This window comes from Muricoccus nepalensis, assembly GCF_006438825.1.
In the GTDB taxonomy this organism is placed as follows: domain Bacteria; phylum Pseudomonadota; class Alphaproteobacteria; order Acetobacterales; family Acetobacteraceae; genus Roseomonas; species Roseomonas nepalensis.
The window spans coordinates 1-53,502 of the sequence record NZ_RCZP01000010.1; the positions used below are offsets into that span (position 1 = coordinate 1).

Genomic DNA, 53,502 nt, shown 5'->3' on the forward strand with positions numbered 1-53,502 from the left:
CGATGCCCCCGATCGCCTCCACCGCCCGACCCGTCTCGCCCTGCATGGCCGCGATCTGCGCGCCGATCTCCTCCGTCGCCTTCGCCGTCTGCGCCGCCAGCGCCTTCACCTCGCTCGCCACCACCGCAAAGCCCCGACCCGCCTCGCCGGCCCGCGCCGCCTCGATCGTCGCGTTCAGCGCCAGCAGGTTCGTCTGCCCCGCGATGTCGCTGATCAGCCGAACCACGTCCCCGATGCTCCGCGCCGCCTCCGACAACCGACCCACCGCCTCGTCCGTCGAGCGCGCGTCCAGCGCCGCCCGCCTGGCCACCTCCGCGCTGCTCGTCACCTGGCGCGACACCTCGGCGATGGAGGCCGCCAGCTCCTCGGCCGACGCCGCCACCGTCCCCACGTTCGCGCTCGCCTCCTCCGAGGCCGCCGCCACCGCGCCCGCCCGCTCCACCCCGGCGCTCGCCGTGCCCGCCAGCTCCCCCGCCGTCGCGTCCAGCTCCGCCGCCGCCCGCGTCACGTCCCGCAGCACCGCCGCCGTCCCCTCCTCGAACCCACGCACCAGCGCGTCCACCCGCGCCCCCCGCTCCTGCTTCTGCCGACCCTCCTCCAGGCGCGCGGCGGCGAGCGCGTCCGCCTCGTGCAGCCCCTCCCGGCAGCTCTCGGTCGCGCGCGCCATCTCGCCGATCTCGTCGGCGCGGGCGGCGTCGGGCAGGGCGAAGTCGTAGTCGCGGCGGGAGAGCCGCAGCATGGCGTCGCGCAGGCGCCCGAGCGGCTGGATGACGCGGCGCCGCACGAGCAGGTTGGCCGCGAGGGCCACGGCGCCGAGCGCGAGGAACAGGGCGCCCGAGGCCGCGAGCCAGAGGCGCGCGCCCTCCGCCCGCGCCTCGGCGAGCCTGCCGATCTCGGCGATGGAGAGCTCGGCCACCTCCACGAGCTGGCCCGTGGCCCGGTCGATCGCGGCGTTCAGCGCCACCGGCGTCAGCGGCGGCTCGCGGCCCTCGGCCAGCGCCTTCTCCAGCGCGTCGCGCTGGGCGGCGAAGCGGCCGAAATAGTCCTTCCTCACGCGCTCGATGGCGGCGCGGACCGGGGCGGGCAGGCCGGCGGCCACGCCGGTGACGAGCGGCCAGGTGGCGCTCGCGCGGGCGCGGAGCTGCGCCATGGCCGCCCGCTGCTCGGGGGTCACGGCGCGGTTGGCCATCGCGCTCAGCAGGAAGTCGCGCTCCAGCCCGGCGGGGTCGCGCGTGGCGTAGGCGGCGTCCTTCACCTGGGCGAGGGTGGCGCTGGGCCCGTCGGTGCCGCGGATCCGGGCGGTGAGGGTGGCGCTTGCCTCCTCCAGCAGGTCGACCAGCGCCGTGATCGCGACGTTGTAGCGGTCGCCGATGCCGGCGGGGCGCGCGGCGAGCGGGAGGGCGAGGGCCGGGTCCGCCTCCCGGCGCAGGGCGTCGAGCGCCGCGCGCGCCGCCCGCAGCCGCGCGGGCCCGTCGCCGGGCACGCAGGCGACCTCCGCGCAGGCGGCCGCCAGGGCGTCGAGCGCGGGGTTGGCGCGGGCGCGGGCCTGGAGCGCGCCCTCGAGCAGGGAGGGGGCGCCGGGCGGCTCGCTGCGGAGCGCCAGGCGCAGCGGCCCGCGCTCCACCCGCGTGGACTGCAGGGCGATGAAGGCGGTGCGCGTGGCGTCGGCGACGGCGACGGCCTGCCCGGCCTCCCGCAGGTCCCCGGAGGCGCGGACGAAGAGCCAAGCGGAGCTGGCCATCAGCGGGACGCAGAGGGAGCCGATCAGGAGGCTCATCTGGAGCGAGAGGGAGAGGCGGGTCTTCATCCGGCGTCGATTTCCTGGCGCGGGCGGCCTCGCGGAAGGGCCGCCCCGATAGGGGGAAGATCGGGCGGTCCGGTGAAGAGGCGGTCAACGCGGGCGCCGTTCCGGCAGGGGCAACCGCGTTTTCTGTGCCCGAATTCACGCGGCGTGGCGACGATGCCGCGGGTCGGGCCGCGTTGTTCTTCTCTACGGAACGCAAGAGGCCGCCATGCCCTATCTTCTCGCCGTCGTCGCGGGGGTGCTGAACATGCTCCAGTCCGGCAGCAACGCGACGCTGCACCAGAAGCTCGAATCGGGGCCGGTGGTGCCGGCGCTGGTGGTCTACCTCACGGGGATGCTGGCGGTGCTGGCTGCCTCGCCCTTCATCGGGCGCTCGGCGGAGGGCGTCCTCGGGCGCGCGGGCGCGGTGCCCTGGTGGGGCTGGATCGGCGGCGCGATGGGGGCCTTCTACGTCGTCGTGACCCTCACCCAGGCGAAGGGGATGGGCGCGGGAGCCTTCACGGCGGTGACGCTGACGGCGGCGGTGGTGACGAGCCTGCTGCTCGACCACTACGGCCTCATGGGCTTCGAGGTGCGACCGCTGACCCTACTTCGCGTGCTCGGCGGCGTGCTCATGGTCGCCGGCGTCGGCCTCGTCGCCTGCTTCTGAGGGGTCCTCCTCCGGCTGCCCCGCGACGCGGCGGCGCCGGCGGTCGAGGAAGCGCATGGCCGGCGTCACCGTCGTGCCGTGCAGGAGAATCGAGACGAGGACGGTGAAGCCGAGCGTGGCCCAGAGCGCCTCCGCCTCGGCGAAGTGCTCCTCGTTCAGCGCGTAGGCGAGGTAGTAGAAGCTGCCGAGGCCGCGGATGCCGAAGAAGGCGACCGCCAGCCGCTCCGCCCCCGGCTGCGGCGCGCCGATGAAGGCGACCATCCCGGCGAGCGGCCGCACGAGGAGCAGGAAGGCGAGGCCCGCCAGCGCCCCCTGCCAGGTCAGCGCCGCGAGCAGCCCGCCCGCCAGCGCGCCGCCGAAGAGCACGAGGATGACCATCATCAGCAGCCGCTCGGTCTGGTCGGCGAAGTCGTGCAGGCGCTCGTGGTACTTGTGGCGGCTCTCGGCCGCGCGGATGCCCAGCGCCGCGATGAAGACGGCCAGGAAGCCGTAGCCGTGGACGATCTCCGTCAGCCCGTAGGCGAGGAAGGTGGCGCCGAGGGCGACGAAGCCCTCCCCCGTGCGCGACAGGCCCGCGCGGTTGGGCACGCGGAAGGTGAGCCAGCCGAGGCCGCGCCCGATCGCCCAGCCCATGGCGATCCCGGCGCCGAGCTTCCAGGCCACGTCCTCCAGCGCCCAGCCGAGCAGCCAGGGCCCGGCAAGCGTGCCGTGCGCCGCGGCCACCACCGCGAGGTTCACGAAGGGAAAGGCGAAGCCGTCGTTCAGCCCGGCCTCGGCCGTGAGGTTGAAGCGGACGTCGTCCTCCTCGCCGGACTGCGGCGGGCCGACCTGCACGTCGGCGGCGAGGACTGGGTCCGTGGGCGCGAGGGCGGCGCCGAGGAGGATCGCCGCCGCCAGGCCCAGGCCGAGGAACCAGCCGCCGATGAGGGCGATGCCCACGATGGAGAGCGGCATGGCGATGCCGAGCAGGCGCCAGGTCATCGACCAGGAGCGCCAGTCGAAGGCACGGTCGAGCTTCAGCCCGGCGCCGGTGAGGGCGACGATGACGACGAGCTCCGTCAGCCGCTCCGTCACCTCCGGGTAGACGGTCGGCAGCGGGTAGTCGCTGCCGGCGGCGCTGAAGCCGAGGAAGCCGAAGGCGACGCAGAACATCGGTAGGGAGAGCGGCAGCTCGCGCAGCGCCATGGGCAGCCAGGCCACGAGCAGGATGAGCAGCCCCGCGCCGACGAGAAGAACAATGTAGGGATCCATCGATGGCGGCGGCCTTTCCTCGGCGCAGGGCCGGGATCGGCCGCGGCGGCGCGCCGATCCCCTGGTCAACGCGGCAGGGGGGCGCGGGGCAGCAGCGCGGCGGCGCTTTCCGGCGGCGCGGGCTCGGCCCGCCACATCCAGCTTGACGTGGAAACCGAAATAACTTTATCGTGAGACAACTTAGGGCGCGGAGGGCGCGTCCGCCAGATCCCTGGACATGGTGACGTGGCGATGACCTGGCTTCAGGCCTTCCGGCAGGATATCGGGCGCTACCGGGAGGCCGGCGGCCCCCAGGCGGCGCTGCGGCTGGTCCTGGCCAACCAGGGGCTGCACGCGCTGCTGCAGTACCGCGTGGCGAACGCCCTCCACCGCTCCGCGCTGCCGCCGCGCGTGAAGCGGCCGCTGCTGGTGCTGATGATCGCGTGGCAGAAGCTGGTCGAGATGACCGCCCACGCCTGCATCCCCTACCGGGCGACGATCGGCCCGGGGCTCCTCCTCGGCAACCTCGGCAACACCTTCATCGGCGACGACGCGGTGATCGGGGCGGGCTGCGAGATCCGGGACGGGGCGACGCTCGGCGTGGCCGGCCGCGGCGCCCAGCGCGGCTCACCCCGCCTCGGGAACGGCGTGGTCGTCGGCGAGCGCGCGGTGATCGCCGGCAAGGTCACCCTCGGCGACCGCGCCGTGGTCGCGCCGGGAAGCCTCGTCCTCTGCTCCTTCGCGGCCGACACGGTGGTCGCGCGCAACCCCGCCTTCCCGGTCACGCGGGAGGAGGACCTGCATCTGCTCGTGCCCGGCCTGGCCACCCCGCGCCCCCCGGCCCGGCCGAACCCGAGGCGGGCGCCGGCGGCGGAGGGGCTCCTCCTCTCCTCGGCCTGACAAGCCGGGCACGCCGGGACCCGCGCGCCCACCCCCGCCCCCACGCCAACGACCGGCCGCGCTTCCACGAGAGGACCGCGCCCCCATGCTCCTTCCCGAGCGCCGCCTCCACGCACTCTTCCACGCCGCGCGGGAGGCCTTCCCCGAGCGGCCGGCGCTGCGCGCGCGGGGGGAGGAACTCTCCTACGCGGCGCTCGCGGGCCGCGCCTCGGCCATCGCCTCGGTCCTCGCGGCGGCGGCCGGCGGCGGCGCGCCGGGCCGCTGCGCGCTGCTCGGCGGCAAGGCCTGCGGCACCTATGCCGGGCTGCTCGGCATCCTCGAGGCCGGGGCCTGCTACGTGCCCCTCAACCCGCGCTTCCCGCCCGCCCGGTCGCTCGCGATGCTGGCGGCCGCGGAGGTCCGGGCGCTGGTGGTGGCGGAGGACGCGCAGGACCTCGCGCGCGGGCTCCTCGCCGGGGTTCCCGCCGGGCTGGACGTGGTGCTGGCCGGCGCGGCGGCCCTTCCCGCCTGGTGCGCGGACCTGCCCCGGCACCGCTTCCACGCAGAGCCGCCGCCCGGCCCGCCGGGACCTGACGTGCCGGCCGGGGAGGACGCCTACCTGCTGTTCACCTCGGGCAGCACGGGGGCGCCGAAGGGGATCGCGATCTCGCACGCCAGCGCCGTCGCCTACGTGGAGGGCGTGCGCGCCCGCTACGCGCCCGCCGAGACGGACCGGTTCTCGCAGGTCTTCGACCTCACCTTTGACCTCTCGGTGCACGACATGTTCGTCTGCTGGGCCGCCGGGGCCTGCCTCTACCCCCTGCCCGCGACGGGCGGCCTCGGCATCGGGACCTTCATCCGCAAGAACGCGATCAGCTTCTGGTTCAGCGTGCCCTCCACCGCCGCCGCCATGGCCGGGCGGGGCGAGCTGGCACCGGGCGCGCTGCCGAGCCTTCGCTGGAGCCTCTTCTGCGGCGAGGCGCTGCCCGCGCGGCTGGCCGCGGCCTGGGCGCTCGCGGCGCCGGGCTCGGTCGTCGAGAACCTCTACGGGCCGACCGAGGCGACCATCGCCTTCACCGCCTTCCGCGTCCCCTCCGGCTTCCGGGAGGAGGGCATCGTGCCGATCGGGCACCCGCTGCCGGGGCAGCGCGTCGCGGTGGTGGACGAGGCGGGCGTCGCCCTGCCGCCGGGCCGGGTGGGGGAGCTCTGCCTCGGCGGGAGCCAGGTCGCCGCCGGCTACTGGCGGCGCCCGGACCTGACGGCCGAGCGCTTCCGCGCCCCGCTCTTCCCGCCCGGGGAGGAGGGGGCCGGTGACGCTGGGACGCGCTGGTACCGGACCGGCGACCTCGCGGTCATGACGCCCGGCGAGGGCCTCGTCTTCCGCGGCCGCGCCGACCGGCAGGTGAAGATCCGCGGCTACCGCGTGGAGATGCAGGAGGTCGAGGACGCGCTCCGCGCGGCGGGCGGCCTCGACCTCGCCGCCGTGCTCCCCTGGCCGCCCGGCGACGCGGCGGCCGCGGTGGTCGGCTTCGTTCCGCGTGGCGTACCGCTCGAGAGGATCCTGCTTGGCTGCCGGGCGCGGTTGCCCGACTACATGGTGCCGTCGCGCCTCGTCGAGGTCGCGGACTGGCCGCTGAACGCGAACGGCAAGACGGATTACGGCGCGCTGCGCGCCCTGATGGTGGAGACGGTGGATGCCTGAGGCCGCGATACGCGCGACGGTGCTGGAGCTGCTGCGGCCGCGCCTGGAACGGGCCGGCGTCCCGGCCGCGGACGACCTCGGGGAGCAGGACCTGATGAACCTCGGGGTGGTCGATTCCCTCAACGTCATGACGCTGATCGCCGAGGTGGAGGGCGCCAGCGGCCGCGCCTTCGTCTGGGACCGCTTCGACGCCGAGAACGGCCTCACCGTGTCCGCGCTGGTGAGGGCCTTCGCCGCCTGAGGGGACGGGGCGCGGGCAGGCCCCGCCCCCCGTCGTCCCCAGGCCTGCGGCGCCTAGCGGTTGCCCGCGGGCTGGTTCTGGGCGCCCTGCTGCTGCTGCTGGTCGCGGCGGTTGGCCGCGTTGCGGCGGTGGACGCCCACCGCGCAGCCCGCGGCGGCGCCGGCGACCGCGTGGCCGCTGCCGACGAAGTGGCCGGCGACGGCGCCGACCGCGCCGTCCTTCACGCAGCCGCCGGTCTTGGCCTCGGCGGCCGGGGCGGCGAGGGACAGGCCGGCCGCGAGGGCGGCGGCGGCGGCGAAGAGGGGGATGCGCATGGGGCTGGGCTCCTTGTTTCCTTGCCCCTTCCAACGCGCGGGCCGGCCCGGCGACACATTAAAGCCCGGCCATGCAGCCTCAGGCGACCGGTTCGGGCGCGGCCGCGGGCGCCGGGGGCAGGCGCCAGAGAAGGAAGAGCATGATGCCCATGGCCGGCAGCGCGGCGGCGGTGGTCATGAGGAAGAAGCCCGTCCAGCCCAGGGCCTCCGCCAGCGCCCCGGAGGAGGCGCCGAGCGTGCGCAGCGGCACCGCGGCGAGGGAGGAGAGCAGCGCGTACTGCGTCGCCGTGAAGGCGCGGGTGGTCAGGCCCGAGAGGTAGGTGACGAAGGCGGCGTCGGCGAGGCCGTCCGTGAAGTTCTCGATCCCGACCTGGAGCCAGAGCATGGGCAGGTCGTGCCCCGCCCCGGCCAGGGCGACGTACATGAGGTTGGACAGCATCTGCCCGAGCCCCGTGACGACGAGGGCGCGCGCGGTGCCGAGGCGGGCGACGACGTAGCCGCCCGCCAGCGCGCCGCCGAGGGTGGCGAAAAGGCCGAAGACCGTGCCCACCGCCGCCACCTCGTCCCGCGAGAAGCCGAGGGAGCGGTAGAAGGGGGTCGTCATGATCCCCGCCAGCGCCTCGCCGAGCTTGAAGAGCGCGACGAAGAGAAGGATCGCCAGCCAGTGCGGGCGCCCCATGAAGTTGGCGAAGGGCCGCACGACCGAGAGCCGCAGCCGCTCGCCCCAGGGAAGCGGCGCCGTCGCCGGGCGCGGCGCCTCGCGCGAGGCGAGGGCGGCGGCCATGCCCACCAGCATGAGGGCGGCGGCAAAGGCGTAGGCCCCGCCCCAGCCGAGGGCGCCGACGAGCCAGAGCGTGCCGCCGCCGCTGGCCAGCAGCGCGAGGCGGTAGCCCCAGACGTAGCAGGCCAGGCCGTAGCCCTGGTCGCGCTCCTCCAGGATCTCGATCCGGTGCGCGTCCACCACGATGTCCTGGCTCGCCGAGAGGAAGGCGACGAGGGCGGCCAGCGCCGCGGTGCCGAAGGGGCCGGTGGCGGGGTTGCTGAAGCCGGTGGCGAGGATCGCGAGGAGGAGGAAGGGCTGGATGAGCAGCAGCCAGCCCCGCCGCTGGCCGAGCCGCGAGAGGAAGGGCGGCGCCACCGTATCCAGCGCCGGCGACCAGAGGAACTTCAGCGAGTAGGCGAGGCCGATGAGGGCGGTGAGGCCGATGTCGGTGAGCGAGAGGCCCGATTCCGTGAACCACTGCCGCAGCACCTGCCCCGCCACCAGCGGCAGGGGCACCCCCGCCGAGAAGCCGAGGGCGAGGAGGACGGCGAAGCGGCGGTCGCGGCGAAGGGGCATGGCGGGCGACCCTGCCACGGGCGGGGCGGCCGCGGGAGGGGGATCGACCCCCTCCCCGGGGCTCAGGCGCGCGCCGCGGCCTCCACCGCCTCCACCGCGCGCGCGGCGTGGCGGGGGACGAGGTGGTGCACCATGTGGCCCGCGCCCGGGACGATCTCGAGCGTGCTGCCGGGGATCTCGCCGTGCAGGCGCTCGGCGGCCCGCTTGAACACGACCCGGTCCCCCTCGCCCGCGAGGATGGCGACGGGCATCGCGATCTCCCGGTAGCCGGCGCGCAGGCTCAGCGCGCCCGGGATCATCAGCGCGGCGTCGGCCGCGGTCGCGCGGATCTGCGAGGGGCGCAGCGCCATGGCCGGGGAGAAGTCCCGCTCGAAGCGGGGCGCGACCGGGGCCGGGGCGAACATCGCGCGCTTGAGCAGCGGCGTGGTGAGCCAGCCGAAGAGCGGCGAGACCGTGTAGCGCAGGAGGTCGCCCAGCACCGGCACGGCGCCGAGGGAGGCGATCCACACGTCCGGCCGCAGCGTCCAGAAGTAGTAGCCCGACAGCAGCACCAGCCCCGCCGTGTCCGCCGGGTGCCGCTGGGCGAAGGCCAGCGCGACGATCGCGCCCCAGGAATGGCCGACCACCACCGGCCGCTCCACGCCAAGCTGGCGCAGCGCCTTGCGGAGGAGGGCGGCCTGCTCGTCGGCGGTCCAGAGCCGCCCGCGCGGCCGGCTGCTGTGGCCGAAGCCCGGCCGGTCGAAGACGATGACGCGGTGGCGGGCGATGAGGAGGTCGGCCAGGCCGCTCGTGTCGTAGTCGGCGCCCGTCACGACGTTGCCGTGGATGAGCACGACGGGGCTGCCCTCGCCGCGGTCCGTGTAGTGCAGGCGGACGCCGTCCACCTCGAGGAAGCGGCCCTCGGGCGGGTGCCGGCGCTCGGCCAGGCGGGCAAGGGCGTGGTTGGTGAGCGCCAGCGCGCCCAGCGCCGCGGCGGTCCAGGCGAGGCGGCGGGCCGGGCGCGTCGCGCCCCGCCGCGCGCCACGCGCCAGCTCCTGGCCGAGGGTGCGGGACAGCGGGCGGGAGCGGCCCGGGAGGCGGGTCAGGAGGTTCATCGGGGCCCTTTGCGCAGCACGGCACGGCCGCCGGGGGGGCCGGCAGCCTTCGGGGGCCGAACGTCGCGGGGCGCGCGATGTTGCGCGGGGGTCCCCGGGGAGGCGGGCCTCCCCGGGGTAAGGGTTCAGGTGCCCCGACCGGTCTTGTCCTGCAGCGCGTCGATGCGCCGCGAGGCCTCGGCCTTGCTCAGCCCCTCCTCGAAGCCCTCGCCGGCCTCCTCGGACAGCGTCTTGAGGTAGGACGCTTGGGCGCCGGTCATCGGCTGGTCGCCAGTGGTCCAGTCGGAGGGGTCCTTGATGGTGTTGGAGCCGGGCTCGGGATCGGTCTTCGGGTTGTGGTCCTCGGCGTGGGCCCCGGCCCCGGACTTGGCGTCGGACTTGCCGCTGGCGTGGGCGTCGTGGCTCTTGGCGGCCGGCTTGGTCATGCGAGCGTGCTCCTGGTTTGGTGTTCCCTAAACGTTCGGGGTGCGCCGGGGTTGCCGCGGGCGGAAGGGGGCGGGCGATGAAGGTTCGGATGGGCGAGATCACCGGGGGCGAGGCGCGGGCGCTCTACGCCCGGCGGCCGGTGGTGCTGCTGCCGCTCGGCAGCCACGAGGACCAAGGGCCGCACGCGCCCATGGGCGACTACCTGCTGGCGGAGGCGGTGGCCGAGCGCATCGCCCGCCGCGCGACCGAGGCCGGCACGGAGACCGTGGTGGCGCCCGTGCTGCCCTTCGGGAAGGCGGATTTCTTCGGGTCCATGCCGGGGGGCATCGCGCTCTCGCACCGGGCCTTCGCCCTCGTGCTGACGGAGATGATCGAGGCGCTGCTGCGCCATGGGCTGGACCGGATCGTCGTGCTGAACGGGCACGGGGGGAACGCGCCCGCCATCCACGACGTGACGCAGTCTTTCATGCTCGCCGGGCGGGGGGTGTTTCCCTGCTTCTACCTTTGGAAGGTCGCGGGGGCGCTGCTGCCGGCGGTGGTGGGGGCGGAAGCGGCCGCGCGCTCGGCCGGGCATGGGGCGGACCCGCTGGGCAGCATCGCGATGCACCTCTCGCCCGGGCGGATGCGGATGGACCTCCTGCCCGAGCGCCCCTCGCCCCCCGGCACGATGCTCGGCCTCCCCTTCGCGGGCTGGGGCGCGGTCTCCTTCGAGGGGGCAGAGGTGAACGTGCCCGCGGAGTACGACCTCCCCTCGCCCGACGGCATGGGCACGGGGGACCCGCGGCTCTGCCGGGCGGAGACGGGGGCCGCGCTGGTGGAGCGGCTGGTCGCGATCGGCGCCGGCTTCGTCGCGCACTACGCCGGCCAGGGGGCGAACTAGGGCGGGGGCGCGAGGCGGGCCCCGCGCCCCCGGGCAATCACCTCGCCCGGATCTCCACCTGCCGGAAGCGCACCACGCCGCGGTCGTTCACGGCGCCGCCGGGGCCCGGCACGCCCGGGGCGTGCTGCAGCGCGATCCGCCCGTTCGCGAAGCGGGCGTTCCGGACGGCGTCGGCGGTCTTCTGGCCGTTGAGCACGACGGTGAAGGCGTCCCCGGCGGCGGTGATCTCGAAGAGGTTCCAGCGCCCGCCCGCCTTGGGCATCGGGTCCACGGCGGCGATGTCCACGATCGCGCCGGTGCCATAGCGCGCCTCCGGGCGCTCGTCCCAGATGTTCACCTCGTAGGAGGTGGCGGTGCTGACCGTCGCGGGGTCGGTGCAGCGGATGTAGATGCCGCTGTTGGTGGCGGTGTCCACGAAGAACTCGGCGCGCAGCGCGAAGTCGCGGTAGTCCCGCCGCGTCACCAGGAAGCCGTTGCCGCGGTCGGCGACGATGGCCCCCTCCTCGACCCGCCAGTTGGCGTCGCCGATGCGGTCCCAGCCCTCGAGGTCGCGGCCGTTGAACAGGGGCGTGTAGCCGCCGGATTGGGCCCGGGCCGCCCCGCGCCCGGCGGCGATCCCGGCCGTGGCGGCCAGCAGCGGCACGACGGCTCGACGCTTCATCATGCGTTCCTCCCAGGTTTTGTTCCTGTTGCGGCAGGAGCCTAGGGCGGAGCGGTCCCGCGCTTCAACCGGGCCGCGGACCCCCGCCCATCGCCGGCCTTGAAGCCCCGAAGGTTTTCGCCCGATCATCCCGCCGGCGGGCGGCGCCGCGCGTGAGCGGAGGGGCCGCCCCGTGAAAAGGGGGAACCGGTTCATGCCGCCATTCGGAAGGGCGCTCGCCCTGCCTGTCCTGCTCGCCCTCGCGGCCTGCGGCACGACGCAGCTTCCCATGCCCTACAGTCCCGCCACCCCGCCCCGCGCGGCCGCGAACGCGCGGCCCGTGGTCTCGGTCGGCCCCGTGGTGGACGCCCGCGCGGACGGGCGGGAGGACCCGAACTGGATCGGCACCATCCGCGGCGGCTACGGCAACCCGATGAAGCGGCTGGAGGCCCCCGTCCCCGTGCGCGAGGTGGTGGCGCAGGCCTTCCGCGACGGGCTGGCGGCGCGCGGCCTGCTGGCCCCCTCGGGCGGCGCCTACGAGATGCGCGTCACGGTCGCCCAGTTCGACGCCACCCAGTACATGCGGCGCGAGGCGACGGCGGAGTTCCGGGTGAGCCTCGTCAACCGCCGCACCGGCGCGGAGGTCTGGCGCGACGCCGGCCGGGCCAACCCGGTCGAGGGCGGGATGACCCTCGCGACCGGGGCCTTCGGCAACGTCGAGGCGCTGCGCGGCACGGCGCTGCGGGCGATGTCGGAGGCGATCGATCAGGTGCTGGACAAGCCGGGGCTGGCCGCGGCCCTCCGCTGAGCCCCTACCAGGCCGGCAACGGCGCGGCGCGCCAAGCGAGCCCCGCCCGGTCCGCCCCCGAGGGCAGCGGCGCCGCGGGGTCGCCGATCCAGGCGAGGATGTCCCCGATGACCTCCCCCGCACCGAGGTCGCGCAGCGGCATGTGGTGGATGCCCGCGTAATAGGCCACGCGCGCCGGCGCCCCGGCGGGGATGCGGTCCAGCAGCGCGCGGGTGGCGACGGGCGGGACGAGCTGGTCCCGCGCGCCGTAGACGAGGAGGAGGGGCGGCGTCGCGGGCCCCAGGCGCGGCGCGGCCGCCAGCGCGTCGTCCATGAGGTCGATCAGGCCCGAGGTCGTGTCCACCCGCGTCTCGCGGATGGTCAGCGGGTCGCGCGCCATGCGGCGCAGGGCCTCCATGTTGTCGGTGGGCACGATGCCCGGCACGCCCGAGGCGACGGCGACGCGCGGCACGGTGTGGGTGAGCACCTCGAGCAGTCCCGTGATGATCCGCGGCATGGTCACCCGCCCCCAGACCGCGGGGGCGAGGAGGACGTAGCCCGCGGCCGGCGGCGGCCGCTCCCCCGTGGCCGCGAGGAGGAGGACGGCGCCGCCCATGCTCTCGCCGAGGGCAACCAGCGGCACCCCGGGGTGGCGGGCCGCGAGCAGCCGGATCGCGGCGGCGGCGTCGGCCGCGAGCGTCGCGGCGCCCGGCCAGACCCCGCGGTGGGGGGCGCCCCCGAAGCCCCGCTGGTCGTAGGCATAGACCGCGAGGCCCGCCGCGTTCAGCGCCCGGGCGGGCTCGGCCATGAAGTTCCGGCTGTCGTTGAAGCCGTGCAGGCAGAGCAGCACCGCGTGCGGCGGTCCCGCGGGCTGCCAGGCGCGCAGCGGCAGGCGCGCCCCGTCCTCCATCGTCAGCGCGTCCTCCGCCAGCGCCGCCTCGCCCGTGGGCGGGCCGGCGGGGATGACCTGGGGCGCGCAGGCCGCCAGCCCCGGGGACAGAAGCGGCAGGGCGAGGAGCGCACGGCGCGGGAGGGCGCGGGCCGGGAAGGGGGAAGGCATCGAGGCGCATGTGGGCGCGTCCGCCGGCGCCTTCCATGGCCGCGCAACGAATCGCGCCTCGCGGCTTGCCCGGCGAAAGCGCCGGGCGGCACTCTTCCGGGAGAACACGGGCGGGAGAGGGAAATGCCGGGTCGGGCGGGCGGGGCGGGCGGCGTGGCGCCGGGACGGGATGGCCGGGAGCGGGACGGCCTGGGTTGGCGGCCCGCCGGCCGGGACGCGGCGGGCCCGGGCGGGACGGGACGGCGCGCCGTGGGACGGGCCGCGCTCGGCCTCGCCTTCGCGACCGGGCTGGCGCAAGCGGGGCGGGCCCAGGCCCCCTGGCCCGAGCGGCCGGTGCGGGTGGTCGTGCCCTACCCGCCCGGCGGGTCGAACGACATCGTGGCGCGGCTGCTGGGCGAGGTCCTGCGGGAGCGCACGGGCCAGCCCTGGATCGTCGAGAACCGCTCGGGCGCGGGCGGGAACGTGGGGGCGGATTCGGTCGCCAAGGCGCCGCCGGACGGCCAGGCGCTGCTGCTGACCGCGCCGGGGCCTCTGACGATCAACAACGCCCTCTTCGCCTCCATGCCCTACGTCGCCGCGCGCGACCTCGTGCCGCTGGCGCTCGTGGCGACGGTGCCCATCGTGCTCATGGCGGGGCCGGAGCTGCCCGCGCGGGACGTGGCGGGGCTGGTGGCGCTCGCGAAGGCCCAGCCCGGGCGCATCGCCTTCGGCTCCTCCGGGAACGGCAGCACGAACCACCTGGCGGGGGAGCTGTTCCGCAGCATGGCCGGGATCGACATCGTCCACGTGCCCTACCGCGGCGCGGCGCCGGCGATGACGGACCTCGTGGGCGGGCAGATCGGGATGATGTTCGACAACCTGCCGGCCGTGCTGCCGCAGGTCCGGGAGGGGCGCGTCCGCGCGCTGGCGGTCGCGGGCGCGCGCCGGGCGGCGGCGCTGCCGGAGGTGCCGACGCTGGCGGAAGCCGGCCTGCCGGGCTTCGAGGCAGAGGCTTGGTTCGGCCTGGCCGGCCCCGCCGGCCTCCCCCCGCCGCTCCGCGCGCGGATCGAGGCGCTGGTGACGGAGGCGCTGGCCGATCCCGGGCTGCGCGCCCGGCTGGCCGCGACCGGTGCGGAGCCGGGGACGCTGGCGGGGGAGGGCTTCGCGGCCTTCCTCGCACGGGAGCGGGAGACCTGGACGCGGGTGATCGAGGCCTCGGGCGCGCGGGCGGGGTAGCGCCCGGCGGGGGGATCGCGCCCCCCGGCCGGGTCAGGTCCCGTGCTTCGCTAGGCCCGTGCTTCGTTAAGCCCCGTGCTCGCCGGCCTCGTGGGGCACGCGCTGCTCCTCGGCGCCGGCCGAGAGGCGGACGCTCTCGGAGTGCTCCCAGGCGGCCTTGAAGGCGGGGGCCGCCTCGGGGTCCTCCGGCACGTCCTCACCGCGCAGGAAGGCGTCGAAGAGGGCCGTCTGCCGGGCCAGCTCCTTCGCCAGCGGCGCGTCCACCGGGCGGCGGCCGCGGTGCGGGTGCATCTCGAAGAGGCCGTTCGGGCAGTAGCGGTCGTCGTCCCAGCCGAGATGCGAGAGGACGGGGTAGAGGCAGATGCCGCCGATCGGCACGCCCGCCCGCATGGCGGCCCGCACCTCGTCGCCGACGTAGCGGAGCCAAGCGGCGCGCGGGCTGCCCTCGATGCTCGTCTCCGCGAGGATCATCGGGCGGCCGATGCGGGCGTGGGCGTCGACCAGCAGGTCGCGCAGGGGGCGGTGGCGGGGATCGCCCATGGGGACGGTCTGCCCGCGGTCGCCCTCGCGCTCGAACTGGTTGTTCCAGTAGTAGTTCACGCCCATCAGGTCGAAGCCGTCGGGCGTGCCGCCGAGCTCCGGGCGCCAGCGGCCGAGCAGGCCCTCCCAGGCGTGCCACTGGGACTCCTGGTGCTCCTCGGCGAAGGCCGCGGATTCCGGCGTCTTGGCGAAGACCTCGATGACGGGGTCGACGGCGATGAGGCGCGTGCCGGGCACGGCCTCCCGCGCCGCGCGGCCGGCGGCGATGGAGGCGGCGACGAGGCGCGCCTTCAGCGCCTTGCCCCAGTTGCGGCGGCCGGGATGGAAGTAGGCGACATCCCCCGCGGCCCAGGACCAGAAGGAGATCTCGTTCACCGGGCAGAGGACAGGGGGCTCGCCCTCCTCCTCCAGCAGCAGGCGGGCGAAGGCGGCGCAGAAGCGCGCGAGCGCCTCGGCGAAGCCCTCCTCCATCGGGCTGACATGGTCGGGATGGCCGTAGTGGCAGACATCCCAGGCCACCCGCACGCCGGCCGCCTTGGCGGCACGGATGAGGGGCAGCACCGGCGACCAGTCGTACTGGCCGGGCACGCGTTCGATCAGGTGCCAGCGCGCCCCGTCGCGGGCGCCCCGGATGCCGTGCGCGGCCAGCGCCTCGTAGTCCTGCTGCGCCAGCAGGTCGTGGCGCGTGGAGGCGATGAGGTCGAGGCGCTTGCCGTCCTTGCGGCGGTGCGTGGAGCACTCGAAGCCGCCCATGAAGAAACTCGGCGAGAAGCTCGGCGAGCGCAGCGGGGCCCGAGGCATGGCTCGGGTGTCGGCGGAATCCGTCATGCCCCGGTCAGTCCCCCGTGGGCGCCAGCGCGGGGTCCGCCAGGACGGGCGCGTCCTCCGCGGCGCCGACGGGCACGCTCGCCTCGATGCGGCGGAAGGTGGCCAGCGCCTGCGCCACGACCTGGTCCATGTTGTAGTAGCGGTAGGTGGCCAGCCGCCCCACGAACCACACGTCCGGCGTCGCGTCCGCCATCGCCTCGTAGCGCTTGTAGAGCGCGGCGTTCTCCGGGCGCGGCACGGGGTAGTAGGGGTCGCCCTCGGCGGCCGGGAACTCGGTGGTGATCGTGGTCTTGTCCGCCACCTGGCCCGTGAGGTGCTTGTACTCGGAGATGCGCGTGAAGGGCACCTCCTCGCCCGGGTAGTTCACGGTGCCGCAGGGCTGGTACCACTCCTGGTCCAGCGTCTCGTGCTTGAAGGTCAGGCTGCGGTAGGGAAGCTTGCCGTGCTCGAAGCCGAAGAACTCGTCCACGGGGCCGGTCCAGATCGTGCGGCGGTAGGGCACCTTGCCCTTGATCGCGCTGTAGTCGGTGCCGGTGATCACCGTGATGTTCGGGTGGTCCAGCATCCGCTTGAACATGGCGGTGTAGCCGTCGAGCGGCATGAACTGGTGCGTGTCGGTGAAGTAGCGGTCGTCCGTGTTCGCGCGCGTCGGCACGCGCGAGGTGACGGACTTGTCGAGCTCCGACGGGTCGAGGCCCCACTGCTTCCGCGTGTAGCCGCGGAAGAAGGTCTCGTAGAGGTGGCGCCCCACGCGGGAGACGACGACGTCCTCGGAGGAGCGGATCTCGTCCACCTTCTCGGCGCGCTCGTTGAAGAAGGCCTCGACCTCCTCCTCCGTCGTCAGCGAGAGGTCGTTCATGCGGTTCACCGTCGTGCGGTTGATCGGCATGGGCACGAGCTTGCCGTCGGCGAGCTTCGCGAGCACGCGGTGCTCGTAGGCGCGCCACTTGGTGAAGCGCGACAGGTGCTCGAACACCGCGTCGGAGTTCGTGTGGAAGATGTGCGGGCCGTAGCGGTGCATCAGGATGCCGGCGGCGTCCTGCTCGTCATAGGCGTTGCCCGCGATGTGGTCGCGGCGGTCGATGACGAGGACGCGCTCGCCGCGCACGGTGGCGAGGCGCTCCGCAAGGGTCGCACCGGCGAAGCCGGCGCCAACAACTAGCCAATCAAACATGGTTCGGACTCGCGACCGCGCGGCTGCTGACAGATCCGTCGCCCGCAACCTTCGTCGCCGCGGCCTGGCGGAGAAGCTCATGCATGCTGGACCAGATGGAATCCCAGGAACCCTGGGAGAGAAGGCGGTCGGCCTGGGGAAGCCAGGCCTCCCGCGGCCGCGCCATGGCGGATTCGATCTCGGCGACCGCCGTGTCGGCGTCGGTCGCGATGCCGACCAGCCCCTCGGCGCCCCAGGAGCGCACCACGTCCTTGATGGGCGTGGAAACGACGGGCACGCCGGCGGCGAGGTACTCGGGCGTCTTCGTCGGCGAGATGAAGCGCGTGCTCTCGTTGAGCGCGAAGTTCATGAAGCCGCAGTCCCAGCCCGCGAGATAGGCGGGAAGCTCGTCCATCTTGCGGCCGCCGAGCCAGTGGATGTTCGGGCGCCTCGGGCAGCTCGCGGGATCGATCTTCACCACCGGCCCGATCATCACGAAGGACCAGTCCGGGCGACGCGCCGCGACGGCGTCGAGGAGCTCGAGGTCCATGCGCTCGTCCACCACGCCGAACCAGCCGATGCGGGGGTGCGGGAGGCCGGCCTGGTCCGCGGGCTCGGGCGCGCCGGCGCCGCGCAGCGTGCGGGCCTGGGCGAAGTGGGCGGAATCGACGCCGGAAGTGAAGAGGTGCACGCGCGGGTGCAGGCCGAGCTTCGCCTCGTAGAGGGAGCGCCCGCCGGTGAAGACGACGTCCGCCTGGCGCAGCAGCCGGCGCTCGCGCAGCGTGAGCTGCGGGGAGGCGCCGCGGAAGGCCGAGAGCTCGTCCATGCAGTCGTAGACGGTGACGAGCGGCTGCAGGTGGCTCGTGAAGCCGAGCGACATCGGCGTGTAGTACCAGGCGACGTCCGGGCGCTGGCCGGCGAGCAACCCGTCAAGCATCGCGCGCTGCGCGTCGTCGCTCGCGGCCTCGTCCATGCCGGTCGGCAGGATGGGCACCACGACCTCGACGCCCGAGGGCAGGCGGTGGCGGTCCAGGCGCGGCAGGTCGGGCGCCGGCGGCTGGCGCTTCGGTTCCTCGAAGAAGATCACGCGGTACGACCGGGCGGCACGGGTGAGAAGGTGCTGCGGGCGCTGGAACACGAAATCCCAGCGGAGGTGGGAGAGGCAGAGGAGCAGAGGCGCTTGCGCGCCGGGTTGGGTCACGGGAATGGGTCTGTTCCTTCCTCTTGCCGGCTCGAGCCCGCATCCGCCTTTCGGCGGGAGCACGATCCCGGTTCCGTCGATCGATGGGTCCGTCGGGTGACGGGGTAACGCGGGGCGCTGCGCTGCGATGCAGCACGCGCGAAAGAGGTCGTGGCTCGCCCCCGGGCTCATCCCAAAAGAGCGGTTTCGCTTGGCAAAACTGTGGCACCGGGCCGCCGGACGGATGACGACTTCGCGAGGGTAGCGGGGCGCCCGGCGGGGGCCGTCGGGCCGGGCGGGAAAGAGGGCAAAAAGAGGGTGCCGCGGGACGGGCAGGGGAGCTGCCTGTCGCGCCGGGAGCGTCGCGCGGATCGCATGGGCTGTCTTTATCGGGCCGGCGGATTGTTTCAGACAACTTATGTTACGCGGGAAGGCCTTCCTCCCGCGGTGCGGCACGACCTTGCCCGCCCAGGGCCACAAGATCGCGTGAGACGGACCGCCCGGGCGCGTGGTTGGCTCGTCCGGGCGCCGCGTGCGATAGGGCCGCGCATGGAAGGCTTGCCCTCGATCAATCCTGGCGGGCCGCCCGGGGCGGCCGCCGCGCGCCATCCGCCCGGCCCCGGCCCGGGGTGCTCCGGCGGGGCGCCGGGCGCCCGCCCCGACCTCGACGCCCGGCTCGGCGGGGCCGCGCCGGACCGGCTCTCGCTCGCGGCCACGGCCTACATGCTGCTGCCGGCGCTCGTGTTCCTCGGCGGCTGGGGGGCGGCCTGGGTGGCGGTGGCGGGCGTCGCGGCCGGGGCGCTGGCGCTGGCGCGGCTGCCGGGGTGGCGGGGCGGCTGGCCGCTGCCGGCGGGGCGGTCGCTGGCCCTCCTCGCGCTCGGCCTCGCCTGGGCGGGGACGAGCGGGGCGCACCACCTCGTCTACAGCCCCTCCGACTGGCAGATCCGCGACGCGGTGCTGCACGACCTCTCCACCGGCTCCTGGCCTGTCCTGCACCGCCACCTCGAGGACGGGACCGCATGGCTGCTGCGCGCGCCGCTCGGCTACTACATGCCGGCCGGGCTGGTCGGCCGCCTCGCGGGGCTGCGGGCAGCGGAGGCGGCGCTCTGGGCCTGGACGGGGCTGGGCCTCGGGCTGGTGCTGGCGCTCCTCGCCGACCTCGCGCGCGCGGCCGCGCCGGGGCGGCGAGGGGCCTTCGCGGTCATGGCCGGGCTCTTCGCGGTCTTCGGGGGGCTCGATATCCTGCCGAACATGTGGCTCGACGGCACGGCGGGCGCGGGCGTGCTCGGAAGCTGGGGGCGGGGCGGGGAGTGGTGGCCGCGGCTGTTCCAGTACTCCGGCCACGTCACCGCCGTGCTCTGGGTGCCCAACCACGCCCTGCCGGCCTGGCTGCCGGCGCTGCTGCTGCTGCGCCACGGGCGGGACCCGGCCTTCCTGCGCGGGGTCGCCGTGCTGCTGGCCGGGGCGGCCTTCTGGAGCCCGGTCTCGGCGGCCGGCGCCGCGCTGCTCGCGGGCGTCGCCGCGCTCCGCCAGGGCTGGGCGGCGCTGCGGGGGTCCCTCCTCGCCGCGCCGAACCTTCTCGCGGTCGCCCTCGCCCTGCCGGTCTGCCTCTATCTGGTCGCAGGGTCGGCCGCGGTGCCGCACGGCTTCCTGCTGGCGCTGCACCCCCCGGGCAAGGCGCTGGCCACCTGGGCCTTCTTCCTCGTGGTCGAGGTGCTCTGCTGGGCGGTGCCGGCGGCGATGCTCGTCCGCAGCCGGGCGCTGGGCGTCGCGGTGGCCCTGCTCTGCCTCCTGCCGGCCTATGTCTTCGGGCCGGGCAACGAGATGACGGCGCGCGGCGGGATGGTGCCGCTGGCGGTGCTGGCGGTCGTGGCCGGGGCGGCGCTGCTGGCCCCCGCGCCGGACCGGCGGCGGCGCTTGGCCCGCGGCGCGCTCATTGCCTGCGCGCTGCTGGGGGCGGCGGGCTCGGCGATGGAGGGCAGCCTGCTGGTGACGCACCGGCCCTGGCCGGCCAGCACCCACTGCTCCTTCCCCGAGGCCGCGCGGCAGTCGGTCTTCGCGGATTCCACGGAATGGGCGCACTACGTGGCGCCCTGGCCGGAGCCGGCGCTCGGGGCCTGGATGCGCGAGCCGGCGGCGCGCCCGGTGCCGCCGCCGGGGGTTTCGCCCCCCTGCTGGCCGGGCGGCGGGCCCTAGCCGGCGCCGTCGGCCGGGCGGGCGGCGGAGGGCGGAGCAGGGCGAGGGGCGAACCCGGTCAGGTCCCCGGGCGCAGGGCCGCTTCGACCCGCCGGGCCAGCCGTTCCCGCAGGGCCGGGCTCCCCGCCGGCCCGAGCAGGGCGCGGGCGAGGACGATGGGCCGGTAGGGCGCGATCGCGGCCACCAGCGTCGCGAGCGGCAGGCCGGCCCGCCGGGCGTAGTCGGCCTGGAAGGCCGCGTTCACGGCGCGCGGCCGCTCCGGATCGGCGACCATGGCCGGGGCGAGCTCGGCGAGCAGAACCTCGGTGCACGCGAGGTCGAGGGCCGGCGGCCCCCGGGTCGCCCCTTGCCAGTCGACGATCCGCGGCCCGTCGGGCGTCATGATCACGTTGCCGGGGTGAAGGTCGCCGTGGCAAAGCCCGTCCCCCGGCAGCAGGCGCTCGATCAGGCCGAGGACGCCGGTCGCCACATGGGGCGCCAGCGCGCCGCCCGCGTCCCGCAAGGCGCCGCGCGTCGTCTCGATCAGGGGCAGGACGTCGGCGGGCGGGGCGATCGCGTGAACCGACCGGGCCAGGCCGGCGAGGATCGCGCCCGTCGCCTCGGGCGTCAGGGCGCCGCTGCGCGAGAGCTGCAGGAGCGTCGGCCCGTCCAGGCGCTGCAGCACCACGCCGAAGCGCCCGCCGAGGTCCACCTCCCCGAAGACCGCCGGCGCCGGGGCGCCCGCGGCGAAGGCGGCGCCCGTCATCCGCGCCTCCCACCAGCTGTGCCGCTGGGGGAAGCCGGGCCTGAACAGCTTCACGACCCGGCCGGGCGCCCAGGCGTGGACGTCGGAATAGGCGCCCTCGCCGATCTTCTCCCCCAGGGAGCCGCGCATCGCCCATCCCCCGTCGCGGGGCGAGCAGACACCGGCGCCGGGCGCGGCGATACGCCTTTCGCGCGGCCGGGCCGGAAAGGGGCCCGGCGGAGCCGCCCGGCCGCGGCGGGACCAGGGCCGCGGGCGGTCCGCGGCGCCCCCTAGGGCCGCGGGCCGAGCACCACGCGGGCGATGGAGGCGGTCGGCACCGCCCAGCCGCCGGTCACGCCCCCCTCCGCCAGCGAGCCGACGCCGGCCACGATCCAGCCGCCGTCCGGCCGGCGGGCGAGGAGCGGCCCGCCGCTCGCGCCCACCGTCGCCGCGCAGGAGTGCTGCAGCATGACCCGCCCCCCGGCGTCGCGCGCGTAGGCGGAGACGGCGCAGGCGGTGTCGGCGACCATCTGGCGGTCCCGGTCAGCCTGGTAGCCGCCGAAGGCGAGCGGGGTTCCCGGCGGCAGGTAGCCCGCCTCCAGCGACAGGCCGAGGGCGGGGCCCGCCACGGCGTGGTCGAGCATCAGCACGGCCCAGTCGGAATCGGGCGGCGCCTTCGGGTCCGGCCGCGGGCCGGGGGCGACGGAGAAGCCGGGGCCGATGATCACCCCGCGCACCCGCGCCTCCCCCGCCGCGCCCTGGGGGGAGAGGGCGAGGGTGAAGCGCACCGCGCCGGGCTCGACCGCGCGGGTGGTGCGGGGGTCGATGAGGCAGTGGGCCGCGGTGAGCACCGTGCCCGGGCTGACCAGCGCGCCCGTGCAGCGGCCCCCCGCCGCGGTCTCCACGAGGCCGAGCGAGCGCCAGGGCGCGGTGCCGACGTCCACCGGCACGCGGTTGGCCTCGGGGCCGAGGCCGGGCTGCGCCGCGGTGCAGGCCGAGAGGGCCGCGGCCGCGAGGAGGGCCGCGGCGCGGGCGCGGGGATTGGTCTTCGACCCCGGGGGCAGGGTGTTCGTGGGGGCGTTCAGGGCGGCATTCCCGTGCGGTTCGTGGCGGGGATCGGTCCGGAGATGCGTCCCCCGTGCCGCCTACGCAACGGGTGACGGGATCACCCCCTCGTGCGCGCGGGCCTTGGGACCGCCGCCCCGTGGAGGGGCAGCCCGGCGGGCTGCCCCGGTCGCGGTCGGTGCTAGCCGGCGTCGGCCTCGCGGCGGCGGCGGATGAGGCCGAGGCCCAGCAGGCCCGTGCCGAAGAGGGCCAGGGACATCGGCTCGGGAACCGGGGTGGAGCCGCCCGAACCGGTGCCGCCGCCCGTCTGCGTCGCGGTGGCGACGTTCAGGATGTCGAAGGCGAAGTGGCTGTCGCGCGGGTTGCCGGTGGCGTCGGTGAAGCTGCCGCCCCCCTGGCAGCCGCCGCTGAGCGTCGTGCCGCAGAAGTTGGAGTAGGCGGTCAGCAGGACGGTGTAGATACCGGCGGCGATGGACTGGCTGAAGTTGACGTCGTAGCCGGCCCCGGTCACGGCGTCGGCGGGAACGCCCGAGCCGTCGTCCTGGGACGCGATCCGGATGCCGCCGGCGTCGTAGAGCGCGAGGATGGGGTCGAAGCCGCCCCGCGTGACGACGGTGCCGGCCGCGTTGGTGCCCCCGGCGTAGGAGTAGCTGCGCAGCGTCACGGTCGAGGTGCTGGCGACGTTGAAGTTGAAGCTGAGGACGTCGTTGGCGCCGGCGAGGTTGCCGGAGAAGGAGATATCGGCGGCCTGCGCGCCCCCGCCGAGGGCCAGGGCCGCAACGGCGGCCAGGCAGATGGTCCTGAAGGTCTTCACGGTACGCTCCCTTTGCTTTGACCCGCGATGCAACCCATCGGGGCAGGCCCTGGCAGCAAAAACCGATCCACACCGTAATGATCTGCTAAATCAATGACCTGCCGGTCAGCCCGTCGAAAAAACGAGACCGGTGTAAATTCGCTCGACTCGGGCCTTCCCTGCCCCATCCGCGGGACCGGCCCGATCCATCAGCCGCGGTAGAGGAAGTCCGCGGGCAGCCCGAGGCGCCGGCAGGACCGGGCCGCCGGGCCGGAGGCGAGCACGAGGCGGTCGGCCAGGGCGCCGAGGGCCCGCAGCAGCGGCCGCTCCCAGGGCCGCAGCGCCTCCCGCGCCGGGATCCCCAGCCGCCGCCGGTCCTCCGCCGGCACCAGGTCCACGGCGGCGCGGACGAGGAGGCGCTGCAGCGGGCGGAGCGGCCGCGGCAGGATCGGGGTCGCGCGCATCAGGCCGAGGAACTCCGCGAGGATGGGGGAGGGCTCCATCCGCGGCCGCACCGCCGCGAAGAGCGCCTCCATCCCCGCCCGCGATTCCGGCGCGCCGAGAGCGCCGTAGAGCCGCGCGGCCGGCCGCCCCTCGGCGAGGAGGCGGTCCATCTCCTCCCCGTCCAGGGGGCGGACGTAGCGGTGGTAGGCCGTGGCGAAGCCGAAGGCGGCAGTGGCCTGCACCCAGTCGAGCAGCGCCGGGTCGTTCGCGCGGTAGGGCTCGCCGGCGGGCGTCCGCCCGGCCACGGCCCCGTGGGCCCGCACCACGCCCGCGATCATGCGCTCGGCCGCGCGCCGCGGCCCGTAGACCGTCACCATCGCGGCCAGACCCGTCCGCTGCAGCCGGCCGAGCGGGTCCGTGCGGAAGGAGGAGTGCTCCCAGACCCCCGTGCGCACGCGGGGCTCGCCCAGTTCCAGGATCACCGCCGCCACCCCGCCCGTGAAGAGGACGACGGGGTTCTTGAAGACCCGCCAGGCGAGGGAGGAGGGCGGGACGAGCGCCTCCTCGCCGGGCGGCGTTGCGAAGTCGAAGGGCGCCGCGCCCGGCGGGTGCAGCAGGGCGGCCGCGGTGGCCTCGATCCAGCGCTGGAGCGGCGGGGGAAGGGTGAAGGGCACGCGCCGCCCCGGTCAGGGGGCGCCCGGCACGGCCGCCACCTGCCGCTCGTGCCGCGGCAGGGCGGGGTCCACCAGCCCCCAGGGCGGGGCGGAGGCGGTCCAGATGGTGCTGCCGGGCCGGGCAAGGGCGGGGTCGTCCAGCGCGCCCGCCCGCACCGCCAGGTGGTCCGGCGCGTCCGAGGCCTCGCTGAAGAGCGGCGTGCCGCAGCGGCCGCAGAAGTGCCGGCGCATGGCGGTGCCGCTGTCCGCCCGCCCCTCGTGGCGGCGCGGCCGCCCGGTGACGGTGAGCCCGGCCTTGCGGAAGATCGCGCTGACCGAGGCGTTGCCGCCCGAGAGGTACTGGCAATCCCGGCACCAGCAGGCGCGCGCGGCGACCGGCGCGTGGTCGAGGCGGAAGCGGACGGCGCCGCAGAGGCAGCCGCCGGTGATGGAAGCGCTCATGGCGCCATGAAGTCCCGCAGCAGCGCCGCCGTCTCGTCGGGGTCGGAGGCGGCGACGTGGTAGGAGTCGTTCTCGAGCACGACGAGGCGGGAATCCGGGATCCGCTCCTGCCAGGCCCGCACCTCCTCCGCCGAGCCGAGGCCGCTGCCGGTGGTGGTGACCACGAGGGTCGGCGCCGCGATCCGCCCGACCTCGGCCGTCACGTCCACCGAGGGCACCATCCGCAGGAAGCCGTCGAGGGTGGAGGCGGCGGTGCCCGCCATCAGGTCCTCCCACCATTGAAGCTGGCCCGGCGTCATGCGCGAGCCCATCCGCCCCGCGTTCGAGCCCCGCACCCAGGCGCGCACCCCCTCCGCCGCGATCTGGGCGCGCCAGGCGGGGGTGCGGGCGGCCATGCCCGTGAGGGAGGCGGGGCCGCCGAGCACGGCCAGCCGCTCCACCATCCCCGGGTGCCGCGCCGCGGCGGCCAGCGCGACCGTCCCGCCGATCTTCCCGCCCGCCAGCCGCACGCGGGGGACGCCGAGGTGCCGGACCAGGGCGGCCACGTCCTCCACCAGCGCGTCGAAGCGCCAGGGGTGGTCCGCCGGAAGCGCCGGGGAGCGGCCGTAGCCGCGGTGGTCGAGCCGCACCACGCGGTGCGTGCGGGCGAGGTAGGGGACGAAGGCGCGGAAGGCTTCCCCGCTCTCCGCCAGCCCGTGCAGCAGCACGAGGGTGGACGCCGCCCGCCACGGGTCGGTGAAGTCGTCCACCGTGTAGTGGAGGGTGATGCCGGGGGCGCTCTCGAACTCGGGCATGGGGTCGCTTCTGCTGGGCCGGGGCGGAACCGCCGTCACTATGGCGCCGAGGCGTACGGGCAGCCAGGGAGGGGCTAGGCTGGCGGCCATCTTCCTCGCCGCCGCCCTTCTCGCGGTGACGCCCGGCCCCGGCATCTTCGACGTCGTGGCGCGAACGCTCGCCGGCAGCCGGGCGGAGGGGGTCGCCTCCAGCCTCGGCACGGGGCTCGGCCGCCTGGTCCCTATCCTCGCGGCGAGCCTCGGGGTCTCGGCGGTCGTGCTGGCCAGCGCGAAGTTCTTCACCGCGCTGAAACTGCTCGGCGCGGCCTATCTCGTGTGGATCGGCCTGCGCACGCTGCTCTCCGCCCGCCGCGACGCCCTCGCCTCCCTCCAGGGCGGCGCCGCGGCTCCCCCGATCGGCGCGCGGCGCGCCTTTCGCGAGGGGGTGCTGGTCGAGGCGCTGAACCCGAAGACGGCGGCCTTCTTCCTCGCCTTCGTGCCGCAGTTCCCGGACCCGGCCGCGGGCGGCGTGGCGGTCCGGTTCGCCTTCCTCGGCACCCTCTCGGTGCTGCTGAACACCCTCGCCGACATGGTGGTGGCCCTCTTCGCGGCGCGCCTCCGCGGCGCCGCCGTGGCGCGTCCCGGCCTCGTCCGGCGCCCGCGCGAGGCCTCGGGGGCCGCCATGGTCGCGCTCGGCCTTGGCCTCGCGCTCGCCCGTCGGCCGGGGGCGGGATAGCCGAGCGCGAGGAGGCCAAGCGCCCCCGAGCTGCCCTCGTCCCCGCCGCACGGAAGCTCCTGTCATCCCGGCACGATCAGCGCCGCCACGCGCCTGGGACCCCTGATCCCGCGGGGCCCGCCGCGCCGGACGCCGGGCCCTTCATCCACCCTCCCTCAGGGCTTGTAATTGAAGGCCGCAACGGCTCCGGGTGTCTTCCGCCAGATTCGCCGAGAAGCAGTTCCCGAAAATCCAGTCCACTCGTTGTTTCCTCAAGGCTTCCAGGCAACGCGTACCGCGACCGATGAAGTTCACCTCGATAATGCGGGACAGCGGATCATCGAAATTGCGGGACGATTCGGCCTGCACCTCCGTTTGTTCCCAGATCTTGTAAGGAGGTATCCCGGCCTCCGAAAGTTTTTGCCGGACCGAATCCAGGCGGCGCCGGAGCAGGGGCAGTCCCAGAGCCTCAATCTCCGAACGAGTGGCACGAGCGCGCAGGAGTAAACCAGCACCATCCGTTCGCCAGACATCGACGATAACCTCGAACGCGCCCCTGATCTCGACCGCGGTGTCTTCCCCCCATCTGAACTGGATGATGAAGGGCGTCGCGCCGACACCGCATTGGTGGGGCGCCATATCACCGGGATAGGGAACCGATGCGCCCTGCCCAAGGGCATGGAGTGGCAGGGCGACGACCAGCGCCGCGCCGGCAAGGAACAACCCCTTCACGCTCACCTCCACGGTCCGCTCCGATGGCGGGGGATGAGGGCCCCTCTGGCACCCGCCCCCTAGATACAGCGCGTGCCGCCGCCGTCGACGTCGATCATCGTGCCCGTGATGTAGCCGGCGCGGTCGGAGCAGAGGAAGGCGACGAGGCCCGCCACCTCCTCCGGCTCGCCCAGCCGGCCGAGCGCGACGCCCTCGACCGCCGCCCGGTTCTCCGCCTCGGCGCTGCGCCCGGCCTGCGCCGCGCCCTGCTCGGTCAGCGCGTCCCAGCGCGGCGTCCGGATCGGGCCGGGGTTCACGCCCGTGACCAGCACGTTGTCGGCGGCGCATTCCTGCGCCAGCGCGTGGGTGAAGGCGAGCAGCGCCGCGTTCACCGAGCTGCCGACGATGTAGGCCGCCCGCGGCTGGTGGCCCGAGCGGCCGATGATGTTCACCACCCGCCCCCAGCGCCGCGCCCGCATGCCCGGCGTCAGCGCGCGCGCGGCGCGGGCGTAGCCCATGAGCTTGAGGTCGATCGACTTCGCCCAGGTGGCGTCCGGCGTCGCGCCGAGCCGTCCCATGGGCGTCGCCCCCGCGTTGTTCACGAGGATGTCCACGCCCCCCAGCGCTGCCTCGGCCGCGGCCATCGCCGCCTCCACCGCCGCCGCCGTCGAGAGGTCGGCCGCGATGGGAAGCACGGTGCCGCCCGTCTCCCCCGAGAGGTCGCGCGCCGCCGCCTCCAGCCGGGGCGCGTCGCGGGCGAGGATGGCGACCGCCACCCCCTCCGCCGCCAGCTCCCGCGCGATCGCCCGGCCAATGCCGAGCGACCCGCCGGTCACGACGGCGCGGCGGCCGCGGAGGGCGAGATCCATGGGGCGCTTCCTTCCCGTCGGGCACGGGGAAGGCTTCCCACGGGGGGCGCGGGTGTCAACCGCGGCCCCACCCTGCCTCAGCCCGCCGTCCCGCCCGCGATCCCGTCCAGCCGCGCCATCGCCTCGGCCGGCAGGTCGAGGTCGGCGGCCGCGAGGTTCTCCCGCAGGTGGGCGACCGAGGAGGTGCCGGGGATAGGCAGGATGTTGGGCGAGCGCCGCAGCAGCCAGGCGAGGGCGACCCCCATCGGCGTCGCGCCCAGCCCCTCCGCCACCGCCGACAGGGTGGAGGACTGGAGCGGGCTGAACCCGCCGAGCGGGAAGAACGGCACGTAGGGGATGCCGTCCCGCGCCAGGGCGTCGATCAGCGCGTCATCGCGGCGCTGGGCGAGGTTGTACTCGTTCTGCACGCCGGCGATGGCGCAGATCCGCCGCCCTTCCTCCACCTGCGCGGGGGTGACGTTGCTGAGGCCGATATGGCGCACCAGTCCCTTCCGCTGGAGCTCGGCCAGGGCGGTCAGCGGCGCCTCGATCGAGCCCTCGGCGGGGCCGGCGACGCTGAGCATGACGCGCAGGTTCACCACCTCCAGCGCGTCGAGGCCGAGGTGGCGGAGGTTGTCGTGCACCGCCTCCGTCAGATCCTCGGCGGAGAAGGCGGGCAGCCAGGAGGCGTCGGCGCCGCGGCGGGCGCCGATCTTGGTGACGATGACGAGGTCGTCGGGATAGGGCGAAAGCGCCTCCCGGATCAGCTCGTTGGTCACGTGCGGCCCGTAGAAGTCGCTCGTGTCGAGGTGGTTGACCCCGGCCGCCACCGCCCCGCGCAGCACGGCGAGCGCCGCCGCGCGGTCCCGCGGGGGGCCGAAGACGTGCGGCCCGGCGAGCTGCATGGCGCCGTAGCCGAGGCGCCGCACGGGGCGGTCGCCGAGCTGGTAGGTACTGGGCTGGTCGATGCGGGTCATGCGCGCTCTCCTTGAACCACCCCTAGCTGGGCCGGCCCCCGCTGCGCGATAACGGGCCACAATCCGCACGGCCCGTGCGCGAAAGCGGACAATCATGGACGACCTCGGCGACCTCAACGCCTTTCTCGCCGTGGCCCGCGCCGGCGGCTTCCGCGACGGCGCGCGGGCCGCCGGCGCCAGCGCCTCCGGCCTCAGCGACGCGGTGCGGCGGCTGGAGGCGCGGCTCGGCGTGCGCCTGCTCAACCGCACCACCCGCAGCGTCGTGCCCACCGAGGCCGGCCGGCGCCTGCTCGAGCGCCTCGGCCCCGCCCTGGGCGAGGTGGAGGCGGCGCTGGACGCGGCGCGCGGCGACCGCGACCGCCCGGCGGGCACGCTGCGCCTGAACGTGCCCATCAGCGCCTCCCGCCTCGTGCTGCCGCGCCTCGTGCCGCCCTTCCTCGCGGCCTATCCCGGGATCCGCCTGGAGGTGATCGCCGAGGACGGCTTCGTGGACGTGCTCGCCGCCGGCTGCGACGCCGGCATCCGCTACGACGAGCGGCTGGAGGGGGACATGATCGCGATCCCGATCGGGCCGCGGGTTCAGCGCTTCGCCACCGCCGCCTCGCCGGACTACCTCCGCCGCCACGGCTGCCCGGACCACCCGCGCGACCTCCTGCGCCACGCCTGCCTCCGCGGCCGCTTCCCGAGCGGCGCCATGCCCCCCTGGGAGTTCGAGCGGGGCGGCGAGGCGGTGCGGGTGGACCCCACGGGTCCCCTCCTCGTCAGCCTCGGCGGGGCGACGGACCTCGCCGTGGAGGCCGCGGTCGCCGGCACCGGGATCATCACCCTCTTTGAGGACTGGCTGCGCCCGCACCTCGACGCCGGCGCCCTGGAGCCGGTGCTGGAGGCCTGGTGGCCGGCCTTCTCCGGGCCCTTCCTCTACTACCCCGGGCGCCGCCTGGTGCCGGCGCCGCTCCGGGCCTTCATCGACTTCGTGCGGGCGCGGGAGAGCGGCCCCGGGTGAGGAAGGGCGCCGCGCGGCCCCTCACGCCCCGCGGTGCACCTGCTCCACCAGCGCCGCCACGTGCTCGATCGGCGTGTCCGGCGTGATGCCGTGGCCGAGGTTGAACACGAAGGGCCGCCCGCGCATAGCGTCGAGGATGCGCGCCGTCGCCGCCCGCAGCGCCTCGCCCCCGGCCACCAGCACGCGCGCGTCGAGGTTGCCCTGCAGCGTCACCCCCTCGGGCAGGGGTCCCGTCAGGTCCACCGTCTCGTCCAGCCCCACCGCGTTCACCCCGGCGCGCGCCGCGTAGGCGGGGATGCCGGGCCCCGCCAGGCGCGGGAAGCCGATCAGCGGGTAGTCCGGCCCGAGCCGCGCCCGCAGCCGCGCGGTCAGGACGATGGTCGGGTCCAGCACCCAGCGCTCGAAGCCGTCGGGCGGCAGGAGGCCGGCCCAGGAGTCGAAGAGCATCAGCGCCTCCGCCCCCGCCTCCGCCTGGGCCACGAGGTAGTGCTCGGCCGCCTCGATGAGCGTCTCGAAGAGGGTCTCGAGGAGCGCGGGATCCTCCTCCGCCATGCGCCGGGCGACGGGGAAGCCGTGGCCGCCGCGGCCGTCGATCATGTAGCAGGCCACCGTCCAGGGGGCGCCGGCGAAGCCGATCAGCGCCGTGCCGGGATGGTCGCGCTCCAGCCCCTCGCGGATGCGGGACACCGTCTCCATGATCGGCGCGGCGCGGCGGGCGGCCTCGCCCGGGCGAAGCGCCGCCAGCGCGTCGCGCGTGCGGACGGGCTCGAGGATCGGCCCCACCCCGTCCTCGCCCCCCTGGCCGTAGCGGAGGTCCTGCCCCATGGCCCAGGGCAGCATCGGCAGGTCGGTGAAGAGGATGGCCGCGTCCATCGGGAAGCGGCGCAGCGGCTGGAAGGTCACCTCGGCCGAGAGCGCGGGGTTGAGGCAGAGCTCCAGGAAGCCGCCCGCCTCCTCCTTCGTCGCGCGGTACTCGGGCAGGTAGCGCCCGGCCTGGCGCATCAGCCAGATGGGCGGCGGCCAGACGGCCTCGCCGCGCAGGGCTCTGAGGAAGGGCTTGTCCGACGGGTCCATCCCTCTCTCTTCTCTCTAATTAGGATTCTTAGAAAGGAGGGGTGGTAGGTAGTTGCCTGTGAGTCCTGTGGACGCAGGCGCCGGCACCATCCGTCCCGAGGGTTTTCCACAGGCGCGCGGGCGCCGCGACTCGGCAATCGGGGGCGAGTCGGGGATTCGCTCCGGATGACTCGGCCGCTCGCAGGCGATTCAATCCCCCGGGGCGGGAGTCGTGACTCGCCGCCCCCGTGACTCATGGGGGGTCGTCCCGCCCCCGGATTCATCCCCAGGACTCACCCTCGTGAGTCGCGTCCTCCCCAGGAGGCGCCGCTTCGGTCTAGGCTCCGGCCGATGCCCCGCACCACCAACCTCCACCTCGTCTCCGACAGCACGGGGGAGACCCTCAACTCGTTGTCGCGCGCGACGCTCGCGCGCTTCGAGGACCCGCACGTCATCCAGCACCGCTGGTTCCTCGTGCGCTCGCGCTTCCAGCTCGAGCAGGTGCTGGAGGGCATCCAGGCGGAGCCCGGGCCGGTGGTCTTCACCCTGGCCGACAAGTCGCTCCGCCACAGCCTGGAGGAGTTCTGCGGGCGCCTCGGCGTCACCAGCCTCTCGGTGCTCGACCAGACGCTCGACCTCCTCCAGCGCGAGATCGGGGAGGCCGCGAAGGAGAAGCGGGCGGCCCAGCACGTGCTCGACGCCGACTACTTCCGGCGGATCGACGCCATGCACTACGTCCTCGCCCACGACGACGGCCAGGGCACGGCCGGCATCGCCGAGGCCGACGCCTGCCTCGTCGGCGTGTCGCGCAGCAGCAAGACGCCGACCTGCTTCTACCTCGCCAACCGCGGCATCAAGGCGGCCAACGTCCCCATCGTCCCCGGCGCGCCCCTGCCGGTGGAGCTCGAGAACCCCCCCTGCCCGATCATCGGCCTGACCATCGAGGTGAACGCCCTGCTCGAGATCCGCCGCCACCGCCTGAAGCTCATCGGCACCGGCGGCGTGCGCCAGGACGCGACGGACTACGTGGACCCCGAGGCCGTGAAGGCCGAAATCCTCGCGGCCCGCCGCCTCTGCACCGCCCGCGGCTGGCCGGTGATCGACGTGACCCGCCGCAGCATCGAGGAGACGGCGGCCACCGTGCTGCAACTGATGGAGGCCTGGCACGCGCGCTCCGCGCCCCCGGGCACGCCGCACGGCGCCAACCAGGGCCCGCCGGCGCGCTGATGAGCGATCTCCAGGCCCCCGCGCCCCCCCTCGTCCTCGCCAGCGCCTCCGCCGCGCGCCGCGCCCTGCTGGAGGCGGCCGGCCTCCGCTTCGAGGCCGTCGCCGCCGCGGTGGACGAGGGCTCCATCAAGGAGAGCGCGCGGGCCGAGGGCTTCCCCGCCGCCGACGCCGCGCTGATGCTGGCCGAGGCCAAGGCCCGCCGCGTGGCAGCCCGCCGGCCGGAGGCGCTCGTGATCGGCTGCGACCAGATCCTCGTCCTGGGCGACCGCTGGTTCGACAAGCCGGAGGGGGAGGAGGGCGCCCGCGCGCATCTCCGGGCGCTGCGCGGCCACTCCCACGTCCTCGTCACGGCCGTGCTCTGCTGGCGGGGCGGCGAGCGGATCTGGCAGCACGTGGCCACCCCGCGCCTGGCCATGCGCCCGGTCTCCGACGCCTTCCTCGACGCCTATCTAGCGCTCGAGGGCGCGCGCGTGACGGAGAGCGTCGGCGCCTACCGGCTGGAGGGCCCGGGCGTGCAGCTCTTCGACCGGGTGGAGGGCGAGCACGCGGCCATCCTCGGCCTGCCGCTGCTCGCGCTTCTCGGCTTCCTCCGCCAGCACGGGGTGCTGCTGGCCTGAGGGCCGCGCCGCCTCAGGCGGCCCGGCTCCGCGGCATGATCTTGGACATCGGCGCGAAGACGGTGGCGCCGGCGGGCACGTCGGTCAGGACCACGGCGTTGGGGCCGATCCGCACGTCGTCGCCGATCTTGACGCCGCCGACGATCATCGCCCCCGCCCCCACGTCCACGCGGTTGCCGACCACGGGCGCGTGGGCCACGAAGTCCCGCTCGAGCACCGCGCCGAAGGTCACGCCCTGGCGAACGAGGCAGTCGTCCCCGATCGTCGCGTGCTCGTGGATGACGATCCCGCCCTGGTGGCCAATGTGAAAGCGGCGCCCGATCTTGGCCGTGGCGAAGATTTCGATACCGTAAATATTCCTGACGTACCGGCGTAGAAACGTGTGAAGAGACCAGGCTGCCTTCTTTTTCAGCCCGCTTTGCGACAAGGCCCAGACGCCGAGCCGATAGGTCGCGATGGCGCGGAAACCAGGAAGCGTCCAGTCACGGTAGTGATTGTTGTAGTCCTCCTTCAAGTATCCAATGAAGCTCAGCGGAGCCGATCTGGATGGAGCCTCGACGAAACGGGTGTTAACGTCGGCGCTGTGCATAGTTTCGTCTGACATGTTCCCTCGCGATCCCATCTGACGCAGAGTTGATCTTTCGATCAACAGGCCGTGATTATGCGGTGATCACCGTATCATTACGAAGGCACTTGCACGTTTCCGGACTAAAGCCAAGCCCGCGATGAACAGCAGGTGACATCGCTGTCATGTCAGGAGCATTACGGGTGAACAGTCAGGCCGCGATCGTCACAACCGACCCGAGCATCAGGAACACTATCCTCGCCCTTTACGAGGAGGTCGTGCAGGGCAAGGACGGCGCGAGCGGCGCACCACTGACCGACGACACGGTCCTGCTCGAGAGCGGCCTGGACTCCCTCGGCTTCGCGATCCTGGTGGCCCGCCTCGACGAGGAGCTCGGCTACGACCCCTTCTCGCTCAGCGACGACCCCTACTACCCCCAGACCTTCGGCGAGTTCGTGACCTTCTACGAGAGCAACCGCCCGTCATGACCGCCGCCCCCGGCCCGGTGGGCCGCGGGGAGGCGATCGCCTTCGAGGGGGAGGGAACCGCCCTCTCCTTCGACGCGATCGCGTGCCCGCCGCCCCCCCTGCGCGGCATCGAGCCCGGCGCCGCCGTCGCCCTCCACCTCGCCGATCCCGTGAAGCTCGCCTGGGCGCTCGCCCATCTCGGCGGGCGGGCCGGGCGGCTCGTCCTGGTGGCCGCCGACACCGCCCCGGCTCTCCTCGCCCCCCTCCTCGCGGAGGCTGGGGCCGATCTCCTCCTCACGGACCGCGATGGCCTGCCCGCCCTGCCCGCCCGGGCGCTCCGCTGGGACGGCCTGGCCGAGCCGACGGGCCCTGCCCTGCCGCCCGTGGGGATCGAGACGGAATGGGTGCTGGCCACCTCCGGCACCACGGGCGCGCCGAAGCTCGTGCAGCACGGCTGGGCCTCGCTCACCCGCACGGTGCGGAGGGGCGGCGCGCCGCAGCGCTGGGGGCAGGTCTACAATCTCTGCCGCTTCGCCGGCCTGCAGGTCTTCGTCCAGAGCCTCCTCAGCCGCTCCACCCTCGTGCTGCCGCGCCTGGACCGGCCGCTGGCCGAGCAGGTGGCGACCCTCGCGCGCGGCGGCGTCACGGCGCTCTCGGCCACGCCCACCCTCTGGCGCAAGATCCTGATGCTGCCCGAGAGCGCGTCGCTGCCTCTCCGCCAGGTGACACTCGGCGGCGAGATCGCGGACGGCTTCATCCTCGGCGCCCTGGCCGAGCGCTTCCCGCGGGCGCGCGTCGTCCACATCTACGCCTCGACCGAAGCGGGCGCCGCCTTCTCCGTGAAGGACGGCCTGCCGGGCTTCCCCGCCGCCTACCTCGATCCCGGCAGCCCGGCAGGCGCCCTGTTGGAGGTGCGGGAGGGGCGGCTCTTCGTCCACAACGGCGGCGTGCGGCCCGGCTATCTCGGCGGCGCCCGCTTCGCCGACGAGCGCGGCTTCGTCGACACCGGCGACATGGTCGAGCGCCGCGGCGACCGCTTCCACTTCCTCGGCCGCGCGAACGGCATGATCAACGTCGGCGGCAACAAGCTCTACCCCGAGGAGGTGGAGAACGTCCTTCTCGCGCACCCCGCCATCCGCTTCGCCCGCGTGGCCGCGCAGCGAAGCCCGATCATGGGCCAGCTCGTCACGGCCGAGGTGGTGCCCGCGGCCGCAAACGCCCCCGACCCGGCCGGCGGGCGCGAGCTCGTGAAGGCGCTGCGCCACCACTGCCAGGACCGGCTGGAGCCCTGGAAGGTCCCGGCCCTCATCCGCGTCGTCGCGGCCCTCGGCCCCAACGCCGGCGGCAAGCTGGAGCGGCGGCCCGCCGGGCGCGCGGCGTGAGGACCGTCCTGGTGACGGGCAGCACGCGCGGCCTCGGCCTCGCGGTCGCCGAGCGCCTCCTCGAGGAGGGCTACGGCGTCGTGGCCACCGGCCGCGCCGAGACGCCGGAGCTCGCGGCCCTGCGGGAGGCGAGCGGCGGCCGCCTCTCCTTCGCGCCCTTTGACCTCTCCGAACCCGACGGCATCTACGCCTTCGTGCACGCGCTGACGGCGGCCCACGGCACCTTCTGGGGCCTCGTCAACAACGCCGCCGTCGGGCTCGACGGGGTGCTGGCCACCCAGCACAACCGGGACATCGAGCGCCTGATCCGCGTCAACGTCGTGGCGCCCATCGTGCTCACGAAATACGTCTCGCGGGGGATGATCGCCGCGCGCGAGGGGCGGATCGTCAACGTCTCCTCGATCATCGCGACCACCGGCTACTCGGGCCTGGCCGCCTACGCCGCCTCCAAGTCCGCGCTCGAGGGCTTCACGCGGTCGCTCGCGCGCGAGCTCGGGCGCGTCGGCGTCACAGTCAACGCCATCGCGCCCGGCTACATGGAGACCGACATGACCAGCGGCCTCGGGGGCGAGAAGGTGGACGCGATCCGCCGCCGCAGCGCCCTCCGGCGCCTGCCCTCGCCGGCCGAGGTCAGCCACGCCGCCGCCTACCTGCTGGGCCCCGGCGGCGCCGCGGTCACGGGCACGGTGATGACGGTGGACGCGGGCAGCACGGCCTGAAGGGGGGCAAGGGCCGCCCGGCGCGTCACGGCGCGGCGGGCGGCGCCCCGTCTAGGCTGGCCCCGTCCATCACGGCCCAGAGCGGGTCCTTCAGCTTGCCGAGGAAGGCCGCGTGCCGCTCCAGGTCCTCCGCGCGGGGCACGATGGGCCGCGGCCTGCGGATGGCGGGCCCGCTGGTCGCGACCACGCCCGAGCGCGAGCCCCCGAGCGTCGTCGCCAGCGCCAGCCCCGGCTGCTTGCCGCCCATCAGCTCCAGGTAGACCTGGCCGAGGAGCTGCACGTCGAGCAGCGCGTTGTGCGTGGTTCGCGCCGAGAGGTCGATGCCAAAGCGCCGGCAGAGCGCGTCCAGCGAGTTGGGCAGGCCGGGGAAGCGCTTCTTCGCCATCACCAGCGTGTCGACCATGCGGCTGCGGTCGATGCGCGGCGTGTTCGCCCGGTCGAACTCGTGGTCGAGGAAGTTGAAGTCGAACGGTGCGTTGTGGGCGATGACGGGGTCGTTGCCGAGGAAGCCCAGCAGCTCCGGCAGGATGGCCGGGAAGAGCGGCTTGTCCGCCAGCATGGCGGCGGTGAAGCCGTGCACCTTGGCGGCCTCGGGCGGCACGTCCCGCTCGGGGTTGATCAGCCGATGGAAGGACCGCCCGGTGGGCATGAGGTTCACCACCTCGATCGCCGCCACCTCCAGCACGCGGTCGCCGGTGGCGGGGTCGAGGCCAGTGGTCTCGGTGTCGAGGATGAGGGCGCGGGTCATGGGGGGAGTTTAGGGGAGTTGGGGCGGCGGCCGAAGGGGGTTCCCCCGGCCGCCGCCGCAGCTCCGCCCGTCAGGGCTCCCAGGGGGAACCCTGCTCAGGCGGGGGCCAGCGGATCAGTCGCGGCGGTTCGCGGGCACGCGGATCGGGGCGTGGTCCAGGGCCACCCGCGCCGCGACATTGGCCGCCGTCAGGGCGGCCAGGACAACGAGGAACATGGTCGTCAGCACTGTGTTAATCCCTTGTTTTCCCTCACCGGAGGGTGACAGAGAGATGGTGACGAAGACGCCTTTGGCCCCACGGCGGCGGCGCATGGCTGGCCCCTGCCGGCCGCTTGCCCCCTAGCCTTGATCCGCCAGCAGCCGCCGCATCATCCGCTGCGCGTGGTGGCGCGACAGCCCGGTGCGGATCAGATGGTCGGCCCGGCGGCGGCGCAGGCTGTCCGGCACCTGGCGGGCGAGGATGGCGCGCAGCCGCTCCTCTGTCATGCCGCGCCGCCGCAGCACCCGCGCGCGCTGGATGGCCGGCGGCGCGGTGACGACGATGACCGCGTCCGCCCGCCGCTCGCCCCCCGTCTCGAACAGCAGGGGAATGTCGAGCACCGCCAGCCGCGCCCCCCGCCGCCGCGCGCGGGCGAGGAAGCGCGCCTCCTCCCGCCGCACCAGGGGATGCACGATCGCCTCCAGCCGCCGCAGCGCCGCGGGGTCGGTCAGCACGACCCGGCGCAGCGCCTCGCGGTCCACCATCGGGCCGCCCGCGGCCGGGCGCGTCGTGCCGGGAAAGGCGGCGGCGATGGGGCGCACGGCGGCGCCCCCCGGCCCCTGCAGCCGGTGCACCGCGGCGTCGGCGTCGAAGACCGGGATACGGTGGCGGCGCAGCGTGTTCGTCGCGGTGGACTTGCCCATGCCGATCCCGCCGGTGAGCGCCCAGATCTTCACGTCCGGGGAATGTCCGACGCGACGAAGGCGCGAAGCGCGGCGTCCACCGCGGGCATGGTGCCGAACCAGGCCTCGAAGCCGCGGCGGCCCTGGTGCAGCAGCATGCCCAGCCCGTCCACCGCGACGAGGCCGCGCGCGCGGGCCGCCGCGAGCAGCGGCGTCTCCAGCGGCACGTAGACGAGGTCCGCCACCACCGCGCCCGGCGGCAGCCCCGCGAGGTCGATCGCCAGCGGCGGCTGGCCCTGCATCCCCAGGCTGGTGGTGTTCACCAGCAGCGCCGCGCCCTCCAGCGGCGGGTGGTCGGCGACCTCCACGATGCCCCCGTGGGCGCGAAGCGCCGCGGCCAGGGCCTCGGCCCGGGCGCGGCCGCGGTTCACCAGGGTGAGGCGCGGGCAGCCCGCGGCCAGCAGCGCGTCCGCCACCGCCCGCGCGCCCCCGCCGGCGCCGAGCACCACCGCCGGCCCCGCCTCCGCTCGCCAGCCCGGCGCGCCCTCGCGCAGGCTCTGCAGGAAGCCCCACCCGTCGGTGTTCCAGCCCTCGATCCGCCCGTCCGGGTGGAAGACGAGCGTGTTCACCGCGCCGATCCGCCGCGCCTCCTCCTCCACGAGGTCGCAGGCCGCGAGCGCCGCCTCCTTGTGGGGGATGGTGACGTTGGCGCCCGCCAGCCCCAGCGCCGGCAGCGCCCGCAGCGCCGCCCCGAAATGCCGGGGGTCGAGCGGCAGCGGGATGTAGGCGCCGTCGATCCCGTGGCGGTCGAGCCAGAAGCCGTGCAGCCGGGGCGAACGCGAATGGGCAACGGGATGGCCGATGATGCCGGCCACGCGGGTCTTGCCGGTGTGGGTGCGGGGAAGCTGCATGGCCCCCACATAGCGCGGCCCGCGAGATCGCGCAGCCGGCGCCCCCCAGGCCGCCCCCCTCTGGCGCATCCGCCCGAGGGATGCGACCAAAGCGCCAAAGCGGATCGCGAGGAACAGGACCCATGGCCAAGACCCTGCGGGTGGCGGTGCAGATGGACCCAATGGAGAGCATCGGGATCGAGGGCGACAGCACCTTCGCCCTCATGCTGGAGGCGCAGGCGCGCGGCCACGCCCTCTGGCACTACCACGTCCGCGACCTGGCGCTGCACGGCAACCGCGTGACGGCCTGGGCGCATCCCGTGGAGGTCCGGCGGGAGAAGGGCAACCACTTCACCTTCGGCGCCGAGGTGGAGCTCGACCTTGGCCGCGACGCCGACGTGGTCCTCATGCGCCAGGACCCGCCCTTCGACATGGCCTACATCACGGCCACCCACATCCTCGAGCACATCCACCCGAAGGTGCTCGTCGTGAACGACCCCGCCAGCGTGCGGAACGCGCCCGAGAAGCTCTTCGTCACGCACTTCCCGGACCTCATGCCAGAGACGCTGGTGACGGCCGACCGCCGCCGCATCGCCGCCTTCCGCGAGAAGCACGGCGACATCATCGTCAAGCCCTTGTTCGGCAACGGCGGCGCCGGGGTGTTTCACATGAAACCGGACGACAGCAACCTCAACTCCCTCATCGAGATGTTCACCGAGCGCTCGCGCGAGCCGCTGGTCATCCAGAAATACGTCCCCGCCGTGCGCCAGGGCGACAAGCGCATCATCCTCGTGGACGGCGAGCCGATGGGCGCGATCAACCGCGTGCCCGCCGAGGGCGAGGCGCGCTCGAACATGCACGTGGGCGGGGTGGCCGTGCAGACGACGATGACGGACCGCGAGAAGGAGATCTGCGCCGCCATCGGCCCCGAGCTGAAGCGCCAGGGGATGATCTTCGTCGGCATCGACGTCATCGGCGGCTTCCTCACCGAGATCAACGTCACCTCCCCCACCGGCCTGCAGGAGGTCGCGCGCTTCGACGGCGTGCACCTCGAGCGCGCGATCTGGGACGCCATCGAGGCGAAGCGCTAGCCGTGTCGGACGCGGACCGCGCGGGCGCCGCCTGGCGCGTCCCCCCCTCCGCCTACGCCGCCGCGCGCGAGGCGCCCTTCGCCCTGCCCGCGCGCCCCGCGTCCCGGTACCTGACGATGCGGGACGGCTGCCGGATCGCGGTGGATGCCTGGCTGCCCGAGGGCGCGGCGGGCCCCGTGCCAACCGTCGTCATCCTCACCCCCTACTACCGCCGCTTCGCCGTTCGCGCGGGCAGCGACGCCGACGCCATCCCCAACGCCGGCAAGTTCGTCCGCCACCTCGTGCCCCGTGGCTACGCGGTGGTGGTCGTGGACGTCCGCGGCACGGGCGCGAGCTTCGGCACGCGCGACAGCTTCCGCTCCCCGCGCGAGCGCGAGGACAGCCGCGAGATCGCCGACTGGATCGTGGCCCAGCCCTGGTCCGACGGCCGCCTCGGCGCCACCGGCGTCTCCTACCCCGGCGCCGCCTCCGACTTCCTCGCCAGCACCGGGCACCCCGCGGTCCGCGCCATCGCGCCCCTCTTCGCGGTCTGGGACACGTACGCCGACAACTACTTCCCCGGCGGCGTGCTGCTGAAGGACCTCGCGCGCGGCTACGACGACGTCATGGTCGCCATGGACCACGACCGGCGCGACTTGCTGAAGCGCATCGTCTACTACGCCCACCCCGACCTCGAGGGCCCCCACCCCGTGGACGAGGACCCCGACGGCACGCTGCTCGCCGAGGCGCTGCGCGAGCACCGCGGCAACTTCCGCATGCCCGACTTCGTCGGCGAGTTCCGCTTCCGCGAGGAGCCGCTGCCCTACGACAGCACCTTCTCCTCCGCCTCCTTCAGCCCCTACTCCGTCAGCGCTGGCATCGCGAAGGACGTGGCCGTGCTCGCCTGCTCCGGCTGGATGGACGGCGCGGGCTACGCCAACGGCGCGATCGCCCGCTTCCTCACGCTGCGCGACAACCCCGTGCACCTCCTCCTCGGCCCCTGGGACCACGGCGCCCGCTGCAACGTCTCGCCCTGGCGCCGCGCGCAGGCGCCCGACTTCGCCCTGCTCGACGAGGTGCTGCGCTTCTTCGACGAGTACCTGATGGGCCGCGACACCGGCCTGCGCGCGGAGGCCCCCGTCCACTTCTTCAGCCTCCACGCCGAGCGCTGGCAGGCCGCGCCCTCCTGGCCCCCCATCCCCGAGGCGACGCGCCTGCCGCTGGACACCGCCGCCGGTCCCGCCGACGAAATGCGTGCCGACTTCGCCTGGGGCAGCGGCAGCGGCACCCGCTACGAGCGCATCGCGGCCGTGGACAGCACGACCTACCACGCCGACTGGGGCGCGCGGAGCGAGGCGCTGCTCTCCTGGACCTTCGCGCCCCTCGCGGAGGCAACGGAACTCACCGGCCACGCCGTCGCGGACCTCGTGCTGACCTCGAGCGAGCCCGACGCCGCGCTCTTCGTCTACCTCTCCGAGATCGAGGCCGACGGCACCGTCCGCTACGTCACCGAGGGCGTGCTGCGCGCCCTGCACCGGCGGGAGAGCGAGGCGCCCGCCACCTACCGCACCACCTGGCCCTTCCGCTCCTTCCGGCGCGAGGACGCGGCGCCCCTGCCGGTGGGCGAGCCCGTGCGGATCCGCGTGCCGCTGCTGCCGACCTCCTGGGTCTTCCAGCCCGGCAGCCGGATCCGCCTGTCGCTTTCCGGCGCGGACGCGGACCACGCGGTGCAGGTGCCGCACGGCCGGCCGCCGGTGCTGCGGGTGGACCGCGCCCGCTCGGGCCTCGACCTGCCGATGCGGGCGTTCGGGTAAGGGGGTCGCCGCCGGCCCTCGGAAGGCTCCGCCTCCCGAACCCTCCGCCGGGGTGGCAGCGGCCACCCCGGACCCCGCGGAGGTTTTGAAGCGCGCCTGAGGTCGATGACCTCAGGCGACCGACAGGTCAGTCCGCGGGGCTTCTAGAATAATCCGAGGGCACTACCCCGGCCGGTTCAGCCCTGGAAAAACAGATCGCGGGGTCCGGGGAGCCCGCCGGCTCCCCGGCGGAGGGCCTGGGAGGCAGAGCCTCCCAGGGTCACCCGTGCTACCGCCCCAGCCCGTCCCAGAACTCTTTCACGCGGGAAAAGAACCCCTCGCTCTCCGGGCTGGTCCGGCTCTCCGACGTTGCCTCCGCCTCGAACTGCTCCAGCAGCTCGCGCTGCTTCGCCGTCAGGTTCTGCGGCGTCTCGACGGAGACCTGCACGTACATGTCCCCCCGTGCCGCGCTGCGCAGGATGGAGAAGCCCTTGCCCCGCAGCCGGAACTGGTCGCCCGCCTGGGTGCCGGAGGGGATGGAGACGCGCGCCCGCCCGCCGTCGATGCTCGGCACGTCCACCGCGCCGCCCAGCGCCGCCTGCGTCATGCGCAGCGGCACGCGGATGAAGATGTTGTTCCCCTCCCGCTGGAAGATCGGGTGGGGGCGGATGCCGATGTCGACGTAGAGGTCGCCCGCCGGCGCCCCGCGCAGCCCCGCCTCGCCCTCTCCCGCGAGCCGGATGCGCGTGCCCTCCTCCACCCCCGCGGGGATGGTCACGTTGAGGGTGCGGTCCCGCTCCACCCGGCCGGCGCCCTGGCAGACCTTGCAGGGGTTCTTGATGATCCGCCCGCTGCCGCCGCAAGTCGGGCAGGAGCGCTCGACGAGGAAGAAGCCGGACTGCGCCCGCACCTTGCCCGCGCCCTTGCAGGTCCCGCAGGTGTCGGTCTGGGCCTTGCCGCCCTCGGCGCCCGAGCCCGAGCAGTTGTCGCAGACGACCGAGGAGGGGACGCGGATCGTCGTCTTCGTGCCCGCGAAGGCCTCCTCCAGACCGATCGTCACCTCGGTGCGGAGGTCCGAGCCGCGGCCGGTGTTCTGCTGGCCGCGCCCGCGCGCGTTCAGGTTGCCGAACATCTGCTCGAAGATGTCCTCGAACCCGCCGCCGCCGCCGAAGCCGCCACCCCCGCCGAAGGGCCCGCCGCCCCCGCCGCCGCCCTCGAAGGCCGCGTGGCCGTAGCGGTCGTAGGCCGCCCGCTTCTCGGCGTCCTTGAGGACGTCGTAGGCCTCGTTCGCCTCCTTGAACTTCGCCTCGGCCGCCTTGTCGCCGGGGTTGCGGTCGGGGTGGTGCTGCATCGCGAGCTTGCGGAAGGCCTTCTTCAGCCCGTCCTCGTTCACGTCCCGGGCGACGCCCAGCACCTCGTAGTAATCACGCTTGGCCATGTGTGTTCCCGTGCGGGGCTCTCGCTCAGCCCTGTAGGGTTGCGGTCAATCCGGTGCCACAAAAAAGAAGCGCCCGGCCCGCGTGTGCGATGCCGGGCGCCTCCCTCATGCCGCGGGGCCGATCAGCCCTGCTTCTTCTTGTTGGGATCGACGTCCTCGAACTCGGCGTCGACCACCTTGCCGCCGGGGCCGCCTGGGGCCCCGTTCGGGTTGGCGTTGCTCGGCCCGCTGGTGCCCTCGGCGGCGGCGGCCGCCTCGGCCTCGGAGCCCGCCTTGTAGACGGCCTCGCCGATCTTCATCGACGCGGCGGACAGGCGCTCGCCCGCGGTCTTCATCGCCTCCGGGTCGGCTCCCTCCAGCGCGCTGCGCGCGGCGGAGAGGGCGGCCTCGACCTCGCCCTTGTCGGCCTCGGCGAGCTTGTCGCCGTTGTCCTTCAGGGCCTTGTCGGTGGAGTGGACGAGGGCCTCGAGGTTGTTGCGGGCCTCGACGGTCGCGCGGCGCTGCTTGTCGGCCTCGGCGTTCGCCTCGGCGTCGCGCACCATCCGCTCGATGTCGGCGTCCGACAGGCCGGAGCGGGCCTGGATCTTGATCTGCTGCTCCTTGCCCGTCGCCTTGTCCTTCGCCTGGACGGAGACGATGCCGTTCGCGTCGATGTCGAAGGTCACCTCGATCTGCGGCACGCCGCGCGGCGCCGGCGGGATGCCCTGCAGGTCGAAGTTGCCGAGCAGCTTGTTGTCGGCCGCCATCTCGCGCTCGCCCTGGAAGACCTTGATGGTCACCGCCGTCTGGTTGTCGTCGGCGGTGGAGAAGGTCTGGGACTTCTTCGTCGGGATGGTCGTGTTGCGGTCGATCAGCCGGGTGAACACGCCGCCCAGCGTCTCGATGCCGAGGCTCAGCGGGGTCACGTCGAGCAGCAGGACGTCCTTCACCTCGCCCTTGAGCACCGCGCCCTGGATCGCGGCGCCGATGGCGACGACCTCGTCCGGGTTGACGTTGCGGGCCGGCTCCTTGCCGAAGAAGGTCTTCACGGCCTCGATGACCTTGGGCATGCGGGTCATGCCGCCGACCAGGATCACCTCGTCGATCTCGCCAGCCGTCACGCCCGCGTCCTTCAGCGCGCTCTTGCAGGGCTCGAGGGTGCGCTGGATGAGGTCGTCGACCAGCGCCTCCAGCTTCGCGCGCGTCAGCTGCAGCACGAGGTGCTTCGGCCCGGACGCGTCGGCGGTGATGAAGGGCAGGTTGATCTCGGTCTGCTTGGCCGAGGAGAGCTCGATCTTCGCCTTCTCCGCGGCTTCCTTCAGGCGCTGTAGCGCCAGCTTGTCGCCGCGCAGGTCGATGCCGTTCTCGCGGCGGAACTCGTCGGCCAGGTAGTCGATGACGCGCTGGTCGAAGTCCTCGCCGCCGAGGAAGGTGTCGCCGTTGGTGGACTTCACCTCGAAGACGCCGTCGCCGATCTCGAGGATCGACACGTCGAAGGTGCCGCCGCCAAGGTCGTACACGGCGATCGTGCCGTGGTTCTTCTTGTCGAGGCCGTAGGCGAGGGCGGCCGCCGTCGGCTCGTTGATGATGCGCAGCACCTCGAGGCCGGCGATCTTGCCCGCCTCCTTGGTCGCCTGGCGCTGGGCGTCGTTGAAGTAGGCGGGGACGGTGATGACGGCCTGCGTCACCTTGTCGCCGAGATAGGCCTCGGCCGTCTCCTTCATCTTGCCGAGGATGTAGGCGCTGATCTGCTGCGGCGCCTGCTTCGTCCCGCCCGCGTCGACCCAGGCGTCGCCGTTGTCGGCGCGCGCGATCTTGTAGGGGACGAGGGAGATGTCCTTCTGGACCATCGGGTCGTCGAAGCGGCGGCCGATGAGGCGCTTGACGGCGTAGAGCGTGTCCGTCGGGTTCGTCACGGCCTGGCGCTTGGCGGACTGGCCGACGAGACGCTCCCCGTTCTTCGCGAAGGCAACCATGGAGGGGGTGGTGCGCGTGCCCTCCGCGTTCTCGATGACCTTCGTCTCGCCGCCTTCCATGATGGCGACGCAGGAATTGGTGGTGCCGAGGTCGATACCGATGACCTTGCTCATCCGTCACTTCTCCTTTGCGGCGGCCGGGGCACGGCCCATGAATCGAGGCACCGTGCGCGGCCCCATTGTCTCAAATCGGATGGGGATGGACGGGGCGACCCGTCCGGACCCGGATGTATTCAGGGCAGGGGCCCGGGACAAGACCCCGCCGGGACTGAATCAGCGCGCCCGAACCGGGCCGGCCCCGCCCCCGGCCGGAGTCCAGGGCAGGTCAAGCGCGCGGGCCGGGCCGCCCGCGCCAAGCAACCCGAAGAAGAGGGCGCCCCGTCCGCCCCCGCCTTACTTGCCGGCGACCACGACCATGGCCGGCTTCAGCAGCCGCCCGTTGATCGTCCAGGCCGGGGTCCAGGCCGTGATGACAGTCCCGGGCTCCACGCCCTCGGGCGCGGGCTGCTCGGCCATCGCTTGGTGCAGCTCGGGGTCGAAGGGCTTGCCCTTCGGGTCCTCGGCCTTCACGCCGTGGCGCTCCAGCATGGCGATGAAGGCGCGCTCCACCCCCTCGAAGCCGCCCCGCAGCTTCGCGATCGGCCCGTCCTCGCCCTCGGAGGCCGGCAGGGCGTCGAGGCCGCGGCGAAGGTTCTCGGCCGCGTCCGCCACGTCGCGGGCGAACTTCGTCACCGCGTAGTTCCGCGCGTCCTCCAGCTCCCGCTTGTGGCGGTTGCGCAGGTTCTGCATCTCGGCCTCGGCGCGGAGCCACTTGTCGCGCATGGCGTTCAGCTCGGCCGCCGGGTCCGGCGCCTCGGCCGCGCCGGCGTCCGGCGCCGCGTCGGGCTGGATCTCGGCCTCGTTGGGCTTCGCGTCGCTCGGGGTATCGCTCATCGTCGGATCTTCGGTCTTTCCTGGCCCGGTGGGGCGCCATGGCGTTGCCCCCGCGGAGGGGCGTCCGCGCCGGCCGCCCGCCCCGCGCGTCGGCCGGGGCGGGCCGGGGGGCGCGCATCGTCGCCTCACCTAGGGGGCGGGGGGCGGCGGGACAAGCCGTTCGCGCGCCATCGCCCCTCGCCCCGCGTTGCGGCGCAGCATGGGGGGGCCTAGCCTCCCCGCGTGCCCTCCCCTCCCGCCCGCCGCCCCGCCCCGCCCCCGCGACCATGACCGAGGGACCCCCCGTCGCCCGCGTGCCGCTCTGGCTGCTCGCCTCCATCACCTTCAGCGGCACGGTGGGCATGTACATCTTCGTCCCCGCCCTGCCCCAGGCGGCGGAGGTGCTGGGGGGCTCGGCGGGGGCCATGCAGCTCACCGTCAGCCTCTACGTGCTGGGCCTGGCCATCGGGCAGCCCTTCTACGGCCCGCTGGCGGACCGCTTCGGGCGGCGCCCGGTGCTGGTGGCGGGGCTGACCCTCTACACCGTGGCGGGCCTCCTCGCCGGCCTCGCGCCGGACGCGGGCACGCTGGTCGTGGCGCGGCTGTTCCAGGCGCTGGGGGGCTGCGCGGGCGTCGTGCTCGGCCGCGCGATCGTCCGCGACACCTCGGCGGCGAAGGAGGCCGCGCGGCGCCTCGCCCTGCTCAACCTCCTGGTCACGGCCGGGCCGGGCCTCGCGCCGCTGATCGGGGCGGCGGTCGCGGCCACCGCGGGCTGGCGGGTCGTGCTGCTGCTGCTCTGCGCCCTCGGCCTCGCCAACCTCGCCTTCACCTGGCGGCTCCTGCCGGAGACGGGAACCTCCACCGGCCAGCCGGCGGCGGCGCTGCTGCGGGACTACGGGCGGCTCGCGGTCTCGCCGGTCTTCCTCGGCTACTCGGTGCTCGGCGGCTGCATGACCACCTCGGCCTACGCCTTCTTCAGCGCCGCCCCCTTCATCTTCCGCGACCTCGGCCGCCCCGCGCACGAGGTGGGGGGCTACCTCGCCGTGCTCGTCATCGGCATCTCCCTCGGCAACGTCCTCGCCAGCCGGGTCATCGGGCGCACCCCGCTGGACGGGGTGCTGCGCTGGGCCGGGGCGGTCAGCGTCGCCGCGGCGCTCGCGCTGCTGGCGCTCGTGCTCTCGGGCGCCCTCACCGTCGCAGGCGCCATGGGGTGCCTCTTCGTCTTCACCGTCTGCACGGGGGTGGGCGGGCCGGCGGCGCTGGGCCAGGCGATCGGGGTGAACCCCCGCGTGGTCGGCTCGGCCTCGGGCCTCTACGGCTTCGTGCAGATGACGGTGGGGGCGATCTGCTCGGCGCTCGCCGGGCTCGGGACCCACCACGCGCTGGCCGCGGCCCTGGTGATGGCCGGCGCCGCCCTCCTCGGCCAGGTGGCCTTCCGGGTGGCGCTCGCGGCCCGGGGGCGCCCGGCGGGCGACTGAAGGGGGCTTCTTTTGCCCCCCGAACGACGCGGGGCCTTGACCCGGCCCCCCACAGTGGCATCTGGCGGCATCATGAGCATCACCGCACCCGCTGCGCCCGCCCCGCCCGACCTCCCCGAGGGGGAGCCGCGGGGGGCCGGCCGACGGAAGGTGGCCGTGGTGCTGTTCAACCTCGGCGGCCCCGACAGCCCCGCGGCGGTGCGGCCGTTCCTGACGAACCTCTTCACCGACCCCGCAATCCTCCGCTTCCCCGCCTTCCTCCGCATCCCCCTCGGCCGCCTCATCGCCGCCCGGCGCACGAAGGCCGCCACCGAGAACTACGCGGTCCTCGGCGGCAAGTCCCCGCTCCGCGAGCTGACGGAGGAGCAGGCGGCGGCGCTCCAGGCCGCGCTGGCCGAGGGCGGCATGGAGGCGCGCTGCTTCGTCGCCATGCGCTACTGGCACCCCTTCACCGAGGCGGCGCTGCGCGACGTCATGGCCTGGGGGCCGGACGAGGCGGTGCTGGTGCCCCTCTATCCCCAGTTCAGCACGACCACGACGGGCAGCAGCCTCCGCGTCTGGCACATCGCGGCCAAGAAGGCGGGCTTCGCCGTGCCCACCACCACCCTCTGCTGCTGGCACTCCGACGAGGGCTTCGCCGAGGCCACCGCCGCCATCATCCGCAAGTCCTGGGCCGAGGCCCGCGCCGCCGTGCCCGCGGGGCAGCGCCTCCGCCTGCTGTTCAGCGCCCACGGCCTGCCCGAGACGATCGTGAAGCAGGGCGACCCCTACCAGTGGCAGGTGGAGCGCTCGGTGGCCGCCGTCATGGCGGCGCTGGACGACCCCTCCATCGAGCACGCCCTCTGCTACCAGTCCCGCGTGACCCCCCAGAAGTGGCTCGGCCCGAGCGCGGAAGAGGCGATCGAGCACGCGGGCAAGGAGGGCACGGCCCTTCTCGTCTGCCCCATCGCCTTCGTCTCCGAGCACTCCGAGACCCTCGTGGAGCTCGACGTCGAGTACCGCGAGCTCGCCCACGAGGTCGGCGTGCCCGCCTATTTCCGCGTGCCCGCCCAGAACAGCGACGCCGGCTTCATCGCCTCGCTCGCCGCCCTCGTCCGCCGCGCGCGCGACGAGACCCGCGGCTCGCGCGACCCCGCGGGCGGGAAGCTCTGCTCCTTCGCGGGCGGCCGGCAGTGCCCCAAGGCCCACAAGGGCTGCCCCCATGGCGAGGCGCGGCCGCTGCGGGTGGCGGCGTGAGCGCCTCCCTCCGCCCGGCGGCGGTGCTGTTCGACTGCGACGGCGTGCTGGCCGACAGCGAGGCCGTGGCCAACGGCGCCATCGCCGACGACCTCTCCGAGCGCGGCTGGCCCATGACCATGGAGGAGGCGAAGCACGCCTTCATGGGAACCGCCCTGCCCGACATCCGCCACGTCGTGGAACGCCGCCTCGGCGCCGCCCTGCCGGAGGACTGGTCGGAGCTCGTGGTCGCCCGCATCGTCGCCCGCTACGCCGCCGGCGTGCTCGAGCCCATCCGCGGCGCCGCCACGGCGGTCGAGGCGGTGGCGGCCGCCGGCATCCCCATGGCGGTGGCTTCCAATTCCGGCCGGGCGGAGCTCCGCGCCAAGGCCGCCATCCTCCCCTTCTTCCGGCACTTCGAGGGCCGCCTCCTCTGCTTCGAGGACGTGGCGCGCGCCAAGCCCTGGCCCGACCTCTACCTCGCCGCGGCGGCGCTCTGCGGGGCCGCGCCGGGGAACTGCGTGGTGATCGAGGACAGCACCGCCGGCGCCCGCGCGGGGCTCGCCGCCGGCTGCCGCGTCCTCGGCTTCGCCCAGGACACCCCGGCCGCCGACCTCCGCGCCGCCGGCGTCACGGAGGTCTTCCACGACCACGCCGAACTCCCGGCGCTTCTCGGCCTCGGGAGGATGGCGGCGTGACGATCCCCGCCCTTGCCGGGCTCTACCCCTGGACCAAGGCGCTGCACCTCATCGCCGTCTTCGCCTGGGTGGCGGGCCTGTTCTACCTGCCCCGCCTCTACGTCTACCACTCCGCCGCCCCTGCGGGCGGCGAGCCCTCGGAAACCTTCAAGGTGATGGAGCGCCGCCTGCTCCGCGCCATCATGAACCCCGCCATGATCGCCGCCTGGATCCTCGGCATCACCCTCGTGCTGACGCCGGGCGTGGTCGACTGGCGCGCGGGCTGGTGGCACGGCAAGGCCGCGGGCTTCCTCGCCATGACCGCCTTCCACATGCACCTCGCCGTCGCGCGGAAGGGCTTCGAGCGGGACGAGCGGCCGAAGACCGAGCGCTACTGGCGCATCGCCAACGAGGCGCCGACGCTGCTGCTGATCCTCATCGTCGTCATGGTCATCGTGAAGCCCTTCTAGCCCGCCCGCCGCAAGATGGGCCCGCCCGCCGCAAGGTGGCCGAAAGCGGGCCAACCCCGTCATGAGCCCGCCGGAAAGGGGGTCATGATGGGGGATGGAAGGCCGGGGTAGTCCCGGCGCGAGGCCCCACGATGAAGCACACGATCCTCGGCCTGATGGTCGCCCTCGGCACCGTCCTCTCCGTCCCCGCGGCGAAGGCCCAGGGGTATGGCTACGGCTTCGGCTACGGCGGCCCCGCCTACGCCCAGCCCGACTGGGAGCGCGAGCGCTGGCAGCGCCACGAGGAATGGCGCCAGCGCCGGGAGTTCTGGCGCCAGCAGCGCGAGATGGGCGAGCGCCGCGCCTACGAGGCCGGCCAGCGCGACGCCTGGCAGCGCCAGCAGGGGTCCTGGGGCTACCGCTAGCGGGCATCAACCCGGAGGCGCCGCGGGCCCTCACCGGAACACCCCCGTCGGCGCCTCCGGCGTCACCAGCCCGCCGCCGTCGAAGGCCTGGCGCGACGGGTCGTCCTCCGGGCGCAGCGCGGCGAAGGCGAAGGCCCCGCCGCCCGCGCCTGCCAGCCCGAGCTGCGGCGCCACGCTCGCCACGTAGTTGATCGTCTCGTCCGGCAGGATCTTCGCCCCCGCGAGGTAAGCCTCCACCCGGTCCGGCCCGGCGTTGTAGGCGGCGGCGAAGCCCGGCGCGCCGAAGCGGTCGTGCATCTCGCGGATATAGGCGGCGCCGGCGAGGATGTTGTCGCGGGGCTCGTAGGGATCGGGCCCGAGCCCGTGGCGCGCGCGCAGCGTGTCGTAAGTGCGCGGCATCACCTGCATCAGCCCCATCGCCCCCACCGGCGAGGTGATGGGCAGGCCGTTGCCGTCGAACAGCCGCCCCCCGCTCTCCTGGCGCATGATCGCCCGCAGCCAGCCCTCCGGCACCCCGAAGCGCGTGGAGGCCTCGCGCAGGTGCGGCCCCCAGGGGTCCTCCGGCGGCCCCGGCACGGCGTAGCGGGACGCCGCCCCCGCCCGGTAGGACCCCGCCTCCGCGCGCGAGGCCAGCAGCCCCCGGGCGCCGAGGTCGTAGCCGTAGTCCCCGTTCCCGTCATAGCCGCGCCGCCCGTCCCAGCCCGGCGGCGCGGGGGTGCAGGCCGCGAGCAGGGCGGCGAGGAGGAGGGCGCCGGCAAGCGGCGCGGGCGGAGGGGAAGGCATCGGCACTGAACCCGGGTTGGCCCCCCAACCTGCCGCATCCGCCGGGCCGCGGGGTGGCCAATCCGCCGCCGCCCGGCAGAAGCCGCGCCGGCGTGGCCCAACGCCAACACCGCCCGCGCGTTCCCCGCCCGGCGGCGCGAAGGAACCTCGACCATGGCGGACGGACAGGGCGGGGGCCTCCGCGTCCTCGGGCGCGAGACCCTCTCGGACGGCTGGTTCCGACTCGAGAAGGTCGTCTTCTCGCAGGAGGGCGGGGCGCCGCAGCAGCGGGAGGTCTACCACAACGGCACCGGCGCCGCGGTCCTGCCCTACGACCCCGCCCGCCGCACCGTGCTCCTCGTCCGCCAGCCCCGCATCCCCGCCCTGGTGAACGGCGACGACCCGATGATGGTGGAGGCCTGCGCCGGCATGGTGGAGGGAGGCGACGACCCCGGGGACACGGTCCTCCGCGAGGCCGTCGAGGAGCTCGGCTGCCGCCTCCGCGCGCTGCGCAAGCTCTTCACCCTCTACCCCAGCCCCGGCTCCTCGGCCGAGCGCCTGCACCTCTTCGCCGCCGAGTACGCGCCGGAGGACCGCACCGGCCCGGGCGGCGGGCTGGAGGGGGAGGGCGAGCGGATCGAGGTGCTGGAGCTCCCCCTTGCCCGCGCCTGGGCGATGGTGGGGGAGGGCGCGATCCGCGACGCGAAGACGGTTCTGCTGCTGCAACAGGCACGGATGGAGCACGACTTGATTTCACGATAGAATCTGCCTATTTGCGGCTTGACGCGCGGTCGGGCGGCCCCCTAGGGTCCTGGCCGGTGCAAGCGCCGCAGGGTCCCACGGGTTCCGCCGGCCACGCCACCGCCCCGTGCATCGCCATCGGAATCCCGCCGCCCGGCGGAGGCGCCCGTCCATCAGGCCCCTATCCAGGTTCCGCGCACCCTCTCCCCCTCGGCCCCGCCGATCGAGACCACTGAATGCACCTTTCCGAACTGAAGGCCAAAAGCCCTGGCGACCTGCTCGCCTTCGCGGAGGAGGTCGGCGTCGAGAACGCCTCCTCGCTCCGCAAGCAGGACATGATGTTCGCCATCCTCAAGACGCTGGCGGAGAACGACCAAGCGATCCATGGGGACGGCACGCTCGAGATCCTGTCGGACGGCTTCGGCTACCTGCGGAACCCGCAGTCGAACTTCCTGCCGGGCCCGGACGACATCTACGTCTCCCCCGCCCAGGTCCGCCGCTTCGCGCTCCGCACCGGCGACACGGTGGAGGGCCAGATCCGGGCGCCGAAGGACGGCGAGCGCTACTTCGCGCTGCTGAAGGTCAACACGGTGAACTTCGAGCCGCCCGAGGCGGTCCGCCACCGCGTGAACTTCGACAACCTGACGCCCCTCTACCCCACGCGCCGCCTGCGCATGGAGAACGCCGAGGTCGAGAGCGTCGGCAAGGGCCCGACGAAGGACAACACCCACCGGGTGATCGACCTCATCGCGCCGATCGGCATGGGCCAGCGCGCGCTGATCGTCGCGCCGCCACGCACCGGCAAGACGGTGATGCTGCAGAACATCGCCAAGTCCATCTCGGCGAACCACCCCGACGTCTTCCTCATCGTGCTCCTCATCGACGAGCGCCCGGAGGAGGTGACGGACATGGCCCGCACCGTGCGCGGCGAGGTCGTCGCCTCCACCTTCGACGAGCCCGCGACGCGCCACGTGCAGGTGACGGAGATGGTGCTCGAGAAGGCCAAGCGCCTCGTGGAGCACAAGCGCGACGTCGTCGTGCTGCTCGACTCCATCACGCGCCTCGGCCGCGCCTACAACTCCGTCGTGCCCTCCTCGGGCAAGGTGCTGACGGGCGGCGTGGACGCCAACGCGCTGCAGCGGCCGAAGCGCTTCTTCGGCGCCGCCCGCAACATCGAGGAGGGCGGCAGCCTCACCATCATCGCGACCGCGCTCATCGACACGGGCAGCCGCATGGACGAGGTGATCTTCGAGGAGTTCAAGGGCACCGGTAACTCGGAAATCATCCTTGACCGCAAGCTCTCGGACAAGCGCGTCTTCCCGGCGATCGACATCACCAAGTCCGGCACCCGCAAGGAGGAGGTCCTGGTCGACCGCTCCGAGCTGTCGAAGATGTGGGTGCTGCGCCGCATCCTGAACCCGATGGGCACGCAGGATTCGATGGAGTTCCTGCTCGACAAGCTGAAGTACAGCAAGACGAACCAGGACTTCTTCGACGCGATGAACACCTAAGCCCCGTCGAAGGGCTGCCAACGAGAAGGGGCCTGCCCCGGCATCGCCGGGACAGGCCCCTTTTTCACGCGCGCCTCAGGAGGCGCGGCGGCTCAGCCGCCCGAGCCGCCCTGCTGCGACGGGGCCTGGATGCCGGGCGAGCCGGCCTGCGGGCTCGGCGGGCCACCGGCCGGGCCGGGCGCCATCGGCGAGGCGGAGGCGCCGGGCACGCCCGCGCCCTGGTCGCGCGTCACGCCACCGGGGGCGCTCGGCGTCGGGGCCGTGGAGACGGGGGGCGCCGGGGACTGCGCGAAGGCGGGGGCCGCGATCAGGCCGGCGGCAAGCGCGAGGGCCAGGCTGGTCTTCTTCATTTTATTCTCCGATCCTGTTTGATCTGGGGGACCAACGCAGCCTTTCCGCGGCGGTTTCCAGAACGAACCGTCGGGCGCCGGGAATGTTCCCGGCCGAGACGACCGGGCGGACGGAGACGAAGCGCATGACCGCAGACCTGCCCCGGCTGGAGAGGGCAGCCCTGAACGCGGTACCGGCGCCGCGCGTGGCCTGGGACGGCGGCTTCGTCCTCCGCGCCTTCCTCGGCGGCACCGGCCGCGCCAACGCCGCCTGCTCGCTCGACCCCGCGGAGGACCCGGCGCTGGAGGCGCGCGTCGCCCGCATCGAGGCCCACTACGCCCGCCTCGGCCTGCCCTGCCGCTTCCGCTCCACCCCCCTCGACCCGCCCGGCCTCATCCCCCTCCTCCTCGCGCGCGGCTACGCCGAGGCGGAGGGTGCCGTGGTGATGACGGGCGCCTTGCCCCCCGCCCTGGACCCCGCCGCCGCCTGGCTCGAGGGGCCGGAGGCCGAGTGGCTCTCGGTCCTCTCCACCGCCGAGTACCAGGGCACGGCGCGCCGGGCGGAGAAGGAGCGCTCGGTGCCCCTGCTCGCCCGCCCCGCGACCTGGCTCGTGCTGCGCGTGGAGGGGGTGGCCGCCGCCTGCGGCCACGCCGTCGCGGACGGCGAGCTCTGCGGCCTCTTCGACCTCGCCGTGCGCCCCGAGTTCCGCCGCCACGGCCTGGGCCGCCGCCTGCTGGGCGCCCTCGTGGCATGGGGCGCCGGGCAAGGGGCCGGAACCTGCTGGCTCCAGGTCGCGCCCGGCAACGACGCCGCCCGCCGCCTCTACGCCGCGGCCGGCCTCGCCGAGGCCTACCGCTACCGCTACTTCGTC

At 74.4% G+C, this 53,502-nt stretch carries 55 protein-coding genes (1 of these 55 only partly in view); 25 read left to right on the forward strand and 30 right to left on the reverse strand.

What is annotated here, in order from left to right; genetic code table 11:
• A partial coding sequence (locus tag EAH89_RS33065; protein WP_206667533.1) for a methyl-accepting chemotaxis protein occupies positions 1–1,807 on the reverse strand: 1,807 nt, incomplete at its 3' end.
• Positions 1,808–2,012: 205 nt separating this feature from the next.
• On the opposite strand from EAH89_RS33065, the gene EAH89_RS12300 reads away from it, so the two are divergent.
• A complete protein-coding gene (locus tag EAH89_RS12300; RefSeq protein WP_140883426.1) occupies positions 2,013–2,453 on the forward strand; it encodes a DMT family transporter in 441 nt (146 codons plus the stop codon).
• Here the strand turns inward: EAH89_RS12300 and EAH89_RS12305 are convergent.
• Positions 2,391–3,704, reverse strand: coding sequence for a cation:proton antiporter (locus EAH89_RS12305; RefSeq protein WP_140883429.1), 1,314 nt, complete (start codon positions 3,702–3,704; stop codon positions 2,391–2,393). The genes EAH89_RS12300 and EAH89_RS12305 overlap by 63 nt on opposite strands.
• Before the next feature lie 231 nt (positions 3,705–3,935).
• On the opposite strand from EAH89_RS12305, the gene EAH89_RS12310 reads away from it, so the two are divergent.
• The 3 genes from EAH89_RS12310 to EAH89_RS12320 all read left to right on the forward strand — a co-directional run bounded on the left by EAH89_RS12310 (position 3,936) and on the right by EAH89_RS12320 (position 6,505).
• Positions 3,936–4,583, forward strand: a complete 648-nt coding sequence (locus tag EAH89_RS12310) for a serine O-acetyltransferase (protein WP_140883432.1) — start codon at positions 3,936–3,938, stop codon at positions 4,581–4,583.
• A gap of 85 nt (positions 4,584–4,668) precedes the next feature.
• Entirely contained in the window at positions 4,669–6,264 is a 1,596-nt protein-coding gene (locus EAH89_RS12315; RefSeq protein WP_140883434.1) for an amino acid adenylation domain-containing protein, read from the forward strand.
• A complete protein-coding gene (locus EAH89_RS12320) occupies positions 6,257–6,505 on the forward strand; it encodes a hypothetical protein (RefSeq protein ID WP_140883437.1) in 249 nt (82 codons plus the stop codon). Before EAH89_RS12315 ends, EAH89_RS12320 begins: the two co-directional genes overlap by 8 nt.
• Positions 6,506–6,558: 53 nt before the next feature.
• On the opposite strand, the gene EAH89_RS12325 is transcribed toward EAH89_RS12320, so the two are convergent.
• From EAH89_RS12325 to EAH89_RS33070, 4 genes are all read right to left on the reverse strand, one after another.
• Positions 6,559–6,819 carry a hypothetical protein gene (locus EAH89_RS12325; protein ID WP_140883439.1) on the reverse strand — a complete coding sequence of 87 codons (261 nt, stop codon included), beginning with the start codon at positions 6,817–6,819 and terminating at the stop codon, positions 6,559–6,561.
• Between the two features lie 79 nt (positions 6,820–6,898).
• Positions 6,899–8,158, reverse strand: a complete 1,260-nt coding sequence (locus tag EAH89_RS12330) for an AmpG family muropeptide MFS transporter (RefSeq protein ID WP_140883441.1) — start codon at positions 8,156–8,158, stop codon at positions 6,899–6,901.
• A gap of 62 nt (positions 8,159–8,220) precedes the next feature.
• Entirely contained in the window at positions 8,221–9,252 is a 1,032-nt protein-coding gene (locus EAH89_RS12335) for an alpha/beta fold hydrolase (RefSeq protein ID WP_140883443.1), read from the reverse strand.
• A 125-nt stretch (positions 9,253–9,377) separates the two neighbouring features.
• The gene (locus EAH89_RS33070; RefSeq protein WP_140883445.1) at positions 9,378–9,677 is read right to left on the reverse strand and encodes a DUF3072 domain-containing protein; all 300 of its coding nucleotides are present in this window, start codon (positions 9,675–9,677) and stop codon (positions 9,378–9,380) included.
• 77 nt (positions 9,678–9,754) lie between these two features.
• Between EAH89_RS33070 and EAH89_RS12345 the strand changes: the two genes are divergently transcribed.
• A complete protein-coding gene (locus EAH89_RS12345; protein ID WP_241666993.1) occupies positions 9,755–10,558 on the forward strand; it encodes a creatininase family protein in 804 nt (267 codons plus the stop codon).
• A gap of 37 nt (positions 10,559–10,595) precedes the next feature.
• Here the strand turns inward: EAH89_RS12345 and EAH89_RS12350 are convergent, their stop codons facing one another.
• Positions 10,596–11,219 (reverse strand): 3-keto-disaccharide hydrolase, encoded by a 624-nt coding sequence (locus EAH89_RS12350; protein ID WP_161993561.1) that lies wholly within the window; start codon positions 11,217–11,219, stop codon positions 10,596–10,598.
• 193 nt (positions 11,220–11,412) lie between these two features.
• On the opposite strand from EAH89_RS12350, the gene EAH89_RS12355 reads away from it, so the two are divergent.
• A complete protein-coding gene (locus tag EAH89_RS12355) occupies positions 11,413–12,006 on the forward strand; it encodes a YajG family lipoprotein (protein WP_140883449.1) in 594 nt (197 codons plus the stop codon).
• A gap of 4 nt (positions 12,007–12,010) precedes the next feature.
• Here the strand turns inward: EAH89_RS12355 and EAH89_RS12360 are convergent, their stop codons facing one another.
• Positions 12,011–13,045, reverse strand: a complete 1,035-nt coding sequence (locus tag EAH89_RS12360) for an alpha/beta fold hydrolase (RefSeq protein ID WP_140883451.1) — start codon at positions 13,043–13,045, stop codon at positions 12,011–12,013.
• 123 nt (positions 13,046–13,168) lie between these two features.
• Between EAH89_RS12360 and EAH89_RS12365 the strand changes: the two genes are divergently transcribed.
• The gene (locus EAH89_RS12365; protein WP_140883453.1) at positions 13,169–14,260 is read left to right on the forward strand and encodes a Bug family tripartite tricarboxylate transporter substrate binding protein; all 1,092 of its coding nucleotides are present in this window, start codon (positions 13,169–13,171) and stop codon (positions 14,258–14,260) included.
• 66 nt (positions 14,261–14,326) lie between these two features.
• On the opposite strand, the gene EAH89_RS12370 is transcribed toward EAH89_RS12365, so the two are convergent.
• Genes EAH89_RS12370 through EAH89_RS12380 form a run of 3 tightly spaced genes read right to left on the reverse strand, consistent with a single transcriptional unit; the run spans position 14,327 to position 17,982 of the window.
• Positions 14,327–15,628 carry a beta-glucosidase gene (locus tag EAH89_RS12370; protein WP_194152326.1) on the reverse strand — a complete coding sequence of 434 codons (1,302 nt, stop codon included), beginning with the start codon at positions 15,626–15,628 and terminating at the stop codon, positions 14,327–14,329.
• Between the two features lie 7 nt (positions 15,629–15,635).
• Entirely contained in the window at positions 15,636–16,802 is a 1,167-nt protein-coding gene (gene glf, locus EAH89_RS12375) for a UDP-galactopyranose mutase (RefSeq protein WP_140883455.1), read from the reverse strand.
• Positions 16,795–17,982, reverse strand: coding sequence for a glycosyltransferase (locus tag EAH89_RS12380; RefSeq protein ID WP_206667534.1), 1,188 nt, complete (start codon positions 17,980–17,982; stop codon positions 16,795–16,797). Before EAH89_RS12380 ends, glf begins: the two co-directional genes overlap by 8 nt.
• 528 nt (positions 17,983–18,510) lie before the next feature.
• On the opposite strand from EAH89_RS12380, the gene EAH89_RS12385 reads away from it, so the two are divergent.
• Positions 18,511–20,157 (forward strand): hypothetical protein, encoded by a 1,647-nt coding sequence (locus EAH89_RS12385; protein WP_140883459.1) that lies wholly within the window; start codon positions 18,511–18,513, stop codon positions 20,155–20,157.
• Between the two features lie 58 nt (positions 20,158–20,215).
• Here EAH89_RS12385 and EAH89_RS12390 read toward each other — a convergent pair whose 3' ends face one another.
• The 6 genes from EAH89_RS12390 to EAH89_RS12415 all read right to left on the reverse strand — a co-directional run bounded on the left by EAH89_RS12390 (position 20,216) and on the right by EAH89_RS12415 (position 25,092).
• Complete coding sequence (locus EAH89_RS12390; RefSeq protein ID WP_140883461.1) at positions 20,216–21,031, reverse strand: phosphotransferase; 816 nt, start codon at positions 21,029–21,031, stop codon at positions 20,216–20,218.
• A 140-nt stretch (positions 21,032–21,171) separates the two neighbouring features.
• Positions 21,172–21,831, reverse strand: coding sequence for a trypsin-like serine peptidase (locus EAH89_RS12395; protein ID WP_161993562.1), 660 nt, complete (start codon positions 21,829–21,831; stop codon positions 21,172–21,174).
• A gap of 296 nt (positions 21,832–22,127) precedes the next feature.
• Entirely contained in the window at positions 22,128–22,760 is a 633-nt protein-coding gene (locus tag EAH89_RS12400; RefSeq protein ID WP_140883465.1) for a DVUA0089 family protein, read from the reverse strand.
• 188 nt (positions 22,761–22,948) lie between these two features.
• Positions 22,949–23,857, reverse strand: a complete 909-nt coding sequence (locus EAH89_RS12405; RefSeq protein WP_206667535.1) for an oxygenase MpaB family protein — start codon at positions 23,855–23,857, stop codon at positions 22,949–22,951.
• Positions 23,858–23,869: 12 nt separating this feature from the next.
• The gene (locus tag EAH89_RS12410; RefSeq protein WP_140883467.1) at positions 23,870–24,298 is read right to left on the reverse strand and encodes a GFA family protein; all 429 of its coding nucleotides are present in this window, start codon (positions 24,296–24,298) and stop codon (positions 23,870–23,872) included.
• Positions 24,295–25,092, reverse strand: coding sequence for an alpha/beta fold hydrolase (locus EAH89_RS12415; protein WP_161993563.1), 798 nt, complete (start codon positions 25,090–25,092; stop codon positions 24,295–24,297). Before EAH89_RS12415 ends, EAH89_RS12410 begins: the two co-directional genes overlap by 4 nt.
• A 40-nt stretch (positions 25,093–25,132) precedes the next feature.
• Here EAH89_RS12415 and EAH89_RS12420 point away from each other — a divergent pair, with 40 nt between their 5' ends.
• Positions 25,133–25,807: a LysE family translocator gene (locus EAH89_RS12420; RefSeq protein ID WP_140883471.1), complete on the forward strand. Its 675-nt coding sequence runs from the start codon at positions 25,133–25,135 to the stop codon at positions 25,805–25,807.
• Between the two features lie 141 nt (positions 25,808–25,948).
• Here EAH89_RS12420 and EAH89_RS12425 read toward each other — a convergent pair whose 3' ends face one another.
• From EAH89_RS12425 to EAH89_RS12435, 3 genes are all read right to left on the reverse strand, one after another.
• Entirely contained in the window at positions 25,949–26,530 is a 582-nt protein-coding gene (locus tag EAH89_RS12425) for a hypothetical protein (RefSeq protein WP_140883473.1), read from the reverse strand.
• A gap of 47 nt (positions 26,531–26,577) precedes the next feature.
• On the reverse strand, positions 26,578–27,366 hold the full coding sequence (locus tag EAH89_RS12430; protein ID WP_140883474.1) for an SDR family oxidoreductase: 789 nt from the start codon (positions 27,364–27,366) through the stop codon (positions 26,578–26,580).
• Between the two features lie 77 nt (positions 27,367–27,443).
• Positions 27,444–28,322, reverse strand: coding sequence for an aldo/keto reductase family oxidoreductase (locus tag EAH89_RS12435; protein WP_140883476.1), 879 nt, complete (start codon positions 28,320–28,322; stop codon positions 27,444–27,446).
• Between the two features lie 94 nt (positions 28,323–28,416).
• On the opposite strand from EAH89_RS12435, the gene EAH89_RS12440 reads away from it, so the two are divergent.
• A complete protein-coding gene (locus EAH89_RS12440) occupies positions 28,417–29,325 on the forward strand; it encodes a LysR family transcriptional regulator (RefSeq protein WP_140883477.1) in 909 nt (302 codons plus the stop codon).
• A 21-nt stretch (positions 29,326–29,346) separates the two neighbouring features.
• Here EAH89_RS12440 and hemE read toward each other — a convergent pair whose 3' ends face one another.
• On the reverse strand, positions 29,347–30,399 hold the full coding sequence (gene hemE, locus EAH89_RS12445) for a uroporphyrinogen decarboxylase (protein ID WP_140883479.1): 1,053 nt from the start codon (positions 30,397–30,399) through the stop codon (positions 29,347–29,349).
• Positions 30,400–30,729: 330 nt separating this feature from the next.
• On the opposite strand from hemE, the gene EAH89_RS12450 reads away from it, so the two are divergent.
• Both EAH89_RS12450 and EAH89_RS12455 read left to right on the forward strand, forming a co-directional pair.
• The gene (locus EAH89_RS12450) at positions 30,730–31,605 is read left to right on the forward strand and encodes a pyruvate, water dikinase regulatory protein (protein WP_140883481.1); all 876 of its coding nucleotides are present in this window, start codon (positions 30,730–30,732) and stop codon (positions 31,603–31,605) included.
• A complete protein-coding gene (locus tag EAH89_RS12455; RefSeq protein WP_140883483.1) occupies positions 31,605–32,222 on the forward strand; it encodes a Maf family protein in 618 nt (205 codons plus the stop codon). Before EAH89_RS12450 ends, EAH89_RS12455 begins: the two co-directional genes overlap by 1 nt.
• Before the next feature lie 13 nt (positions 32,223–32,235).
• Here the strand turns inward: EAH89_RS12455 and EAH89_RS12460 are convergent, their stop codons facing one another.
• Positions 32,236–32,736 (reverse strand): serine O-acetyltransferase, encoded by a 501-nt coding sequence (locus EAH89_RS12460; RefSeq protein WP_206667536.1) that lies wholly within the window; start codon positions 32,734–32,736, stop codon positions 32,236–32,238.
• Positions 32,737–32,990: 254 nt separating this feature from the next.
• Here EAH89_RS12460 and EAH89_RS12465 point away from each other — a divergent pair, with 254 nt between their 5' ends.
• The 3 genes from EAH89_RS12465 to EAH89_RS12475 are packed head-to-tail and all read left to right on the forward strand — an operon-like array spanning position 32,991 to position 35,355.
• Entirely contained in the window at positions 32,991–33,275 is a 285-nt protein-coding gene (locus EAH89_RS12465; protein WP_206667537.1) for an acyl carrier protein, read from the forward strand.
• Complete coding sequence (locus tag EAH89_RS12470; RefSeq protein WP_140883488.1) at positions 33,272–34,636, forward strand: ANL family adenylate-forming protein; 1,365 nt, start codon at positions 33,272–33,274, stop codon at positions 34,634–34,636. Before EAH89_RS12465 ends, EAH89_RS12470 begins: the two co-directional genes overlap by 4 nt.
• Positions 34,633–35,355 (forward strand): SDR family NAD(P)-dependent oxidoreductase, encoded by a 723-nt coding sequence (locus EAH89_RS12475; protein ID WP_140883490.1) that lies wholly within the window; start codon positions 34,633–34,635, stop codon positions 35,353–35,355. The genes EAH89_RS12470 and EAH89_RS12475 overlap by 4 nt, the downstream gene beginning before the upstream one ends.
• Before the next feature lie 25 nt (positions 35,356–35,380).
• On the opposite strand, the gene dnaQ is transcribed toward EAH89_RS12475, so the two are convergent.
• The 3 genes from dnaQ to EAH89_RS12490 form a co-directional block, all read right to left on the reverse strand.
• Positions 35,381–36,103: a DNA polymerase III subunit epsilon gene (gene dnaQ / locus EAH89_RS12480; protein ID WP_140883492.1), complete on the reverse strand. Its 723-nt coding sequence runs from the start codon at positions 36,101–36,103 to the stop codon at positions 35,381–35,383.
• Positions 36,104–36,442: 339 nt separating this feature from the next.
• Complete coding sequence (coaE, locus tag EAH89_RS12485) at positions 36,443–37,039, reverse strand: dephospho-CoA kinase (RefSeq protein ID WP_140883494.1); 597 nt, start codon at positions 37,037–37,039, stop codon at positions 36,443–36,445.
• Positions 37,036–37,896, reverse strand: a complete 861-nt coding sequence (locus EAH89_RS12490; RefSeq protein WP_140883496.1) for a shikimate dehydrogenase — start codon at positions 37,894–37,896, stop codon at positions 37,036–37,038. Before EAH89_RS12490 ends, coaE begins: the two co-directional genes overlap by 4 nt.
• A 122-nt stretch (positions 37,897–38,018) precedes the next feature.
• Between EAH89_RS12490 and gshB the strand changes: the two genes are divergently transcribed.
• Together gshB and EAH89_RS12500 are read left to right on the forward strand one after the other, a co-directional pair.
• Complete coding sequence (gshB, locus tag EAH89_RS12495; RefSeq protein ID WP_140883497.1) at positions 38,019–38,966, forward strand: glutathione synthase; 948 nt, start codon at positions 38,019–38,021, stop codon at positions 38,964–38,966.
• A gap of 2 nt (positions 38,967–38,968) precedes the next feature.
• Positions 38,969–40,759 (forward strand): CocE/NonD family hydrolase, encoded by a 1,791-nt coding sequence (locus EAH89_RS12500; protein ID WP_140883499.1) that lies wholly within the window; start codon positions 38,969–38,971, stop codon positions 40,757–40,759.
• 268 nt (positions 40,760–41,027) lie between these two features.
• On the opposite strand, the gene dnaJ is transcribed toward EAH89_RS12500, so the two are convergent.
• From dnaJ to EAH89_RS12515, 3 genes are all read right to left on the reverse strand, one after another.
• A complete protein-coding gene (gene dnaJ / locus EAH89_RS12505) occupies positions 41,028–42,176 on the reverse strand; it encodes a molecular chaperone DnaJ (protein WP_140883501.1) in 1,149 nt (382 codons plus the stop codon).
• 122 nt (positions 42,177–42,298) lie between these two features.
• Positions 42,299–44,245: a molecular chaperone DnaK gene (dnaK, locus tag EAH89_RS12510; RefSeq protein WP_140883503.1), complete on the reverse strand. Its 1,947-nt coding sequence runs from the start codon at positions 44,243–44,245 to the stop codon at positions 42,299–42,301.
• Positions 44,246–44,524: 279 nt separating this feature from the next.
• On the reverse strand, positions 44,525–45,064 hold the full coding sequence (locus tag EAH89_RS12515) for a nucleotide exchange factor GrpE (protein ID WP_140883505.1): 540 nt from the start codon (positions 45,062–45,064) through the stop codon (positions 44,525–44,527).
• Positions 45,065–45,330: 266 nt separating this feature from the next.
• On the opposite strand from EAH89_RS12515, the gene EAH89_RS12520 reads away from it, so the two are divergent.
• The 5 genes from EAH89_RS12520 to EAH89_RS12540 all read left to right on the forward strand — a co-directional run bounded on the left by EAH89_RS12520 (position 45,331) and on the right by EAH89_RS12540 (position 49,287).
• Positions 45,331–46,521, forward strand: coding sequence for a Bcr/CflA family efflux MFS transporter (locus EAH89_RS12520; RefSeq protein ID WP_140883507.1), 1,191 nt, complete (start codon positions 45,331–45,333; stop codon positions 46,519–46,521).
• A gap of 72 nt (positions 46,522–46,593) precedes the next feature.
• Positions 46,594–47,757 (forward strand): ferrochelatase, encoded by a 1,164-nt coding sequence (gene hemH, locus EAH89_RS12525; protein ID WP_140883509.1) that lies wholly within the window; start codon positions 46,594–46,596, stop codon positions 47,755–47,757.
• A complete protein-coding gene (locus EAH89_RS12530) occupies positions 47,754–48,434 on the forward strand; it encodes an HAD family hydrolase (RefSeq protein ID WP_140883511.1) in 681 nt (226 codons plus the stop codon). Before hemH ends, EAH89_RS12530 begins: the two co-directional genes overlap by 4 nt.
• Positions 48,431–48,883 (forward strand): protoporphyrinogen oxidase HemJ, encoded by a 453-nt coding sequence (gene hemJ, locus EAH89_RS12535; RefSeq protein ID WP_140883512.1) that lies wholly within the window; start codon positions 48,431–48,433, stop codon positions 48,881–48,883. The genes EAH89_RS12530 and hemJ overlap by 4 nt, the downstream gene beginning before the upstream one ends.
• 131 nt (positions 48,884–49,014) lie before the next feature.
• Positions 49,015–49,287: a hypothetical protein gene (locus EAH89_RS12540; RefSeq protein ID WP_140883514.1), complete on the forward strand. Its 273-nt coding sequence runs from the start codon at positions 49,015–49,017 to the stop codon at positions 49,285–49,287.
• A gap of 30 nt (positions 49,288–49,317) precedes the next feature.
• On the opposite strand, the gene EAH89_RS33340 is transcribed toward EAH89_RS12540, so the two are convergent.
• The gene (locus EAH89_RS33340) at positions 49,318–50,070 is read right to left on the reverse strand and encodes a lytic transglycosylase domain-containing protein (protein ID WP_140883516.1); all 753 of its coding nucleotides are present in this window, start codon (positions 50,068–50,070) and stop codon (positions 49,318–49,320) included.
• 153 nt (positions 50,071–50,223) lie between these two features.
• Here EAH89_RS33340 and EAH89_RS12550 point away from each other — a divergent pair, with 153 nt between their 5' ends.
• Both EAH89_RS12550 and rho read left to right on the forward strand, forming a co-directional pair.
• A complete protein-coding gene (locus tag EAH89_RS12550; RefSeq protein WP_140883518.1) occupies positions 50,224–50,811 on the forward strand; it encodes an NUDIX domain-containing protein in 588 nt (195 codons plus the stop codon).
• Between the two features lie 215 nt (positions 50,812–51,026).
• Positions 51,027–52,301 (forward strand): transcription termination factor Rho, encoded by a 1,275-nt coding sequence (gene rho, locus EAH89_RS12555; RefSeq protein ID WP_140883519.1) that lies wholly within the window; start codon positions 51,027–51,029, stop codon positions 52,299–52,301.
• Between the two features lie 92 nt (positions 52,302–52,393).
• Here the strand turns inward: rho and EAH89_RS12560 are convergent, their stop codons facing one another.
• Positions 52,394–52,651 (reverse strand): hypothetical protein, encoded by a 258-nt coding sequence (locus EAH89_RS12560; protein ID WP_140883520.1) that lies wholly within the window; start codon positions 52,649–52,651, stop codon positions 52,394–52,396.
• A 125-nt stretch (positions 52,652–52,776) separates the two neighbouring features.
• Here EAH89_RS12560 and EAH89_RS12565 point away from each other — a divergent pair, with 125 nt between their 5' ends.
• Positions 52,777–53,502, forward strand: the 5' portion of a protein-coding gene (locus EAH89_RS12565) for a GNAT family N-acetyltransferase (protein ID WP_140883521.1). The gene runs 9 nt beyond the window's last position; the window shows 726 of its 735 coding nt (coding positions 1–726); its start codon is at positions 52,777–52,779; its stop codon lies beyond the right edge, outside the window.

What these genes read in the sequence shown, in the direction of transcription:
- EAH89_RS12435 (WP_140883476.1), bottom strand. Translation starts at nt 28,322, where the DNA reads ATGACCCGCATCGACCAGCCCAGTACCTACCAGCTCGGCGACCGCCCC.
- EAH89_RS12390 (WP_140883461.1), bottom strand. Translation starts at nt 21,031, where the DNA reads ATGCGCGGCTCCCTGGGGGAGAAGATCGGCGAGGGCGCCTATTCCGAC.
- dnaK (WP_140883503.1), bottom strand. Translation starts at nt 44,245, where the DNA reads ATGAGCAAGGTCATCGGTATCGACCTCGGCACCACCAATTCCTGCGTC.
- EAH89_RS12365 (WP_140883453.1), top strand. Translation starts at nt 13,169, where the DNA reads ATGCCGGGTCGGGCGGGCGGGGCGGGCGGCGTGGCGCCGGGACGGGAT.
- EAH89_RS12310 (WP_140883432.1), top strand. Translation starts at nt 3,936, where the DNA reads ATGACCTGGCTTCAGGCCTTCCGGCAGGATATCGGGCGCTACCGGGAG.
- dnaJ (WP_140883501.1), bottom strand. Translation starts at nt 42,176, where the DNA reads ATGGCCAAGCGTGATTACTACGAGGTGCTGGGCGTCGCCCGGGACGTG.
- EAH89_RS12360 (WP_140883451.1), bottom strand. Translation starts at nt 13,045, where the DNA reads ATGCCTTCCCCCTTCCCGGCCCGCGCCCTCCCGCGCCGTGCGCTCCTC.
- hemH (WP_140883509.1), top strand. Translation starts at nt 46,594, where the DNA reads ATGAGCATCACCGCACCCGCTGCGCCCGCCCCGCCCGACCTCCCCGAG.
- EAH89_RS12455 (WP_140883483.1), top strand. Translation starts at nt 31,605, where the DNA reads ATGAGCGATCTCCAGGCCCCCGCGCCCCCCCTCGTCCTCGCCAGCGCC.
- EAH89_RS12370 (WP_194152326.1), bottom strand. Translation starts at nt 15,628, where the DNA reads ATGACGGATTCCGCCGACACCCGAGCCATGCCTCGGGCCCCGCTGCGC.
- hemE (WP_140883479.1), bottom strand. Translation starts at nt 30,399, where the DNA reads ATGGACCCGTCGGACAAGCCCTTCCTCAGAGCCCTGCGCGGCGAGGCC.
- glf (WP_140883455.1), bottom strand. Translation starts at nt 16,802, where the DNA reads ATGTTTGATTGGCTAGTTGTTGGCGCCGGCTTCGCCGGTGCGACCCTT.
- EAH89_RS12320 (WP_140883437.1), top strand. Translation starts at nt 6,257, where the DNA reads ATGCCTGAGGCCGCGATACGCGCGACGGTGCTGGAGCTGCTGCGGCCG.
- EAH89_RS12385 (WP_140883459.1), top strand. Translation starts at nt 18,511, where the DNA reads ATGGAAGGCTTGCCCTCGATCAATCCTGGCGGGCCGCCCGGGGCGGCC.
- EAH89_RS12430 (WP_140883474.1), bottom strand. Translation starts at nt 27,366, where the DNA reads ATGGATCTCGCCCTCCGCGGCCGCCGCGCCGTCGTGACCGGCGGGTCG.
- EAH89_RS12515 (WP_140883505.1), bottom strand. Translation starts at nt 45,064, where the DNA reads ATGAGCGATACCCCGAGCGACGCGAAGCCCAACGAGGCCGAGATCCAG.
- EAH89_RS12550 (WP_140883518.1), top strand. Translation starts at nt 50,224, where the DNA reads ATGGCGGACGGACAGGGCGGGGGCCTCCGCGTCCTCGGGCGCGAGACC.
- EAH89_RS12350 (WP_161993561.1), bottom strand. Translation starts at nt 11,219, where the DNA reads ATGAAGCGTCGAGCCGTCGTGCCGCTGCTGGCCGCCACGGCCGGGATC.
- EAH89_RS12335 (WP_140883443.1), bottom strand. Translation starts at nt 9,252, where the DNA reads ATGAACCTCCTGACCCGCCTCCCGGGCCGCTCCCGCCCGCTGTCCCGC.
- EAH89_RS12450 (WP_140883481.1), top strand. Translation starts at nt 30,730, where the DNA reads ATGCCCCGCACCACCAACCTCCACCTCGTCTCCGACAGCACGGGGGAG.
- dnaQ (WP_140883492.1), bottom strand. Translation starts at nt 36,103, where the DNA reads ATGACCCGCGCCCTCATCCTCGACACCGAGACCACTGGCCTCGACCCC.
- EAH89_RS12490 (WP_140883496.1), bottom strand. Translation starts at nt 37,896, where the DNA reads ATGCAGCTTCCCCGCACCCACACCGGCAAGACCCGCGTGGCCGGCATC.
- EAH89_RS12470 (WP_140883488.1), top strand. Translation starts at nt 33,272, where the DNA reads ATGACCGCCGCCCCCGGCCCGGTGGGCCGCGGGGAGGCGATCGCCTTC.
- EAH89_RS12345 (WP_241666993.1), top strand. Translation starts at nt 9,755, where the DNA reads ATGAAGGTTCGGATGGGCGAGATCACCGGGGGCGAGGCGCGGGCGCTC.
- EAH89_RS12305 (WP_140883429.1), bottom strand. Translation starts at nt 3,704, where the DNA reads ATGGATCCCTACATTGTTCTTCTCGTCGGCGCGGGGCTGCTCATCCTG.
- rho (WP_140883519.1), top strand. Translation starts at nt 51,027, where the DNA reads ATGCACCTTTCCGAACTGAAGGCCAAAAGCCCTGGCGACCTGCTCGCC.
- EAH89_RS33070 (WP_140883445.1), bottom strand. Translation starts at nt 9,677, where the DNA reads ATGACCAAGCCGGCCGCCAAGAGCCACGACGCCCACGCCAGCGGCAAG.
- EAH89_RS12415 (WP_161993563.1), bottom strand. Translation starts at nt 25,092, where the DNA reads ATGCCCGAGTTCGAGAGCGCCCCCGGCATCACCCTCCACTACACGGTG.
- EAH89_RS12560 (WP_140883520.1), bottom strand. Translation starts at nt 52,651, where the DNA reads ATGAAGAAGACCAGCCTGGCCCTCGCGCTTGCCGCCGGCCTGATCGCG.
- EAH89_RS12325 (WP_140883439.1), bottom strand. Translation starts at nt 6,819, where the DNA reads ATGCGCATCCCCCTCTTCGCCGCCGCCGCCGCCCTCGCGGCCGGCCTG.
- EAH89_RS12540 (WP_140883514.1), top strand. Translation starts at nt 49,015, where the DNA reads ATGAAGCACACGATCCTCGGCCTGATGGTCGCCCTCGGCACCGTCCTC.
- EAH89_RS12330 (WP_140883441.1), bottom strand. Translation starts at nt 8,158, where the DNA reads ATGCCCCTTCGCCGCGACCGCCGCTTCGCCGTCCTCCTCGCCCTCGGC.
- EAH89_RS12420 (WP_140883471.1), top strand. Translation starts at nt 25,133, where the DNA reads ATGGCGCCGAGGCGTACGGGCAGCCAGGGAGGGGCTAGGCTGGCGGCC.
- EAH89_RS12440 (WP_140883477.1), top strand. Translation starts at nt 28,417, where the DNA reads ATGGACGACCTCGGCGACCTCAACGCCTTTCTCGCCGTGGCCCGCGCC.
- gshB (WP_140883497.1), top strand. Translation starts at nt 38,019, where the DNA reads ATGGCCAAGACCCTGCGGGTGGCGGTGCAGATGGACCCAATGGAGAGC.
- EAH89_RS12520 (WP_140883507.1), top strand. Translation starts at nt 45,331, where the DNA reads ATGACCGAGGGACCCCCCGTCGCCCGCGTGCCGCTCTGGCTGCTCGCC.
- EAH89_RS12300 (WP_140883426.1), top strand. Translation starts at nt 2,013, where the DNA reads ATGCCCTATCTTCTCGCCGTCGTCGCGGGGGTGCTGAACATGCTCCAG.
- EAH89_RS12355 (WP_140883449.1), top strand. Translation starts at nt 11,413, where the DNA reads ATGCCGCCATTCGGAAGGGCGCTCGCCCTGCCTGTCCTGCTCGCCCTC.
- EAH89_RS12315 (WP_140883434.1), top strand. Translation starts at nt 4,669, where the DNA reads ATGCTCCTTCCCGAGCGCCGCCTCCACGCACTCTTCCACGCCGCGCGG.
- EAH89_RS33340 (WP_140883516.1), bottom strand. Translation starts at nt 50,070, where the DNA reads ATGCCTTCCCCTCCGCCCGCGCCGCTTGCCGGCGCCCTCCTCCTCGCC.
- EAH89_RS12410 (WP_140883467.1), bottom strand. Translation starts at nt 24,298, where the DNA reads ATGAGCGCTTCCATCACCGGCGGCTGCCTCTGCGGCGCCGTCCGCTTC.